The organism is Simiduia sp. (genome assembly GCF_058345725.1).
On sequence record NZ_JBTUOC010000033.1, the window covers coordinates 1 to 56587 of the forward strand.

Consider the following 56587-nt stretch of genomic DNA (forward strand, 5'->3'; position numbering starts at 1 on the left):
GCTCTTGGGCGGCTATGGTCACAAGCTCGATGACGCGCCTCCGAACTCTTGGTGGATGGCGATGCAACAGCGCTACGATCACTATGTGGCGGGCTTTGTGAAACCGTTTTTGGAAGACGTCTTTTTACAGGTTGATCACCAATTGGTGTTGGTGGATTTATTGGGCAGTCTGGGCCAGGGGCGGCAGAGCCTGGATGAGTTGCGGCGTTCGCTAGCGCGGGTGTTGCAGTTGTTCAGCTACGGCCAGAACGGTTGGCTGGATAAACTGTTGGCGCCTAAAGTGGAGCAGCTCACATTCATTGCGACCAAGCTCGATTGCGTGCTGCCGCAGCAGCGCGCGCAGATGGCCGATCTGATGCGAGCGCTGGTGGCCGAATCGGTGCAGGCGGCGCGCTTTGAATCGACCCAGGTTGATCACTTGGAGTTAGCGGCGGTGGCCTGTACGCAGTTGGGTAGCAGGCAGGGCGAGCCGGCGTTAGTCGTAAATGCTGGCGCCGACGCCGCCTGGCTCCAGCACCCCACGCTGCCCAGGGGCTGGCCCACCGATAGCGACTGGCGGGCTTTAAACGGCTGGCAACCCCCCAAGCTGCAACCGCCCACCTTGCTGCCGCCCTCGCAGCAGACTTGGCCGCAAATCAATATGGCGCAATTGTGCCAGCAACTGCTGAAGGAGTCCCTGGAGTGAAACCGACCTCTGGCCGCGAGCAATCCGGCGGTACTGACCGCACCAATACTGGTACCGAGAGCCCCTGGCTGGTGCCTTTGTCGGACGCCGAAAAAAGAAACCTGCAGCTGGTCGAGCCAGCGCCGGATATCGCAGATACCGACAGCTGGCAATCCCAGGCTCCCGCAGGCTTTAACCTGCTGGCCTGGGGAGGTATAGCCAAAGCACTAGGGGCTTTTGTACTGGCATTTGCGGCCTTGCAAACGGCGCTGATGGTGACTGGTGCCTGGTCGATTCACTGGCTGCTGGGTGCGTTGGCCGCTGTCCTTGTGGGCGTGCCGGGGGCGTGGCTGGTGCGTGGGCTCTGGCGCGCACGCCGCAACAGCCAGCGCATTGATCAATTGGCCAAGCTGCGGGCGCAGGCCGACGTGCTGGCGGCGGGGGGCGAAGGCTACGATCGCTACCGGCAGGGAGTACTGGCATTGGCGCCCTCACTGCAATCGGTGTTTGATGCACAACCCGCGCGCTTGGGCGACTACGCCAACAACACTGAGCGTCTGCAGGATCTGGATCGAGAGCTGGCCCAGAGCTGCGACGGGGTGGCTCATCGGGCATTGGTGGTCGCCACCCGGCGCAGTGCCATCTCGGTGGCTGCCAGCCCGTTTCTAGCGTTGGATGTGTTTATGGTGCTCGCCGGCAATCTAACCCTGGTGGCGAGGATTGCAGCGGCTTATGGCCTGCCGGCCAGCCCGTTTCTGGCCGCGAAGTTGTTGGTGCAAGTGTATCGGCAAATTGCTGCGCTGGGCGCCATTGAGCTGGGAACCGAGCTGGCCGGCGAGACGCTGTCGCACGCTGTGCTCACCCGTTTGTCGGGGCGTGTGGCGCAGGGCTTTTCCGCCGGCTTGTACACCTACCGCATTGGGGTGCAGGCCATGGCTCTGTGCCGGCCTCTGGCATTTAGCGAGGCCACTAAGCCGCGCCCGGGCTCCGTGTTTAAAGACTTGTTCAAGCAGCTCGAAGCGGATGACGGAATTTCTTAGGGCTGGTATGAAGTCACCGATATTCTGATTATTGTCGGTGTTTCTTTGCTGAAAATGACGGTTCTAGGGCAGATATAGGCACAAAACTTTATCTCTCAGCCCCTATACTGGAAAGCAGTAATGTCAGTATTTGCCCCTTCCAGGAGTTGTTATGACCCAGCAGGAAATCATCGCCAGCCTGCCTTCGCACCTGCGCCAGTTTGTGAAAGTTCAGGACTACAACCAATACACGCCTCGCGATCACGCAGTCTGGCGCTTTTTGTTACTGGCGCTGGCCAAGCACCTGGCAGAGCACGCCCACCCGGTTTATCTGGAGGGGCTGCGCAAAACTGGTATTAGTTTGGATCACATTCCCTCCATCGATGACATGAACCAGTGTTTGGAGAAAATTGGCTGGCAGGCCGTAGTGGTCGACGGCTTTATCCCGCCGGCCATTTTTATGGAATTTCAGGCCCGCAAGATTTTGGTGATTGCCTTGGATATGCGTGCGGTGGATCACATGCTGTACACCCCGGCGCCAGACATTGTGCACGAGTCGGCCGGCCATGCACCGTTTATCGTGGATGTGGATTACGCCGAGTTTCTCCAGCGGTTTGGCGAAGTGGGTATGAAGGCGCTGTCCACCGCTAGCGATTACGCCGTCTACGAAGCCATTCGCACACTGAGTATCGTTAAAGAGTGCACCCGCTCCAGTGCCGAGGATATTGCCGCCGCCGAAGCCGCCTTGACGGCCGCCTTAGAACATAATGCCGCCGAGGCGCCATCGGAGGCCAGCCTGCTGTCGCGGCTGCACTGGTGGACGGTGGAGTACGGGTTGGTGGGCGAGTTGGACGACTACAAAATCTACGGCGCCGGTCTACTGTCGTCGTTGGGCGAGGGTGTCAATTGCCTGGACGACAGCCGAGTGCGCAAACTGCCTTTGACCGTCGATGCCATCAATACACCCTACGACATTACCCGCGAGCAGCCCCAGTTGTTTGTTACCAAGAGCTGTAAGCATTTAACCCAGGTGCTGGAAGCCTTTGCCGATGGCATGGCCTTTCGCCGGGGCGGAGCTGCGTCGTTGCGCAAGGCCATCGCCTGCAAAACCGTGAGTACGGCGGTGTATAACAGCGGACTTCAGGTGAGCGGCAAATGGGTGCGCGGCCTCACCGACGCCATGGACAACCTCATCTACGTGGGTACCGAGGGGCCCACACAACTGGCTTGGGGCAACCGCGAATTACACGGCCACGGAATCGACTATCACGCGCAAGGTTTTGGATCGCCCGTGGGCAACATCAAGGATTTGCCGCGCTGCCTGTCTGAATACACCATGGATGAGTTGAAAAGTGCGGGTATCCGCGTGGGCGAGCGGGTGGTGCTGGACTTTGTGTCGGGCGTGCATGTGGAGGGTGTACTCGATCACGTGGAGCGACGAGACCACAAAAATATTTTGTTTTCGTTCAGCGACTGTCGCGTAGTGGCGCCCATGCGCGCCAATGGCCAACCGGGCGACACCTTGTTCGATCCCAGTTGGGGCCAGTACGACATGGCGGTGGGTGAGCGTATTACCAGCGTGTACGGCGGCACCGCCGACAAAGACCGCTACCGCCTGTACCAACAGCCGCCCGCCACTGAAACGCTGCGGCCCAGCTACACGGCCCAAGAGCAGGCAGTTTTCGCCCTGTACCAGCAGCTGCGCGACGCCCGTGAACAGCGGCCTATCAGCGCGGATTGGCTCCAGCAATTTTACCTCCAATTGCATGAGCACCCTAAAGAATGGCTGCTACGCTTTGAATGTTTAGAGCTAGCCAGTGGCGAGCTGGCCCAGCAGCTTCGTCGCGAGTTAGAGGATCTTCGCGGGCTATCTGCAGAGCACAATCAGCTGATTCAAACAGGTCTGTCCCGATTGAGTTAGCCCCGGGGTATCAGACATGGGCAGTAAAGCGGTGGGCGTATTGGCGGTGCTTTGGCTTACCTTGGGGCTGGCCCCGCGCGCCTGGAGTGAACCGGACACTGCTCGGGTGGTGGTCTATCCTCAGTCGCAACAAGATTGGCGCGCCCAATATCCGGTGAAACTCCTGCAACGGGCGCTGCAACTGAGTGGCGAAAATTACATAATCCAGCCCAGCGCCCGGGCGTCGCCTAAAGCCCGTAATTTCTCCAATTTAGCGCGTCGGCGCGGTGTTGATGTGGTGTGGAGCATGACCAGCCGCGATCGCGAACAACAGCACCGAGCGATTCGCATTCCGCTACACAAAGGTTTGATGGGGAATCGGCTGGCACTGATTCGCACCCGTGAGCCCAACCTGTTGGCAGACGTACACAACCTGGCGCAACTATCCACCTACAGCGTCGGGCAATTGTACGCCTGGACGGATACCCAAATTCTCACGCACAACGGCCTGACAGTGGTACCCGGCAGTTCCTATGCGTCGCTGTTTCGCATGTTGGCTGCGGGGCGATTTGATGTCTTTCCCCGCTCAGTCACAGAGGTTGGCGATGAGCTAAAACGCTACGGCAATCGAGAACTGATGCTGGATCAAAACCTGCTGATTCAGTACCCAGCGGCGCTGTATTTCTTTGTCAATCGCCAAGATGAATCGCTGGCTCTGGCCATTGAGCGCGGGCTTGAAATCCTCTTGGCCAGTGGCGAATTCGACGCCATTTTTCACGCCCACTTTGGCGAACTTATCGCGTCGCTAGGATTGGCGCAACGACGGGTGATTTTACTGGAAAACCCGTTGTTGCCCGACGACACCCCACTGTGTCGCAAAGCTTTGTGGTGGTGGGATATGTGCCCGGAAAAGGACGGAGTGGGCAACCAACCCTAACAAGCCGCGGCTTGTTAGGGCTTAGGTTTCTAAATGCTTTGGCGCGGTTAATACCAGAAAGACACAAAAATACGCAGTACGTGGGCGTTGAGGGCGTAGGGGTCCTCTTGGCCGGGCGCCACTGGGTCGTCGGTAAAGCGAGCGTCGGATTGGCGCGCGTCGCGGAAGGTCTCGTAGTCCAGCATCATGTAGTCCCAGTAGACGTTGGCCGTGGTGCGGTCGAACCAGGATAGCCAGCCAGCGCGCACCTCGTAGGTCACGCCCAGGCCGATATTGGTATTGGTGTACTGGCTGAGCTCCTTATCGCGCGCGCGGAAGTTGGTGGCCTCTTTGAAGTCAAACAGGTCGGCGTAAAAATCGGCGGCCTTGGTTTGGTTGTATTGGCGGTATTTGGCTTCAAGTAGCCATTGATCGGCGATGGGGTGTACGTATTTGAGCTCCCAGTTGTGGGCTTTAATACCCCAACTGTCCTGGTAGGCGCGCGCTTCAAATTTGACGGCGGCGCGGTAGGGCAGGTAGTACTTTGCCCGCAGGGCCACTGCATCGCTGTTGCGCGTGCGTGGGTAGAGCTCGCTTTCGTTGCTGGCCGAGGCGCAGTTACTGGCGTCGCCCTGTACGCAGTAGCGCACGCTGCGGTAGGGATTATTTAAAAAGCCCTCGTCGATGACCGATTCAAAATTCAGCCCGGCAATCATGTCTTTGGTAATGACCTGCGAGTAGCTCAAGTTGTAGCGGGTGCGTTTGGCCTCGTCCTCAAATTCGTCATCGCCGTTGCGGCGCACCACGTCGTCGCCAAAGGAAACGCCCAGCCCGAGGGTGCTTAGGTCGCCAAAGAAATCCTGGCTGATGCCAAAGCCGTAGGTGGTAGCGTCGTAGTCATTTTCTTTGGATTGGGTGGCGCCCAGGCTCATGGTGGTCTTACCCACCAGATAATCGACACCCAGCGAAGTTTGGGTGCGCTCTTCGGTATAGGCACTGGCGGTGGTTTCCACGTCGATGGAGGCGCTGGAGACCATGTCTACATAATAGTTGCCGTAGATTGAAACTGTATCGGCAAATTGCTTGCGCACCAGTACCGAGGGGCCGGTAATCTCGGCGCCGCCGCCGTCGTAGCCGTGGTACAGCACATCAATGCGGTCTTCAGGTAAAACGGCGGCCTGGGCCATTAACGGCGCGAGCAATAGCGCGCCGAACAGGGCGGGCTTTTTTATGTGCGCAAGGTATCTAGTTACAGCCACATCCGCCTCCCGAACCGCCTTCGGCCCCGCGCGCGGCCTCGCGCGCTTCGTATACGTGGTTGAGGTATTGCGTGGCTACTGGGTCGCGATCCATGGCCATAATGGGGTCGGCTAAATGTTGGCGCTCATAGGGTTTAACCCAGGGTTCAACACTGCTACAAGCCACCGCCAGGGGCGCCAGACAGGCAAGCACTAGTTTTCTCATTCGCGAATCAGCTCTTTGATCTGCTTTTTGTAATCTTTTTCGTAGCCGGGTTTGTAGCCGCGGTGCAGGTAGCGCATCTTGCCGTCGCGATCGATCATCACCGTGCTGGGCATGGCGTCGATGTTATACAACTGGCTCACCTGGGATGTGGGGTCCCACAGGATGGGAAAACTAACCGGTGTATCTTGCAAATATTTTTCGCCGGCAGCTGTGTCCTGCTCCACGTTGACGCCCAGCAGGGTAAAACCGGCGCGGCTATAGCGCTTGGACAGCTCATCCAGCAGGGGCATTTCCTGCCGGCAGGGACCGCACCAGGATGCCCAGAAGTTGAGCATCACTACTTGGCCGCGCAGGTCGGACAGGCGCACGTTTTTACCGTCGCGGCTTTTTAAGGTGAAGTCGGGGGCCGGGCCGGACAAGGGTTCGGTGGCGTGACTCAGGCCGCTGAGCAACAGCGCGAAAGATAGAAACAGGTACTTCATAGGTCACCTCATGCAGTTCGGAGTTGCACCGTTAAAAGAAAATATTAATGCCCACATTGGTGGACAAGTTGTTCACCCACTTTTTGTTAAAACCCAGTAATTCGCGCTCGTACACATGGTCGCGCACGTCAATACTGAAATCCAAATAGTCGGTCAGGTAAACCTTGTAGCCTGCGCCAAAGGTGTAGGTAAAAAATTGTGTTTCGGCAAAGGTGGTATTGCCCGCGCCGCCGACAATGTAAAAGGTGGAGTTAAAGGCCAGGCTATCGCCGATAAACACCTCGCCGGGAAACAGATTGTAGGCCAAGTTCAAATCGTAATACTGCAACTCGCGCTCGGCATCGGTAAGCGCCGGCAAGCCGCCACCAATTTCCAGGGTGCTAATGCCGGCGGTGTGCTGGCCGTAGTTTACTTCCAGGAAAAAGTCTTCGTTAATGTGGTAAGCGCCGCGCAGGCCCCAGCCCCAGCTGCCGCCAAAATCTTCAATGCTCATGTAGCCGTAATAGGCGCCAAGCTCGAAGTCTTCGGTGTCGAGTTGGTCTTCTTCAATGTGTCTGCGCTCCATGTCGGGCGTGACAATTTTGTCCAGCACCGATTGGGTGTCGTCCTGCGCCTGGGTCGCGGCGCAGCCGGCAAGCAGCAGGCTGCTTAGAAGAAAACGTTGAAACCTAATTTCCATTCGTGCACTTCCTCGTTTTCGTCACGGCTTGTGAGAATTTTGTGGTTGTTGTATTCCAGCCGGGCATTGAAGCGACGGCTTAGGTAAACGTTGAGGCCGGTGGCAATCAGCAGGCTGCTGTCGGTGGCGTCCAGAGGCTGATCCAAAGCCGAGCGTTTCTGCGACTGAATCACGCCTGCGCCCAACTCAAAAAAGGGCGATACCCGCCAGTGCGGCCAGGGCTGATGCTGCAGGCGCAGGTAGGCCAGCTTGGAGTCGGCCACGCGGGTGGTGGCCTGGCTCAGGCTCAGGCCCGCCATTAAGTTGGGGGCAAAGCGATAGCCGGTGTACAGGGTCAGGGAATCGGCCCCACCGAAGTCGCCCAGCGTGACGCCAATTTCCCAATCGTGATTTTCGTACAGCTCGCGGCCGCTGGCCATTAGGGTGACGGGTTGCTGATCTGGGCCCAGCGTCAGTGCCAGCGCCTTGCGGTACACCCAGCCCTGCTGGCCGCGCCTGGCTTCTATCTTTACCCAGTCGGTACGCTTTTTCAGCAGCGTAATTGGCTCGCCCTTTTCGACAATGTGATAGACGGGGTAGCCGCGCCCGGGGCCGGTGCGCATTTCCAGGTAGGCGTCGTTGACGGTGACCACCAGCGGCGGCGCCTCGTCAAACCAGTCGAGCCAGCCGCCGTCGGTCTCGGCCGTAGCAGACAGGGGCAATAGAAGTAGAGCTACCAGGGCCCCGATCCGAAATTGAGTCACGCTAAGCCACATCCAAACATTCGCCAGCTGTTTATTATTGAGTTTGCGGCCGGGGCCGCCCGTGGGTCGGTTAGTTTACAGGCACCGCAAAGGGATTGTTATAGTACTGAGCACCTAGATCCAGCCATTCGGAAATCAGTTTCAGCTCCGCCTCGCTTAAATAGCCACGGTGATCGACGGTGTCGTCTGGGCCCGGCGTCTGCTCAAACTTGTTGAAAAACCGGTTGCTGCTGTTAGCGCCGTTGGCGCTCATGGAGGCCCGCACGGTAATGGTGACCATTACCGGAATGGGGTCGCCGTTGCCGTCCAAAATCAGATTGCCGTCTTCGTCGGTTTCAAAGATCGGATCGCCATTGCCGTCCACCGCCTGTATCAGCCGGTCGATCAAAGCGCCGTCTACTACTTCTTGTTCATTGTCGTTAAACAGCAATTCTCGGTAACCAATGAAATGGTCCTGCTGGTCGGGAGAGGGCTCCGCGCGCAAATCCAGTTGGCCCGCCGGCACCTGCGTCGCGCCCATGGCGTCTCGGTCTGTGTGACAGGCGGTGCAGGTCCAGTCCTCCATGGCATCGGCGGGGTTGGCGCGCGCCACTGTCCAAAGGGGTTGAATGTGGTCCGGATAGTGGATGGTAACTCTGCACTGTGCGGACCAGGGTGTGGTACTCATGCCGCAACCAGCGCCGGCGGGGTGGCCGGTCGATAGGTCACTGTAAGCCCAACTGAAGCCTGTTTCGGGGGTCAGCAGCGCCGGATCGGTCCAGTCATCGGTGTAGTCGATATCTACACTCGGGGTGCGCAGGCCGTTGATGCGTGCAAAGGTTTGAGCCATGGTTTCACCCATATCGGCAAACAGTGCTGGTGCGGTGTTGGGGAAGGGAGTGCCGGTGGTAGGCGCGCCCGGGTTGGCCGAGGCGGCTTCGGCATCGGGCCGGCCGTGCGGCAGCTCGCTTTGGCGGGTGTGGCAGCCGTTACAGCTGCGCTGCTCGCCGGCGCGCAACTGCAGCCAGTTGTTGTGCCGTGGAAAGGCGCGCCGTCCCTGTTCGTCGACCACGTCAAAGGTGAAGGCCACATCGGCCGGTACCTTCACCATCACCGAGCCGTCTGGCTCGATGGGTACATAGCCCAGAATTTCGCGCATGCCGTTGGCGGCGGAGCGGCCAAAGGCGGAGTTGGGGAAGTCTAAAACCTCATCGCTGGGAATGGAGACCGCTTTGACCAGTCGTAAAAAGCGCGCCGGTCGGGTCAGTGCCGGCCAATTGGCGGGGTCGCGAATAGTTTCAATGCCCACGCTGTCGGTGCCGTCGAAGTCGTACACGCTTTTAATATGTAGTGCGCCCAAGCCGGCCTCGGCCAAGCTGGCATCGTAATCGATATCGGCCACCGGCGGCGGAATTAGGTTGTCGGGGGTCCGCGGAATCAACAGCACTGGCTCCACCAGCATACGGCCCTCGACGGGCAGCAAAATGGGCTGTTGGGTGCCCGCTGTGGGGTTAAACATGTAGATGCCGTAGAGCGGATCGGCGCGTTCGGCCGAGGGTTCTGTGGCTTCCGAGCAGCTAGTGGGTAGACCGTTGGCAGGGTTAATCACCCGGCAGCGGCTCCAACTCACGATGATACGATCGGTATTGTCAAACAAGGGACTGGCGGAGTGAAAAATACCGCTCACCGATAGGCTGTCGTCGGTGGTGATGGCCAGCGGGTAGACGCTGGCCTGGCCAGTGGTACCGGTACCGCCGCTCACGGGTTGGTCGGCGGCCACATAGTTGTCGATGTCCACCGCCACCAGCGCACCGCCATACTCCTGGCTCTGGCGCCCCCTGTGTATCGCAAAGATGCGCCCGTCGGGCATTTGCTGGGGCCGTACAAAAAAGGCCTCGGTGTCGTTGGTGCCGGTATTTTGGCTGTGGTAGCCGTAAATCAACGACTGGTTCATGCCGTAGGGGTCCACCGCGTAGAAACTCAGCTGGTCGTTGCCAGTCATGCGATCCCAGCGGCTGTAGAGCACGCGGCCATCGGGCAGTAGACTGGGCTGAAAGTCGTGGGACTGGTTGTAGGTGAGCTGCTGGATATTGGTGCCGTCGTTGTCCATAACGTGCAGTACAAACGCGGCCTCGTCGCGGCCGTCGTCCAAATGGCTAAACTGGGGCTTGTTGTCGTCTAGCAAAATGGCGCGCGAGCGGGTCTGGCGGGTGGAGGCAAACACAATTTTGCGCTCGACGCCGGGCAAATAGCGCGGCGCCACGTCGTGGCCCACCTCAGCTTGAATATCATCTGCAATTACCCGGCGCAGGGTAGCCGAGGGAATATCGTATTCCCAGATATTCCATTTAGGCTGATCTTCCTCGTCGACATTTTCCAGTTCGGGCGCACGCATGGCAAAAAGTAAGCGCTCACCATCATAGGAGGCGCTGATGTCCTTCACGTCGTAGAGGTCATCCACTTCCCAGGCTTGCGAGGTGATGTCTACCCGCGGTGCGGAGCTGGCGGCTCGGTCCTTCAGATATAGAACGGCGCCCGGCATAAAGGTCTGTGGCATCAGTAGGTCGTCTTCCACGCGATTACCGTCTTCATCCACGGGAATGGGACGCTCGATATAGGCCAGCGGAATGTCCAGCACCACGGGATCGGGTTCAATATCGTCGATTTCGCCCGTTTCTGTTTTACTGCTGCAGCCGGTAACGGCCAACAGCGCGAGCAGGGCCAGGGTGGTGTATTTGGTGGGCGCGCTATACAACATAGGGGTGTTTTATCTCAAAAATGACCGCGGTGTGCGAAAAGGCCGCGTTTCGGCCAGTGGCATTGTATCTATCTTGGCGGGGTTATCTAAAAGTTTTATGCCTTTACGGCGTGTGACGCCGGACACATTTTGCACAGCATTCGCAAATTTCTGTTGTGTTACTTGGTACAGTGTTCCAGTTGCCAATGATTTAGAAAGCGTTGCTGTTCAATTATTAGAACCCTGTCACATCTTGGAAGTGACCGCTGACCGGCGGTAGCTTGCGACCCACCAACCGCAAACTGTCGCTCAGCAAAGCATCATAGAATGTACCTAGCGAGCCAGGAATCCGAATCCCATGAAACACCTTACTTTTAAAATAGCGCTGTTGGCCGGCGCGGCGCTGGCGGTAGCCAGTGTCCAGGCCGGGCCCCGCGAAGCGGCAAAGCGCATTCACGACCGCATCGCCGGTGTGCCGCCATCAGAGACTGTCTTGTTGGAGATGGCCAATGATATTCAGGCCAACGACGTGGCCAGTGCAGCCCAAAAAGCGATGGACAATAACGGCTTTTACGCGGTGACGCTGAAAAACATGTTTATGCCGGCCACCAACCGCGATGGCGATGTGTTCCGCGATTTTAACGATTACGTGGCGACGGTGATTGGCCTGGTGCGCGACGACGCGGATTTCCGAACTGCGCTTTACGACAACGTCATTTACGTGGGCAAAGACAGCTTGGGACTGCCCGCCTACGCCAACGACAACAATGAGCACTACCGTCAGTTGTACGCCAGCGGCGCCAACCTGATCGACGGCCTCGAACGCCGCACTCAAACTGAAGTGACAGGCTTGGAAGCACCGGCAACGGCAGGCTTGATGACCACCCGTGCGGCGGCCAAAGCGTTTTTCATCGCCGGCACCAACCGGGCCATGTTTCGCTTCACGCTGATGAATCACCTGTGTATGGATCTGGAGCAGGTGCACGACATTACCCGCACGCCCGATCGCATTCGCCAGGATGTCAGCCGCAGCCCCGGTGGCGACAGCCGGGTGTTTAACAACAACTGCATCGGCTGCCACAGTGGTATGGACCCAATGGCCCAGGCCTTTGCCTACTACAACTACGAATACGATGCTGACAATGACCTGACCGGTGAAAACGGGCGGCTGGTCTACAACAGCAGCGGTGAAACCGATCCAGAAACCGGTACGCGCGTTCAGGCTAAGTACCACATAAACAGCGCCACCTTCCCCTACGGTTTTGTGACGCCGGATGATCAGTGGAGCAACTACTGGCGCGAAGGCCAAAATAAACTGCTGGGCTGGGACAGCTCACTGGCGGGCACAGGCAATGGGGCAAAAAGTATGGGTATGGAACTGGCCCACTCCGATGCCTTCGCCCAGTGCCAGGTGAAAAAGGTGTTTCAGACGGTGTGTCTGCGCGAGCCCGGCAATGCGGCCGATCGCACCGCCGTAACCGACATGGTGGCCAGCTTTAAAGCCGGCAATTACCAGTTAAAACAGGTATTCGCCGAATCTGCCGAATACTGCCTGAACGATTAAGGGACGCGAACATGAAGATTTCCATAGCAATGCTCGGCCGCGCCCTGATTCCCGTTGCACTGTTGGCGCTGGGCGCCTGTGGCGGCGGTTCAGGTGCGGGCACTACCGCAAACAATAACCCCAATGCCGGCGGTAGCGGCGGCGGCTTTGTCTATACCGGCCCCGCCCCGCAAACCGAAGATGTGCAAAGCTTTAAGATCAACGTGTGGGACAACCTGGTGGGCGAAGACCGCTGCGGTGCCTGCCACATCGAAAACGGCCAGTCGCCCCAGTTTGTGCGCCGCGATGACGTCAACGAAGCCTACGCCATAGCCAATACCCTGGTGGATTTAAGTAATCCGGCGGCCTCGCGCCTAGTGACTAAGGTGGGCGGCGGTCACAACTGCTGGAAAACCGAAGCCAGCGCCTGTGCCGATGAGATGACGGTGCTAATTACCCGCTGGGCGCAGGCTTCGGGCTCGGTGTCGAACACGGTGATTTTGACCGCCCCGGCGCTCAAAGATGTGGGCGAAAGCAAAAGCTTTCCCGCCACGCCGGATGGCTTTGAGCCGGTCCACGATCTGCTGACCGCCTATTGCAGCAATTGCCACAGCAGCGGTTCGGCCAATCAGCAACAACCGTTTATTGGCGAGTCGGACGCACAAACTTCCTACGATGCTGCGCGCTCGCGTATCAACCTGGACACCCCGCAAAACTCCCGCTTGGTGGTGCGCTTGCGCGACGAGTTCCACAACTGCTGGAACAATAACTGCCCGGCGGCCGCCACAGAGATGCAAGCGGCGATTCAGACCTTTGCCGACAGCATCGAACCGGTGGCCGTGAACCCCGATCTGGTTATCTCTAAGGCGTTGAACCTGGCCGAAGATGGTATCGTGGCCTCGGCCGGCGGGCGCGTAGAAACCAACCTGATCGCCCTGTACCAGTTCAAAACCGGCTCCGGTTCCACCGCGTTTGATACTTCGGGCGTTCAGCCTTCGCTCGACCTGACTTTGTCGGGCGCCTACGAGTGGCTGGGCGCCTGGGGCGTGAAGTTCAATGGCGGCAAGGCCCAGGGCTCTACCGCCAGCAGCCGCAAATTGTACGATCTGCTCACGGCCACCGGCGAATTCTCGGTGGAGGCCTGGGTGGTGCCCGAAAATGTCACGCAGGACGGGCCGGCGCGGATCATTACCTACTCCGGCGGTGTGAACAGCCGTAACTTCACCCTGGGGCAAACGCTGTATAACTACGATTTCGCCATTCGCAACTCGGTTGGCAACGACGCCAACGGCATGCCGCTGTTGTCGACCCCTGATGCCGATGAAGTACTGCAGGCCACCTTGCAGCACGTGGTGATGAACTACGATCCTATCAACGGCCGCCGGATTTACGTCAACGGCGAGTTGGTGAGCCAAACCGACAGTTTGGCGGGCGGTACCTTGGCCAACTGGGACAGCAGCTTTGCGCTGGCACTGGGTTCCGAAGTGGGCAATACCGACCCCTGGTTGGGTTCGGTACGACTGCTGGCGATCCACAACCGCGCCTTGAGCGCCGAGGATATTCAAACGAACTACGACGCCGGCGTGGGGGAGAAATTCTTCCTGCTGTTTAGCGTTTCGCATGTGATCGACATGGCCGATGCCTATGTGGTGTTTGAAGTGCAACAGTTTGATAACTACAGCTACCTGTTTAATGCGCCTTTCTTTATCAGCTTGGACGCCAACGCCACACCGGCGGCGGCCATTGCTTTGAAAGGCATGCGGGTGGGCGTGAATGGCCAGGAGGCTAGCGTGGGCCAGGCCTACGCCAAGCTGGATATGAGCATCAGCAGCGCCAACTACACCAGCGCCGGCTTGCAGTTGTCAGCCTTGGGCACGGTGATCCCCTTGGACAAAGGCCCCACCAGCGACCAGTTCTTCCTGACCTTTGATCAGCTGGGCGATACCACCTTCGTACGCGTTGAAGCCGATCCTTTGCCGCCTTCGGCGCCGGCCGACATTACCGGTCAAGCGGCAATTGGTCTGCGCCACTACGAAGAAATTGATGCGAGCTTGGCGGCGCTGACGGGCATACCGCGCACCAACAGCCGCGTGGCGGCGCTGTTTGAACAGGTGAAGCAGCAAATGCCCACGGCCGAAGACCCCAACGGCTTCTTGGCCGCGCACCAAATGGGTATCACCCAGTTGGCGGTGCAGTACTGCAACGAGTTGGTGGACGACACAACGCGCCGCGCCGCTTACTTCCCGGGCTTTAATTTCAGTGCGGGGATTAGCACCGCCTTTGACAGCCAAGCCAAGCGCGACCAAATCATCGACCCGCTGCTTACAAACTTGCTGGCTCACAGCTTCACCACCGTGCCCGATACCGGCAATGCGGTACTGGACGATCAGCCCAATGCCGGTGAAATGAAAACGGAACTGGAGCGCTTGATTACCGACATGAGCGGTGCCTGCAGCACAAACTGCAAAACCGCCCAGGAACGTACCTTAAATACCGTTAAATCCGTCTGCGCCGCCGCCACTGGCAGTGCTGTGATGTTGTTGCAATAGGGCCGGCCGGAGGAGAATCCCATGAGTAAGAAATTTAAAACTGATTTTCAGCCAGACGAGGCGTTGATCACGCCCAACATGCACCGCCCCGTATCGCGCCGCGACATGATCGCCCAGGGCTTTCGCCTGGGTGCCGGCGCAGTGGTGGGCAGCACGGCCTTGGGTTTAATCAGTGCCAGTGCGCAGGGCGCGCTGTCGCCGGATTTAGAATTAAAACTGGATGAATGCGCCATCCCAAAGGCTGGTGCGGGCAAAATTCCGTTTATTTGCTTTGATTTGGCCGGTGGTGCCAACTTCGCAGGCTCCAATGTGCTGATTGGCGGGCGCGGCGGCCAGATGGATTTCTTGTCCACGGCCGGTTACGGCAAGCAGGGCCTGCCGGGCGATATGCTGCCCTCTAGCAGTACCGAAAACTTTATCGATGAAAGCCTGGGTCTGCGTTTCCATTCCGACTCCGCCATGCTGCGCGGCATTCTGGAAAAGGCGCTGACCTCGGCGCCCAATACTAATGGCTGCGTTATTCCCGCGCGGTCTGAAAACGACACCGGCAACAACCCCCACAACCCCATGTACGGTATTAACCGCGCCGGTGCCTTTGGCAATCTGGTGGCCTTGGTGGGCTCGCGCGCCTCGGATTCGGGTGGTAACTCCATGGCACCGGCGGCCATGATCGACCCCGCCGTGCGCCCCACAAAGGTGGATCGCCCCTCAGATGTGACTGGTTTGGTGGACGTGGGCAGCCTGACGGAATTGTTAAGCAAAGACGAAATCGTGAAGGTCATGGAGACCATGTACCGGGTGAGCGACAAAAAAATCGCCCGTATCGATACGGGCTTAAGCGCCCCTGAACAGGCTGCAGTAGAAGAGACCCTGCGCTGTCAGTATGTGAAAGCGGCGCATCTGGCCAACACCTTTGGAAATCCCGCCGATTTGAATCCCGAGCTAGACCCCTTATTGGTGGGTCCCAGCGGCGTCTTTAGTGCAGAAGAGTTTGCCGGCGACGGTGAATTCCGTAAAACCGCGTCGGTGGCCAAGATGGTTATCAACGGCTATGCCGGTGCGGGCACCATTACCATGGGCGGCTACGACTACCACACCGGCGATCGCGCCACGGGCGAACGCCGCGATTTGCGCGCCGGCCGCTGCATTGGCGCTGTTTTGGAGTACGCTGCCAAGAGCAATGTGCCGGTAATGATCTACGTCTGCTCCGACGGCTCGGTGTTCAGCAACGGCATGTTGGATAACTCGGTGGATGGTGCCGGCAAGGGTGTCTGGACCGGCGACAACCAGCAGACCGCCTCGGCCTTTTTCCTGGTGTACAACCCAGGCGGTCGGCCACAATTGTTGGGGTCTACCATGGAAGAGCAAGAAACGCACCGGCAGCTGGGTTGGATGCGCGCCAGCGGCGACGTGGAAACGGCCTCCAGTGTGGCGGCCAACAACGTCAATTTGCTGGTTGAGACGGTGGTACTGAATTACATGGCGCTGCACGGTGAGCAAAATAAATTCACCGATCCCGACAAGTTCCAGCAAAACGGATTGGGTACCAATTTGGATGCGTTGACCGCCTTCGAACCCATTTGTGACGGTGTCTATACCAATCCAGTTTGATTATTCTGTCACCCTTCTGTCATATTCAGGGGCTAGCTTGCTAGCCCCTGTTTGCATCTGCGGTTCACTGCCCGCAGTGGCGGGGCCAGTATGAGGTAACTGCTTGGTACAACTCCTGTTATGATGTGCCCGCCTTGAATGCTAGAACCCTATAACATCATCGAGGAACGGACCATTAACGCCTTTTCTGGAACCTGGCCCAAGCAATTGCCCTCGGGCCTGAGCACAATGATTGCCCGCCTGGGTGCCATCCCTGCCGTCTGGTGGCAGCGCGCCGGCCTGCTGTTGCTCGCCCTCTGGCTCACCTTTAGCCTGGCTAAATTGGTGTGGTTGTTTGCCGCTCAGCCCACGACCTTTGTGGCGGAGGGCCAGTCAGTTAACTTGCCGCTGCTGTCGCGCGAACCCTCGGCAACTGAGCTGGACATCGAGTCCTTTGCGCAGTTGAACCCCTTTGGCAAAGCGGCGGAAGCCCCGGAAGTTGAGCAGCTGGCGCCATCCATAGAAGACGAAGCCCAAGAAACCAAGTTGCAACTGCAATTGCAGGGCGTGATCGCCACCGGCGACGCCAGCCAGGATAAAGCCATTATTGCCAATGGCTCCAATCAGGATTTATATGCCGTGGGCGACGCCCTACCGGGCGGCGCCAATGTAAAGCTGAGTAAAGTGCTCGCCGATCGCATTGTGATCGAAAACAATGGACGGTATGAATTGCTGTGGCTATACGATGAATCGGAGCGGGCCAAGCCTAAACCGGTGGCCTCGCCCAAGCCGGCGCGCGCCATGCGCAGCAGCGCCAAGATTTCCCGGGACGTGGCCGAGCGCTACGCCAACATGCCCGAGTTGAGCGCCCAGTCGCTGGCCGATGTGGTCAAAATCAGCCTCAAGCGGTCGGGTGGCGAAATTCTGGGCTTCGAAGTGAGGCCCGGCCGCGATCGCGGTGTATTCGACAATCTCGGCCTTCAGTCGGGCGATGTGGTGACGTCGGTTAACGGCACGCCACTGACCGATGCCGCCACCGCGGTAAACATTGCCAAATCGCTGCGCAGTTCGCGCGAAGCCACATTAACCGTACTGCGCGGTGGCGAAGAAACGCAGATCAAAATTTCACTGGAATAGGGCCAATGCCCGCCAACGATTAACACAGTAATAAGAAGACTATTGTGAAAAAAGCCGTGCACAAGACCACCCATTTCCTCGCCAGCGCGCTGCTGGCCACCAGCCTGCTTACGCTCTCTGTGCAGGCGGCCGGGCCCACCTATACGGTGAACTTTAAAGACGCCGATATTCAGGAAGTGGTCAAATACGTTGCCGACACCACCGGCAAAACCTTTATCGTGGACCCCTCCGTTAAGGGCCGCATTAAGGTTATTTCGTCCAAGGAAATGGATGGCGAGGAGCTCTACAACCTGTTTCTGGCGGTGTTGGATGTGCACGGTTACGCGGCCATCGAGTCGGGCGAGGTCACCCGCATTGTCAGCTCGAAAGAGGCGCGTAGCCTGCCGTTGGAAGTGAAAGACACGGCCAAGCGCGGCAACGACGGCATGATTACCCAGGTGATCCAGCTGAAAAACGTGGCCGCCTCTAAGGCGCTGCCGGTATTGCGCCCCATGGTGCCACAACACGCGCACATGGCCGCCTACGACCCCAGCAACGCCATTATCATCACCGATACCGAAGCCAATATTGCGCGCCTGCAGGATGTGATTGACCGCATCGACCGGGCGGCGGTATTTACCACTGAACTGGTGCACCTCAAGCACGCCGGCGCCGAAGACTTGGTGCGCATCTTAACCCAGCTGCAACGGCAAGAAGCCGGCAAGGCGGGCAACGACAACGCGCCCATGCTGGTGGCCGACAAGCGCTCCAACGGCATTTTAATTTCCGGTGACGACCTGACCCGCACCAAGGTAAAACAACTCATCGCCCGGCTGGACATGCCCCAGCAGCAGAGCGGCAACGTCCAGGTAATCTACTTGGAGTACGCCGAGGCCAAGCAGGTGGCCACGGTGCTGACAAACGTGGTTAAAAACATGTCCAAAATGGACAAGGGCGAAGGCGCCACCGCGACTGAAACCAGCGTGGAAGCCGACGAAGATACCAACTCGCTGCTGATCACTGCAGACCCGGCCACACTGGAATCGCTCAAAGCAGTCATCGCGCGCTTGGATATTCGCCGCGCCCAGGTGCTGGTGGAGGCCATTATCGTAGAGATGCTGGACGACAACTCGAAAGAGTTGGGTATTCAGTGGCTATTTGGCAACAGTGCCAACGGCGCCTTTAGTACGTCGTCGCTGCAAAATGGCGCGTTAAGTGGCGCAGGCGGTATCGATCCCACAGATGAAGAGAGCAGTTTGATCGGAACCCTGGCGGGCCTGGCCGGCGCTGTCGAGGGTCAAACCTTGGGTCAGCTGGGTTCGAGCGGCGACAACGAGTTTCTCGTGTTGCTTAGCGCCCTGCAAAAGCAGACCGACGCCAACATCTTGTCCACGCCCAGCCTGCTGACCTCGGACAACCACACGGCCACCATCAACGTGGGCCAGAACGTGCCCTTTGTGACCGGCTCTTACTCCAATCCGGGCACCGGCGGCGGCACCGGCGGCACCAACCCCTTCCAGACTATTCAGCGCGAGAACGTGGGTATTATGCTGGAGGTAACGCCGCACATTAACGAAGGCAACTCGGTGGTCATGGAAATCAAACAAGAGGTGTCCAGTATTGCCGGCAACACCTCTGTGTCGGCTTCCGATTTGATCACCAACAAGCGCACCATCGAAACGCGCATTCTGGCCGCCGATGGAGAAGTGGTGGTGTTGGGTGGTTTGATGAAAGACGATTTGCAAACGGGCGAGCAAAAAGTGCCCCTGCTAGGTGACATCCCCTTATTAGGTCGCCTGTTCCGGTCGGATTCCACCAAAATCGTTAAGAGCAACCTGATGGTGTTTATTCGCGCGACCATCATTCGCGATGACGATAGCCTGCGCGGTGCTACCGCAGAAAAATACCGTTACATCTACGACTTGCAGCAAAAAACCGGCAGCGATAGCGAGCTGTTTTTCCAGGATCGCAAACAGACCAAAATGCAAAAGTGGGAAGCGCGCGACCAGGGCCTGTTTATTATGCCGGGCGCTAACGAGCAACAGGACGCGGGCGAGTAATCGGCATGAGCGATCTATTGCCCTTCAGCTACGCGCAAACCCATGGCGTGTTAAAAACGGGCCAGGAGTGGGTACACAAGCCGGGTATTAGCTACCAGGTATTGGCGGAACTGCAGCGCCACTACGGCGAAGCGCTGACGTTGGTGGAAATTCCGGAGGCGGATTTTAAGCAGCGCTTAAAGGACGTTTACCACGACGATTCCGATGCCGCCCAACAGGCCGTGGCCGACATGGATTTGTCACAACTGGTGGACGACATCCCCGAAGAGGGCGACCTGCTGGCGGGCAATAACGACGCCCCGGTGATTCGCCTGATCAATGCAATTTTGGCGCAGGCGGTAAAGGCCAAAGCGTCAGATATCCACTTGGAACCCTGTGAAGATCGGGTGGCGGTGCGGTTTCGGGTAGACGGTGTACTCAACGAAGTCCTGCAAGCTAAGGCGCAACTCGCACCCCTGATCAACTCGCGCATAAAAGTGATGGCGCGCTTGGATATTGCCGAAAAGCGTTTGCCACAGGATGGCCGCATGTCGGTGACGCTGGCCGGCCACACCATCGACATTCGCGTGAGTACATTGCCCTCTGCCTATGGCGAACGGGCGGTACTGCGTATTTTGGATCAGGCCGCCGGTGCCCTTAAATTGCACCAGCTCAATATGCCCGCCAAAACCCACCAGGCCTTTGCCGGTGCACTGCGTAAACCGCACGGGATTATTTTGGTGACCGGCCCCACAGGCTCCGGTAAAACCACCAGCCTGTACGCGGGCCTGACCGAGATTAACGATCGGTCGCGCAACATCATGACCATCGAAGATCCGGTGGAATACCTGTTGCCGGGCATTGCGCAAACCCAGGTTAACACCAAAGCCAACATGACCTTCGTGCGCGGTCTGCGCGCCATCTTGCGCCAAGACCCCGACGTGGTAATGATCGGTGAAATTCGCGACGGCGAAACCGCCAGCATTGCCGTGCAGTCTTCACTCACCGGTCACCTGGTATTGTCGACGCTGCACACTAACACCGCCATCGGCGCAGTCACGCGCTTGTTGGACATGGGCGTCGAGGCGTTTTTGCTGTCCTCCAGTCTAGATTTAATAATGGCGCAGCGGGTGGTGCGTCGCCTGTGCGACTGCAAAAAACCGCACAAGCCAACGCCTGCCGAGTGCGAACAATTGGGCTTTGCGCCCGAGGGCGATATCTATTCGGCCAACGGCTGCGAGCAGTGTGGGCACACCGGCTACCGCGGTCGCCTGGGTATCTACGAGCACATTGTGATCGACGAACAAATGCGCCAGCTCATTCACGAAGGCGCCGGCGAGCAAACCATGTTGGCCTATGCCCGCCGGTTCAGCCCGTCCATATTGGATGCCGGTAAAGAGCGTATTCTGGCCGGTGAAACCAGCGTGGAAGAAGTGCTGCGCGTCACCACATTGAGTTAAGCCCATGCCTGCTTTTTCCTACCAAGCCATTGACGAACAGGGGCGCCAGCAAAAAGGCGTCATAGAAGGTGACTCGGAGCGCGCGGTGCGCGCCGATTTGCGCGGCCGTCATTTAAAACCCATCAGCGTCAAACCCGCCGGGCGCAATCCGGGCACGGCGGCGGCTACCTCGGGTTTTAGTTTCAGCCTGCCCAAGTTTCACCGGCGCATTAAAGATGCGGATTTAACGGTTATTACGCGCCAGTTGTCGTCACTGCTTAACTCCGGCATGCCGCTGGTGGAAGCGTTGCAAAGCACGGCCAATCAGCAACGCAAACAGGCGCTGAAAGAAATGATCTTGCAGGTGCGCTCGCGTGTGCTCGAGGGTCACAGTTTTGCACAGGCGCTGGCCGAGGCGCCCTACGCCTTCGACAGCATGTACCGCGCCCTGGTGCGCGCCGGCGAAAGTGCCGGCTACCTAGGACCAGTGCTCGATCGCTTGGCCACCTACACCGAGTCCACTTTTGAAACCCGCCAGCGGGTAAAAATGGCGATGATCTATCCAGTGGTGCTGCTGGTGGTGAGCTTTGGCGTGATTGCCATGTTGATGACCTTTGTGGTGCCCGAGCTAACCCAGGTGTTCGCCCACAGTCACCGGGAGTTGCCCACGCTCACTAAGGTGTTGATTGTGGTGAGCGACTATTTAAGCAACTACGGCTTGTGGAGTTTACTGGCGCTGTTGCTGTTTATTATGGGGTTGCAAAAATGGCTGCAGAAACCCTCGCGCACCTACGCTTGGCACAACATTATTTTGGGCATGCCGGTGTTTGGCGAAATCAGCTCGCAAATTAACTCCGCGCGCTTTGCCTCCACCTTAAGCCTGCTCACAGGCAGTGGTGTGCCGCTGCTAGACGCCATTAAAATTTCTACGCAGGTGATGAGCAACGCGGTGATGGCGCGCGCCAGTGAAAAGTTGGCGGTGGACGTGCAAGAGGGCTCGTCGCTCTCGCGCGCCATGGAAAAAACCAAACTGTTTCCGCCGCTGTTAGTGCAGATGACCGCCAGCGGCGAATCCAGCGGCGACCTGGATAAGCAATTAGAACACGCGGCGCGCAATATGGACCGGGAGCTGGAATGGCGCCTGGCCTCGGCGCTCGGCATTATGGAACCCATGGTGGTGGTTATTATGGGCATTCTGGTGACGGGTATCGTGATGGCCATTTTGCTGCCGATTTTTGAAATGAACACGATGGTTTAATGTTGAGGGTGATGTCATGAACAAACCAATGGTCGCACAGCGCGGCTTTAGCTTGATCGAAATTATGGTGGTGCTGGTGATTCTCGGGCTGCTAATCAGCATCGTGGCCCCCAATGTTTTGGATCGTGCCGACGGTGCGCGAACGCAAAAAGTATTTGCGGATTTCAAATCCATTGAGACGGCACTCAAAACCTATCGACTGGATAACTTCATGTATCCCACCAGCGAGCAGGGTTTGGATGCACTGGTCAGTAAGCCGTCGCTGGACCCAATGCCCAAACGCTACCCGGCCAACGGTTACCTGGATTCGCTGCCCAAAGATCCCTGGGGCAATCCGTATTTGTACTTGAGCCCCGGTGAAAATGGCGAAGTGGATATTTACACCCTGGGTGCCGATGGCGTGGCCGGTGGCGAGGGTCAGGCTGCGGATATTGGCAACTGGCAGTCCATGAGCGACTTTGAGTCTTAAATTACCGTGAAACGCGCTGCCGGATTTACGCTGATCGAACTGATGGTCGTGCTGATGTTAATCGGCCTGGCCATCGGCATGGTCAATTTGAATCTGGGTGGCAATCAAGAGCGCCAGGCGCGCCAGTTTATCGACGACAGCTTCCGCCTGCTGCGCTACGCCGATGAAAACGCCGCACTGCAGGGCGATTTACTGGGCTTACAATTGGAAACCGCCATCGACGGTACCCTCGAAATGACCTGGCGCCGTTATCGCGGCGGCAGTTGGGTGCCCGCCGAGCCGCCTTTTGTAGATCAGCAACTGCCCGAGCCGCTGACCTTTGAGCTGCGCATCGACGAACAGCCCGTAGACCTCAACAAAAAAGCCCAAACACCCCAGGTGGTGTTCAGCGGCAGTGGCGAAATATCCAATTTCGAAATGCGCTTTGCGCTGGCCGACACACCCATGGGGCTGATCACCGTGGATGTAACCGGCGATCTCGTGCAGGCAGATAGCTATGAACCCTGAGCGCGGCTTTAGCTTGGTTGAAGTTTTGGTGGCGCTGATGGTGGTGGGAATGGCGCTGCCGGCGCTGCTCGGCCAGATGCAATCGCAAACCAGCAGTCAGGCGCTGCTGCGCGATAAAACCCTGGCGCTCTATGTGGCGCAAAACAAAATTGCCGAATACCGTCTCTTAAAAATGCAAACCACGGTGCAAGGCGGTGCCAAGATTGCCAGCTCGGAAAGTGGCGAAGCAGAAATGGCCGGCGTGCGCTGGTTCTGGCGCACCACCACAACCAATTTTTCCGACATCAAAGCGCAGCAGGTGGAAGTGGCGGTGGGCCTGTCGCAGGACGACACCCTGGCCTCGGTGACGGCGGTGTTCAATGAATAGTGCACGCCTGCGCGGGTTTACCCTGGTCGAAGTGTTGATTGCCATTTTTATCGCGGCGCTGATTGCGACGCTGGCGGTGCAATCGCTGAGCTCGGCCACCTCGGCCATGGAGCGGGGTAAAAGCCTGGGCGATCAACTGGCTGAATTGGATCGCTTTTTTCTGGTATTGGAACAAGACCTGCGCACCGTGCGCGCCGGCCGCGATTTTAAATTTGCCGCCGAAGCCGTTAGCCAAAGTTTATCGGGCGCCTCGGCCACGGCCGACGATACTTTTTTGGGGTACGGCGAGGCCTTCGAGACGCAAGACATTAAACAACAGCGCAAAAACCTGCTGGCCGACGTGGACCTGGACCACCGCTTTTTACGCCTGGTGCGCGGCGACTGGGTCAACTTTGGCATCCGCCCGCGCAGCGATTTACAGGACGTCACTTACGCTTGGCACAAAGGCGCCATCTGGCGTTTTTTTCGGCCCATCGACAGCGAAGTGTTTGGCGACTCGCTACCCAGCGATGAGGTGTTTTACGAAGACATTTCCATGGCGCGCCGGCTGGTGACCCAAGTGGATAATCTCACTCTGCGTTTTCTCGCGCCCGGCGGTACGCCCACTGATCGCAGCAGTTGGACCGACAGCTGGCCGCCCGTGGCGGGACGCACCGGCGGCGCCAGCGCGTCAGTCCTGCCCACCGCCGTTGAAGTGGTGGTGGAGTTACAAAATCTGGGCGAGATTCGCCGGGTTATTTTGCTGGGAATTGAAAGCTGATGCGGCGCCAGCGGGGAGCCGTACTCATTTTGGCGCTGCTAATTGTGGCGCTGGTGGCGACGTTGGCGGTGAACTACGCCAGTCAGATGTTGCTGGTGCAAGCCCGCGCCGAAAATCGCCTGTACGGTGCCCAACAGGATATCTACGCAGACTCCATGATCGACATGGCCAAGCGGCTGCTGAAAGAAGACGCGCCCGAGCTCGACCATCTGAACGAGGACTGGGCTTTTCCCGGGGGCGCCAGCTACAGCGTGGAGGGTGGTGTGGTGCAAGGGGCACTGATCGATGCCCAGGCGGTGTTTAACATCAACAGCCTCAACACGGTGATCGTCGATAAGCCAGACCCACTGGACCCGCAGCGGTTTTCTGAGCCGCAACGGCGCTTTATCCGCTTCCTGCAAACCTTTGACGGCAATCAGACCAGCGGCAAAAGCAAGGATGCCGAGCCAGATCCCAATGCCGAACCGCCGCTGGTGATCGACATCAACCAGGCGGTGATGATTACCGAGGCCATTGTCGATTGGATAGACGGCGATGATGCGCCCACGGGCTATGGCGGCGCCGAATCCCTGCAGTACCAGCAGACGGGCGTAACCTGGGTGCCGCCCGATGGCCCCATGGAATCGGTGGAGGAGCTTAAGTTGGTGCAGCACATCACGCCGGCTATCTACCAGGCCATTCGCCCCTTTGTGACTGTGCTGCCGGGCAACGATGTGCCGCTCAATCTCAACACGGTGCAGGAAACTAAAATTTTACAAAGCTTTAACCGCAGCGACCAATTGACGCCGCTAAACGCCGATGACTTGGGTGCCTTTTCGAGCTGGCGCGGCGACGAGGGCTTTGCCACCAGCGAGGCCTTTAAAACGCAGGCCGATTTTCAGGCGCTGCTTAACGGCGGCAATCTGGATACAGTTGGCCTCAGTGTGAACACTCAGCATTTCTGGTTGAATGTGGAGGTGCAGTTGGCCGATAAGGTGATCACTAGGCGTATGCTCTTGCAGCGTACGGGTGCGGATATTAAGGTTTTAGCCCGTTATGCCTCGGGTCAGAGTACCGCAATGCACGCCCTGATGGCGCCGACCGACGCTCAGTCGCAAGAGCGCGCAGACGAGGCCAGCGGCGACCGCGATCAAAAGGACAGCCGCAACCGAGACGACCGCTCGGAAGGCCGAGACGAATCAAACAATAAGCGATAGCACCATGACAACAGACGCGCTGGCAAGCCCGGCACCCTCAGAAACGCAGGCCCGCGACGACCTTTATACGGCCGACGTCGCGCTCTCGGGGCTCTACTTGTACCCGCTGGCGGCGCCCGCGAGCGAAGACGATAGCGCCGAACCCCAGTACCGCTGGCGCCGACGCGACGCGGGCGAATGGTTCGCCATGGGCGAAGGTGACATCAACCAGTTGGTGGCCGAGGTCAGCCCCTGGCCGGCACAGGTTATTTTAGTGCTGCCCGGCCATCAGGTGGTGACCCGGCGGGTGGCCGTGGCGCCCGGCGAGCGGCGCTACTACAAAAAGTTGGTGCCCTTTCAGCTGGAAGACGACATTGTCACCGATGTCACCGAACTGCACTTTGTGTTTGGCCCGCTGGATATGGACGCCGTGGATCTGGCCTATTGCCAGCGCAGGGTGCTGGATAGCTGGCTTACGCCTTTCTACCAGCGCGAGCTGCCGGTATCGCACATTGTCAGTGCGGCGGCGCTGCTGCCGGTACCGGCCGAGGGCGAATGGCTGCTGTTGCGCGACGACGCGCACCTCTACTATCGACTGTCGGAAACACGCTACGGCACAGTGCAACCGAGTCTGGCGGGTCTGTTTCTCGGCAGTCTGGTGGCCCGAAATGAGCGTCCACAGGCACTGCAATTACTGGCCAGCACGCCCGAGCAGCTAACAGAACTGCGCGCCCTGTTGCCCGCAAGTCTGGCACCGCTGGTGGCCAATCAGCGTTTGGCGAGCACACCCTTGGCGGCCCACCGGCAGACGCCGAATCTGGCGGTAGATCAGTACTTTCCCCGTATCCCCCTTAAGCGTTGGCTGTCCCTGGTGAAGGTGCCGGCCCTGCTGTTGGGCGCGGGGCTGGCGGTGCATCTGTTGGTGGCGCTCACCGAATGGCACACCGCCAGCCGTCACACTGATGAGTTGAAGACCGCTATCACCGAGCGCTACCGCGCCGCCGTGCCCGTAGGCGCCATCAGCGATCCGTTAAAACAATTGCGCAACCAGGTGAACCGGGCCGGCAGCAGCAGCCAGGGTAGCAACGCCCTGCAGGTCTTGTCGCAAACGGTACCGGTACTCACCGCCATCGACGGGGTCGAGGTCAAGAACCTGCAGTTTGTCAACGATGCCCAGGAGCTGCGGTTGACCATACAAGCCCCGGCGCTGGCGGATATTGAGTCGCTTAGCAGCCAGTTCAAGGGGCGCGGTTACGACGCCCAAGTGCTGTCTGTGAATGTGAACAATGGCGTCCATCAGGCGCGTATGAAGGTGACCCGCAAATGAATTTAAACGAGCAATTATCGGCCTTGATGTACGGTCGCCCACTGCGCGAGCAGGCGTTACTGGCCATTGGCGGTATCGCCGTGGCTTTAATGCTGGTCTGGATGCTGGTGGTGGTGCCCATTAATAACTTGCGCGACGACGCGGTCAACACGCTGGCGCGCACACAGCTCACCTATGCCGAAGTGGATAAGCTGGCCGCACAACTCGAGGCCAGCCGTGGCGAAGGGCGCAGCAGCCAGCGCCCGAGTGGCAGCATGACCGAGTTGATCGACAGCAGTCTGCGCAAACAGGGCTTATCCATTCGGGGCATCCAGCCCGGCCAACAGGGCGAAATGTTTGTGCGCCTGGAGGCTTCGCCCACCCAGGCGGTGTGGCGCTGGCTGTACGAAATGGAAAACGTGGCTGGGGTGACTATCAACGAACTGACCATAAACCCCACGGAAAAAGAAGGCTGGGTGCTGCTGACAGCGCGCCTGGCACAGCCGCGCTAAGGGCGTCGCTGTTACCGGATATTAAGAGAGCAACATGAAGTATTGGCGTTGGATTTTCGTGGGATTTTTGATGGTGTTGGCCTGGCTGCTCTGGCTGGCGCCCGCCAGCTTGATGGCCAGCCTCGCCGCTACCGGCGGCCTGCAGTTGCAGGGCGTGAGCGGCAGTTTCTGGTCGGGCTCAGCGGAATCGGCGCGCTTGCAGCTGGCGCCTTACAAGGGTCGCCAACTGGTATTCGACCTGGGTGAATTTGACTGGCAACTGCAGCCGGCCGCGCTCTTGACGCTGCGCGCCTGCGCCCAGGTGCAGGCGTCCTTGAAGGCGCAGCAGCTAAAAGGGCAAGCGTGTCAGAGCTTGACGGGCAGCACTCGCGTCACCGATGTGCGCCTGCAGCTGCCGGCCAGCTTTCTGCGCCTGATGGTGCCGGTGGAGGCCGCCGGACAATTACAGTTGGCCATCGACGAGTTGCAGTTGTCGGGTCAGCAGGTGGTCAGCGTCAACGGCAATGGCCGGGTCGCGCAGTTTGCGCTGCAACTGGACAAAGACTGGCAAAACTTTGGCGCCGTGGATTTCCAATTGCAGGGCGGCGAAGGCAAGCCCTTTCTCGCCGCGCTCACCAGTGAAGACCAAGCCATTGCCTGGCGGGCTGAAAGCGACCAGCTGACACTGGGTCGGGCGGGCCTGGAGGCGATGATCCAGTCAGAGTTGCGGCTGTCGGAATCCTACCGCTTGCAGTGGGGCAACGCCCTGGCGCTACTGGGTTTTGAAGAGCGCGACGGCGCCTACCACCTGGAAACGCGCCTACCATGAGGTGTGCGCTGTTGTGCCTGCTGCTGTGCGTGGCAAGTTGCGCCCGCGCCGAGTGGCACTACCAGCAAGCGGCCATCATGGGTACCGATATCACCGTCTACCTGTGGCACGACGACCCGGTCCAGGGCGAGCTGGCGGCCGCCGAGGTAATGGCCGAAATGCGTCGCATCGACCAATGGCTTAGTCCCTGGATCAGCACTTCCGAGCTCTATCAGCTGAATGCCAGCGCCACCCAGGCGCCTGTGTCCGTCAGCGCCGACATGGTGCAGATGCTGGACAGGGCTATTTATTACGGCCAGCTCAGCCAGGGCGCATTTGATGTCACCTTTGCCTCGGTGGGCTTTCGCTACGACTACCGCGCCGGACAGCAGCCCAGCGACGACGAGCGCGCGCGCCTGCTGCCGGCCATCGACTATCGGTTGATTGACTTGGATCGCGACCGGCGCAGGGTTCATTTTCGGCACCCGGATCTGCGCATTGATCTGGGCGGTATTGCCAAGGGTTATGCCGTGGATCGCGCAGTGGCACTGTTGCGGGCGCGCGGCGTGCAACACGCGTCGGTGAGTGCCGGCGGCGACAGTCGCGTAATCGGCGACAAGCGCGGCCGGCCCTGGGTGGTGGGCATTAAAAACCCGCGCGCGGCCGACGCCGTGGCGCTCAAACTGCCGCTGACCGACACAGCGCTGTCGACCTCGGGCGACTACGAGCGCTTTTTTATTGACGATAATGGCGAGCGGGTGCACCACATACTGAATCCGCGCACCGGCAAGGCCAGTACCGGCGTCATGAGCGTCACTGTGTTAGGGCCCGCCGGTTTCGATACCGACCCGCTGTCTACCACGGTGTTTGTGCTGGGGGTGCAAGCTGGTTTAGCGCTGGTAGAAACCCTGCCAGAATTTGATGCCATAGTGATCGACGTCAAGGGCAGGGTGCACTACAGCAGCGGCCTGCGGCCGCCAGAGGCGCAATAGTCGCTTCTTTTCGCCGAGCGGGATGCGTAGAATCGAGCTTTTGTGGCCTGCGGCAAAGATTTTGCACGCAGGTACCCCTAGACTGTGGTCTGTTTTTGTCTCTGCAATTTGCGTTTCTGAGCCTACGGGCAACGAGGCGCTAGGGGCGACAAAACGCACACTGAATTACGCGCCAATACAAGGGATCTTCAGGATGTTTAATCGCACAGGGTGGCTGGCAGCTTTGCTTTGCTCACTGACTTTGGCAGTTCACGCGCAACCGGCCAAGGCCCAGGACGCCAGCGATGTCGAATCGCTCAAACAGCGAGTGCTGGAACTCAATCGCGATCTGCTGATTCTGGAGGAGGAGTTGCTCTTTCCCGCCACTACCCAGGTGAGTGTGTTCCTGTCCATGGATGTGGGGCAATTCTTCCGGCTCGACTCCGTCAAGCTGTTAATTGACGACGAGCTAGTGGCCAGCCACCTCTACACAGAGCAGCAGTTGGACGCGCTGTTTCGCGGCGGCGTACAGCGCCTGTATATGGGCAATCTGAAAGCGGGCGAACACGAAGTGAGTGCCGTCTTTGTTGGCCAGGGGCCAGATGGCCGCGACTACAAGCGCGGCGCGCGCTTGACCATCGACAAAGACGAAGATCCCAAGGTACTGGAAATCCGCATCAACGACTCCACGGCACGCATGCAACCCGATTTCGATATCAAGGAATGGGATAACTGATTGTGAAGTTGCGTTGGGGTAAAGCCGCCGCTCGGATCGCCGCCGGGTTGACGCTATTGACCGTGGCCACACAGGGCTCGACAAAAGACAGTGACTCACTGCCCAGCAGTGTGGCGGATCTCCGCTATGGTGTCACTTTGTACGAGTACTACCAAAATAATTATTTTGCCGCGCTGAGCGAGCTGATGGTGGCCGATGCCCGCGGCGGTATTCAGGGGCATCAGGACAATCCGGCCATCATTGCCGGCGCCATTGGCCTGGCCTTTGGTATGGAAGATCGGGCTGGACGCGCTTTCAGCGAACTGCTCACCGAAAACAAGCCGCTCAATGTGCGCGACACAGCTTGGTTTTATCTGGGTAAATTGCAATACCAACAAAGTGACTGGGCCGGCGCCGAGCAAAGTTTTAATCAAATTTCAGCAGAGATCGACAGCCGCCTGGCGCGCGAATTGGCGGCCATGCGGTTGCAAATTTTATTGCGCAACGACGATTACAAAGAGGCCAAAGCGCTATACGCCACGCTGCCCGAAATGGGCGATTGGCACGAGCTGGTAAACTACAACCTGGGCGTGGCACTCGGGCGCGAAGGCGAGGCCATCGAAGCCCAGAAATACTTGGCGGCTGTGACTGCCACGCCCTTGAAGCACAATCCCGTTGAACAAAAGTTGCAGCGCGCCCTGCGCGATCGCGCCTACACCGCCAGCGGCTACGTACACCTGCAACAGGGCGAATACCAGAAAGCCGTGGCCGCATTTCAAAAGGTGCGCCTCACTGGCCCCTACTCTGATCGCGCCCTGTTGGGTTTGGGATGGGCTTGGGCATCGCTGGAAAAATACCAGCAGGCGCTGGCCCCCTGGCAGCAATTAAACGCGGGTTCGCTGCAACAGGTGAGTGTGCTTGAGTCGTTGCTGGCAGTGCCCTATGCCTACGAACAACTGAATGCCGATGTAGCAGCGCTGGAAGCCTACGAGGGCGCCGAACAAATTTTTGTGCGCGAACTCGATAAAATTGCACAGTTGCGGGCGCAATTAAGTGATCAATACCTGTTGCAAGTCATTGGTGGCGCCGACAGCAGCCGCAATCAAAGTTGGTTTGCCCTTGATGCCTCAGTGGCACTGCAACCTGAACTGGCCTATTTGTCGGAAATTTTTGCCCGTAACGATTTTCAGGCGCGCGTGCAAGCCGTGCGGGATTTACTGTTTTTGCAATCCACGCTGGAACAGTGGCAGCGCAAACAGATTATCTACACCGACTTACTGGTTCAGCGCGGTGCACTGCGCAGTGAAAAAGTAGCGGCTATGCAAGCCTCGGGAAAAATGCAATTAGAGGGTGAATTGCGCGAACAGGCCAATGGCCTGGCTGGTTGGATCATGCAGGTGGAAAAAAATCGCGACTACTTAGCGTTGGTCACCGACGAGCTCCGGCTCGAGCAGCAGGCCATGGTCGAGAGCGCCCAGGCGCATCTGGACGCATTGACGGCTCAGGGCGAAGACATGGCGTGGGAACAGCAACAGGTAGCTTTTTACCGGGGCGTTTTACTGTGGCAGGCGCAAGAACAATTCAGCGAAAACCTCTGGTCGCAAAAGCGTGCCCACACCACCTTAAAAGCAGAGCTAGATACATTGGCCAACGCCCGAGACTCACTGCAAAAAGCCATCGACGAGGCGCCCGAAATTTTACCGTACCAGCAGCGCATGGCGGCATTGGATCAGCGCCTTGCCGCGGAAACGGTGGCCCTTGATCGCCAGTTGGCGGCGCAGGAAAACGCGTTGCGCGAACAGGTGCTGGCCGCCTTGGACGCGCAGCAAACGCGCATTAAAAATTACTTGGCCCGCACGCGCTTGAGCGTTGCGCGCCTGTACGACGAGCGGTTGAAGCAGTAATGGCAGTGGCGAAATTCTCTATGCGACCGCTGGCCCTGGCCCTGTCGCTTTCCGGTGTGTTGGCTTTGTCGGCGTGCAGCTTTATGGACGACGAGCTGGTAGACACCAGCCCTAAGCTAGAGACTCTACAACCGGCGCGCTTGCCGGAAGTCAAACCCATCGTGGCCGATACCGAACTCGAAGCGGTACAGCGCCGCTATCTGTCGGCGCTGGAAGTGGCCGAAGACGAGCGCATTAAACGCGATATTCACGAGCGCCTAGCCGAGTTGGCCATGTTGCGCGCCGAGCAAAAGTTGCTGGACGGCACCGAAGACCCCGCGCCCTATTTTGCCGAGGTGATTACCCAGTACGAAGCGTTGTTGAGTTATTCCATGGACGAACTCTACAACCCCGCAGCGCGTCAGGAAGCCATATACCAACTCGCCAAAGCCCATGCGCTTACCGGCAACACCGAGGCGTCAAATCGGGTGTTAGCGGATCTAACCGAACAACACCCCGAGGGTGATTTTGTTGCCGAGGCCCAGTTTCGACGCGCCGAGGCGGCATTCAGCGCGGGCGATTATATCACCGCCGCCGAGGGCTACCAGTCGGTGGTGGATGCCGGGCCCAATACGCCCTATTTTATTAATGCCACCTACATGCACGGCTGGAGTATGTTTAAGCGCGGCTGGTATACCCAGTCGCTGGAGTCCTTTACCGCGGTGCTGGACCGCCTGTTGCCACCCGGTAGTAGCACCGACAAGTTGACCGCCACCAATAAAAACTTGTTGAATGACTCGCTGCGGATTATGGCGGTGACCTTTTCCTACCTGGATGGGCCAGACACCATCGAGCAGACCTACGTCGATATTGGCAAGCGGCATTATCACCACATGCTGTATCAATCGCTGGGCGAGTTGTATCTGGAAAAGGAGCGCTACCGCGACAGCGCCGATACCTACGGCCACTATGTGGCCCACAACGAATTGGATGAGCACTCACCCAAGTTCTCGGTATTGCAGATCGATGTTTACGGCCAGGGCAATTTCCCCTCGCTGATATTGCCGGCCAAGGAATCCTTTGTGCGCAATTACGGCTTTACCAGCGCCTACTGGACCAGTTTGACCGAGGATGCACGCGCCCCGATTCGCACCTACTTGCACACCTACCTAGAGGAATTGGCCAGCTACGAACACGCCAGCGCACAACAGGCCCAGGTCGATATCGGTAAACTGAAATCGACCGAGCGCGCCAAGCTGGAGCCGGCGCTGGTGGCCAAACGCGCGCAGCACTACGCCCAGGCGGCCCTTTGGTATTCGGAATTTATTGCCACCTTTCCCGACGATGAAAAAACGCCCGAGATGGCATTTTTGATGGGCGAGGCGCTGTATGAGGCCGGCAAATTGGAGGCGGCCTTCACCGCCTTCGAACAAGTGGCCTATCAATACCGCTCGGAGCAGCGGGGCTCAACCGCAGGTTACAGCGCCATTCTTGCGGCCACTGAAATACTGACCCGCGACAGTCTCACTCCGGAGGATCGCGAGGCCTGGGGCGATTTAAAAATTGCCAGCGCTCTGCGCTTTGCCCAGGCTTTCCCGCAGGATGCGCGCGCCGCCGCTGTGCTCACCCAAGCGGCCAACGAACTACTGGCACAGGGCAAACCAGAGGATGCGATTCAGGCGGCCCTGCAAGTGACGCAGTGGCAACCACAACCGGCTGCCGATTTGCGTAAAACCGCGTGGCTGGTGTTGGCGCAAAGCTACTACGACACATCGCAATACACGCTGGCCGAGCACGCCTATCAGGAAGTGCTGGCCTTGTTGCCCGCCAACGACCCGGCGCGCGCGGACATAAATAATCGAATTGCCGCCAGCGTGTACAAACGCTCGGAGCAACTCATCGCCGCCGGCAGTATTGCCGAGGCCGTCGATCAGTTAACCCGCGTGCAAACCCTGGCGCCCAACAGCGACATTGCAATCAGTGCGCAGTACGATGCCGCCAATTATTTAATGGACCTCGAACGCTGGGACGAGGCCGAGCGCCTGTTGCTGGATTTCCGCAAGCGCTATCCCGATCACGCGTTAACAGCTAGCATTACGCCGAAAATGGTGTTGATCTACGAACGCAGTGAAAATTGGTCGCAAGCGGCCGATGAATTGCTTAAGCAGGCCCGCAATAGTCAGGATTCTGCGCTGCAACAACAGTCGTTGTTCGTGGCCGCCGAGTACTACGAGCGCGACGGCGACACGGCGCGCGCCATTAATTTTTACCGCGAGTACGCGCACAACCATCCGGAACCCTTCAACCAGAACTTAGAGGCGCAATACAAACTGAGCGAACTCTATAAGCAAGAAGGCAATACCCAGAATCGCGACTACTGGTTGCGCAAACTCATTGAAAGCGACCGCACCGCCGGCGATCAGCGCAGCGATCGCTCGATTTACCTGGCCGCTATGGCCACCAGCGTGCGGGCCGACGATTTTTATCAAACTTTCGAAAGTATTCCGCTGCGCTTGCCGCTCAAGACCTCGCTGGCCAAAAAGAAAAAAGCACTGCAAGACACCCTGGGACTGTACCAGGGGTTATTGCAGTACGGTGTGGCCGAATACACCACCCAGGCCAGCCACCGTATTGGTGCTATCTACGCCCAACTCAGTCGCGATTTGCTGGACTCACAGCGGCCCCAGGGCCTGGATGAACTAGAACTAGAGCAGTATGAAATTCTGTTAGAGGAGCAGGCCTTCCCCTTTGAAGAGCAGGCCATTGAGATTTTTGAAGCCAATGCGCAGCGGGCCTGGGCCGGCACCTACGACGACTGGGTAAAACGCAGCTTTACAGAACTTGAGCGGTTGCTACCGGCGCGCTATCGCAAGGCCGAGTCGATATTGGAGGTCAGCGATGTACTGCACTAAACCGGGCCTGCTGGCACTACTGCTATTGCTGACGGCTTGCGCCACCGGCCCGAAGCAACCCGCCGATAACACTCAGCCCACGGAGGGCGAGCCGACCCACGAAGTCGCCGCTGAGCCGGGCGCCATAGTCGCGCGAGTACCCACACCCAATCCCTACGCCAATCAGCCGGAGCCCGATGATCCCGCCGTGCGCGGACTGCAAGAAAAAGCCGCAGCGGCCATGGCCAAGCAGCAGTGGAGTAGCGCCGAGCCGCTGCTGTTGCAGGCCATTGCCCAAGGCCCGAATTATTCGGGGCTCTACTACAACCTGGGCATGGTGTACTACCGCCTCAATCGGCCGGCCGACGCCGAAAGTCAGTGGCAGAATGCCATTGCTATCAACGACAAGAATATCTATGCCTATAATGCCCTGGCACTGCTGAAACGCGAGGCCGGCGATTTTGCCGCCGCCGAACAGCTCTACCAAAAGGCGTTGGCCGTGTGGCCCGACCACGCCGACAGCCACAAGAATCTGGGTATTTTGTACGATCTGTACATGGGCCGTCTGGCCGACGCACTCACCAGCTACCGGACCTTTCAGGCACTGCAACCAGAACCTGACCGTTTGGTAAGCGTTTGGATTGTCGATATTGAGCGGCGCCTGCCGGACACGCCGGTCGCCATCGAGGCACCGGCCGCCGAGTCCACTGAACCCGATGAGGAGGCTAACCCATGAACCTGCGCACTGTGTACAGTTTGCTGTTAATGGGACTGGCGCTGCCGGCCTGGGCGCAAGACGTTACCCTGGGCACCACGGTCACCGGTAACCAGGAGCAACCAAAGGTGCTCTACATCATTCCCTGGCAAAACGCCGAGCGCAGTGAAACCTTGCAGGGCGCTATGGATTCCGCGCTCGACGATGTCTTTATGCTGGTAGATCGCAACGAACTAAAACGCGAAATTCACGCCATCGAAACCCTGTTACCCAATACCCAAAGTCCAACTATTGTTGATCACTGATATTTGAAAACCGAGGAACCTTTTATGGATTTCATCAACACCGTACTCCGCTTCTTTCAAGATGGCGGACCTTTTATGTACCCCATTTCCCTCGTGTTAGTGGTGGGCCTGGCCATTGCGCTCGAGCGCTGGTTGTTTTTAACCCACGCAAAAATCAGTAACCGCCGGGCCTTTGACCGCATACTGCCGCTGCTGTCTAAGGGCGAATACAAAAAAGTTGTGGCCATGGGCAACAGCGAAGATGCGCCCGTTGCGCGCATGGTTGCCTCGGGCGTGGCCCGCATGGCGGAATCCCAGCGTCGCGATGACATCGAGCTGGCCATGGAAGAGGGTGTGATGGAGGCGGTTCCACGCCTGGAAAAGCGCACACCCTACCTGGCCACACTGGCAAATATTGCAACGCTGTTAGGTCTGCTGGGTACCATTATCGGTCTGATTGCGGCCTTTACCGCAGTGGCCAATGCCGATCCTACAGAAAAAGCTACGCTCTTGTCGCAGTCCATTTCCGTGGCCATGAACACCACCGCCTTTGGTTTGATTGCCGCCATTCCGCTGCTGTTATTGCACGCCATGCTGCAAACCAAAACCACTGAAATTGTCGACAGCCTGGAAATGGCGGGCGTGAAATGCCTGAACCTGATGGCCAGCGCGCGCGCCGTGGCCACCAAAACGCGCACGCAAGACACAGCACAGTAGCCTGTTCGGACAGCGCGAGCTGTCGTCGACAACGCAACATTGAATAAAAGGTTTAACGCATGTTGAGACCCAAACACAGACACAAGCAAGAGGCGGAGCTCGACATTACGTCGTTCATGAACCTCATGATCGTGCTGGTGCCAGTTTTGCTGCTCTCCATGGTGTTTTCGCATATTACAGTTCTGGACTTAAAACTGCCCGACCTGGCTGCCGACCCGACCTCCGCCCCGGAAACACCCGACCAGTACACGTTGGAAGTGGTGATCTACCCGGAAGGCTTTGTGGTCAACCAACCGGCCGGTCGCAAGTTGCGCGCCATTCCGGCGTTGGAAACGGGCGAGCAGGACTACCAGACCTTGTCCGATATTTTGCAGGCAGTGAAGGCACGCCTGGAAGAATTGGGCCAAGAAAAGCGAGACATAGTGGTGCTGTCGCAAAAAAATACCGACTATCAGACACTGGTATCTGTCATGGACACGGTGCGCTCTTTTAAAGCGGTGGTGGCGGCAAACGAAGTAGATGCAGAGCTGTTCCCCGATGTTTCACTGGGCGATGCGCCGAGCAATATCGGCTTTGACGCGGCGCCTGTTGCAGAAGGGGGTAGCGCGCCATGAAGCAATCGCTAAGAGCCAAACGCATGGCCAAGCACCATAAGCGGGCCAAGAATCAGTCTAAGCTGAACCTGGTATCGCTGATGGACATTTTCACCATATTGGTGTTTTTCCTGTTGGTAAACTCCTCCGACGTGGAAGTGCTACAAACAGATAAATCCATTACCTTGCCAACCTCCAGTGCAGAAAAAATGCCCGACACCACTATCGTGGTGCGCGTCAATGAAACCGATCTACTCGTAGGTGGTCGGCCGGTGGCAAAGGTGCAGGATCTGGTAAACGAGCCCGGCAATAACATTGCCGCTCTGGCACAAGAATTGAAATTTTTGAGTGCCAATGCGCGGCCGCTAACGGAAGAGGAGCAGATACAGGGCAGGGCGGTGACCATTATGGGTGACAAGGCCATTCCCTATACGCTGCTGAAGAAAGTGATGGCCACCTGCGCCGAAAACGAATACCGCAATATTTCATTGGCTGTCTCTAAGGCGAGCGATGAAAGTGCGGCAACGGACAGCTGAGGCGGGGATTATGCAAGCAAAGAGAACGGCTATCATTAAGCCCAGTTTGCTCCTGCCCTGGAGTTCACTAGAGCAGGACAACGAGCGCTACAAAAAAATCCTCATCGCGTTATGCGTGGCATTTTTGATTTTGGGTATCGTTGTTCCGCTCATCAATGTGCCTGAAATAACGCGCGAGAAAGCGGCTCAACTGCCACCGCAGTTAGCGAAAATTATTTTGGAGAAAAAAATACCGCCGCCACCGCCGCCCAAACCAAAGGAGCCTGAAAAGCCCAAGGAAGAGCCTAAGGAAAAACCCAAGGAAAAGCCCGAGGAAAAGCCTAAGGAAAAACCTAAGGAAATTGAGCCGCCCAAGCCCGATGTAGCCAAGGCGCGAGAAAAGGCGGCCAGCTCCGGATTGCTGCAGTTTCAGGACGACCTGATGGATATGCGCGAAGCGCTCGACGCCTCAGACGTGGCTAGCGCTAACATTACCCGCGGTGCTGCCGAAGCTGAAAAGCTCGATCGCTCCATGATCACCAGCGGTGCTAAATCCACGTCGGGTGGTATCAGCAATGCCGCAGTCAGTCGCGATACCGGTGGCGTGGCGCTCAGTGGCCGGGAAACCACCAAGGTGGACTCCAAGCTGGCTGCCGGTGGTACGGCCGTAAAAGCCAGCAAGAATAACCGCGATGTCTCTGGTCGCAGCGAGGAAGAAATTCGCCGCGTCATGGACAAAAACAAAGCGGCCATTTTTGCTATTTACAACCGTGCGTTGCGCAAAAACCCCACCCTGCAGGGCAAGGTAGTAGTCAAAATGGTGATCGAGCCCAACGGTCAGGTGAGCGCCGCCAGCCTGGTGTCGAGTGACCTGAACGACCCCGATCTAGAGAGTAAAATCTTGTCGCGCTTGAAGCTGATCCGCTTTGCACAGGAGAACGTGACACAAACGTCACTGAACTACTCCTTCGACTTCCTGCCTTACTAATAGACAGGGAAAATCGACCACTTTACGAAGCCGGCTTGCCGGCTTTTTTTATTTCTCTACCCCTATGGCGAAGGCGAAAAAACAGGCGTAGATTATCTTTGTGTCTCCCAGGACGGGTGACACGCCTGTGCAAGTTGACACCTGCTGGGCGCTTGAGTTGCTTTACGGGCAAAGGCTCAAAATTAGGGAGAGCAGCGCCGTGTGGCCACCCCATGTAAAGGCACCTACCCCATTCTTGGCTTTGTTGGCGGTGTGTGTCTGTCTCGTCGCGATTGGCGTGTTGGATTACGTCACTGGCGCCGCTTTGTCTTTTTCTTTGTTTTACCTGTTGCCGGTCATGTTGGCGGGTCGTTGGTTGGGTTACCGGGCCGGCGTATTGGTGGCTTGCCTGTGCGCATTAGCCTGGTATGTCATTGAGTCCTTTGCCCAAACGCCCGACACGTCGCTCTGGGTGGCGGTGTGGAACGGCTTGGTGCGCCTGTGCTTTTTTCTGCTCTTTAACCACATGCAGGAGGTGATTTTGTCGACCTTGGCGCGCGAGCAACAACTGGCGCGCACCGACGATTTAACCGGCGCCATGAACAGCCGCCAATTTCACGAACGGCTCGAGCAAGAAATTGTGCGCCATCAGCGCTTCGATCAATGGCTCACTGTGGCCTACGTGGATGTCGACGATTTTAAGGCGGCCAATGACAGCGGCGGCCATCGATTGGGAGATGCACTATTGCGACGGATCGTGCAGGTGTGTCAGTCTACGCTGCGCAAAGTAGACAGTGTGGCGCGCTTGGGGGGCGATGAATTTGCCCTGCTTTTGCCCCAAACCGATGTCTTGGCGGCCCAGACTGCATTGGCCAACTTGCAGGCGGCTATCAATGCGCAGCTCGCCAGCCAACCGCCGGCTGTGACCGTGAGTATTGGCGCCGTAGCCTGCCAGCGGCCGGCGATGGGGGCCGACGTACTGCTGAGTATGGCCGATGCTTTGATGTACCGCGTGAAACAGCACGGAAAAAATGGCCTGCTCTGCGAATCGATCAAAGACGTCACCCATCGCGCCAGTACCGAGCGCGGCGTGCTAGGTTGACCGCTATACTCGACGCGTGACTGTGCGCTTCAGCCGCAACGACCCACCTGTTCACCCATCCATTGCTCCGTCCACATCGACGAGGAAAATCATAAGTCATGAAATTTTTGTTTGCGCTGCTATTGGGGCTGAGTTTATCCGCCCTGGCCGAAGATGAACTGCAGCTGCGCCTGGACGCTTGGCAAGCGGGTTTTACGCCTACAGCACTAGGTGTTCGCGTGCAGCAGGCCGACGCGCTGCAGCAATTTTATCAGCAGCGGGCATTTCAAGGGCTCTGGGTCGTGGAAAATTCGTTGACCACTCAAGGCCGACGGTTAATTGAGGTGCTCCAGACCATAGATCGCGAGGGTCTATTGCCCGCTGATTATTCGGCCCACCGCTTGGCCCAGGCTGCGCCAGATTCCGTTGCGCCGCTGTCATCGCCCGTCGACACGGAGTTACTGTTGAGCGACAGCTTTCTTACCCTGGTGACGCACTTGCAAGGCGGAAAGGTGTCGGCGCTGCAAGTGTTATCCGATCAATTGCCCGCACCGCGCAACCTCACGCCTGCGCTCCAGCGTCTGGAGGAGTTGGCTGCAGGTGCTGCGTTGGATGACGTGCTCAATCGCGTGCGCCCCAATCAACCGCGCTATTTTCGATTGATTAGGGCCTTGGAAAAACTCCGATCGTTCAGCGAACATCCTTGGCCTGCTTTCGCGTTGCGGCCCTCTATCAAAGCCAACGGCAAAGACCCGCGCCTGGCCGATATTGCCGCGCGGCTGGTACTATTGGGGGATCTGTCGGCGAGCTGGCAGGCGGATCATCTGGATGTCGAGCTGGCGACTGCCGTGCGCAATTTTCAAAAGCGTCACGGTCTGCAAGAAGACGGAGACATTGGGCCGGAAACCTTCAGTGCTCTGAACGTGACGCCCGCGGAGCGCGCTCAGCAGATTATTGTCAACCTGGAGCGCTGGCGCTGGTTAGACAGCGACTTGGGTGACCGGTTCTTGCTGGTAAATATCGCGGGCTTTGATTTGCGCCTTATCGAAAACAACGACAGAATCATGCAGCAGCCGGTAATTGTTGGGCGCGATTATCGCAAAACGCCGGTGTTTTCCGACCAGGTGCGTTACCTGGTATTTAACCCCACCTGGACGGTGCCCGCCAAATTGGCTATTCAGGACAAGTTACCCGAAATTCAAAAAAATCCTCAGTACCTGTTGGACTATGGCTTTACCGTATATCGCGGCGGCAGCGCTGAAGTTGTCGATCCCTCCACCGTGGACTGGCATGCGGTAAACCGCAAAAATTTTAATTTTCGCTTAGTGCAGGCGCCAGGCCCATTGAATGCCTTGGGGCAGGTTAAATTTATGTTTCCCAATGCGCACGACGTCTACCTGCACGACACACCGGCGCGCGAATTATTTGATAAGCATCAGCGCGCATTCAGTTCCGGTTGTATTCGCGTTGCAGATCCCATGGCATTGGCTGTGTTGTTGCTAAACGAGGAAGGTTGGACACGAGAAAAAATCGACGCAATAGTGGCCTCCGGCGTAACCACCACGGTTCACCTGAAAAAGCCAGTACCCGTGCACATTGAATACTGGACTGCCTGGGTCAACAGCAGCGATACCCTGCACTTTAGAAGCGATATTTACCGACGCGATCCGGCGCTGTTGCAAGCGCTGACTCAACCTTTAATCAGCGCTATAGACGCGCCGGGAGTGCCGTCGCTATGACATCATTGAATGACGCCTTTGTTTTCGTTTTGCGCGCATTGTGCTTGTGTGGCTCCATGACAATTGCGCCGCTAAGTTTCGGGTTCGATCCACAGCTTGCGCCTTTCGCGGTGTCGCTCAATGGCCGTGCGCTGGACAATGCCATTGGATTTCAGCCTATTTTACCGGAGCAAATGATTCACTTTGCCTTTGCAGACGATCAGGATTACGAGTTGATTGTTGGCGATATGAGCCAGCCAAGCAAACAGAGACGCATTGATTGGCGCGCGCCGGCACAGCCTGGCTACTTGCCATTAACGCTAGTGCAGCGCGCCACTAACATGCGCATCGCACTGCAGGTCTTTGTCTTGGTGCCGGCAAAAGAAGTTAAGCAGGGCAAATTAAAAGGTTACCGCATTGGCAATTATCCGCCGGCCCGCAATGGTTTACAAAGCTACGCTCCGCCTATCGGCTATATCGAGGTGCAGGCCAACATGTTGGATTTGAAAATTTCGCCGCACTTTACCCTTGGGCAGTTTTTATGCAAGCAGGCCAGCGGCTACCCAAAATTTGTCGTGCTGCGCCCGCGCCTGTTGCAGAAACTGGAATTGTTGCTGCAGGATATTAACGCCCAGGGTATAGACGCAGACGGCCTGGTGGTGATGAGCGGCTACCGCACACCCTACTATAACCGCGCCATAGGCAACGTTTCTGCTAGCCGTCATTTGTACGGTGGTGCCGCCGATGTGTACGTGGATATTGCGCCGAAAGACGGCGTGATGGACGACCTGAACGGCGACGGTAAAGTCAGCCTAAAAGATGCAACTTACCTCTACCAGCGGGCAGACACGCTGGTAAAGCGCACCGGCCGCAAAGATCTGGTGGGTGGCGTGGGACGTTACGACAGCAACAGCGCCCACGGTCCCTTTGTTCATGTCGACGTGCGTGGATCTAGGGCGCGCTGGGGACTCGATTAACGGCCCGGCTGCAACGCCCCAGTTGCGGCGATAAACCGGCGTGCTTAGAAGGCCCAACTGAGGCCGGCGCGCACGGTGAAATTTTGTTTGCGCGCGCCCTCTGCGGCCAGCATGTCGCGCGTATTGCCGTAGCTGGTGATCCAATTAACGCCGACGTAAGGCTTGAGCTGGGGCGAGTGGATATAGCGCAGGCGCACGCCTAGCTCCAGGGTGCTCAGGCCTTGCCCAACGCTGGTTTCCACATCGTCTTTGCTGTTGAATACCAGTTCGGCTTTCGGAATCAATTTCAGGCGCGGCTGCAATTCCCAGAAATGTTCGGCGCCCAGTAGCAGGCTTTGATTATCGCGGTGGGCGTAGCCTGTCACTTCAAAGGCTGTTCCCTGCGCGTTTTCACCGCTTAGCGAAAGCACGGCCCAGTTGCGCTGTGGATCTGGATAGGTGTCGTTGCGCAGACCAGCGCGCAATTGCCAGCTGTCGTTGATGGCTTTTTGCACCAATAATTGCAATTCGTGCGCGCCTAAGTGGCGATTCGGGACCTCTGCACTGGTTTTTAATACCAGCGCCTTGTCGGCCGCATTGCCGTAGAATAATTCGCCATCCCATAGCGCTAAACCTTGGCTGCGCAGTTCCAACTGATCGAACTCACCGGAAAAACGCGCCTCTTGAGCCTGTAGCGATGCCGCACACAGCGCCGACAACACAGCCAAAAATTTTTTCAACAGTAAGCTCCAAATGTGAGTGGGTTGAGTGCTCGGCCTCGCAATTAAACGAAAGTGCTAACTCGTTGGCGATCATAACAACTATTGGCGCGTTATATCGCAGTGTCATTGGGCATAGCAATGGTTAATGGTTACTATGCCTATTCTGACAGGAGGTCGATACGACAATGATAAAAACGCACCGACGCGCATGCCACCTTTGCGAAGCCATTTGCGGCTTAGAAATACAAACCGACGGCCAACAAATTGTGAGTATCAAGGGTGATAAAGCCGATCCCTTGAGCGGTGGCTATGTGTGCCCCAAGGCCGTGGCGCTGCAAGACATTCACACAGATCCGGATCGACTGCGCACACCCATGCGCAAGACGGCCGCTGGTTGGCAGCCGATCGGTTGGCAGGAGGCCATAGCACTGGCGGCCGAGAGGTTTGTCGACCTACAAGCTGCCTACGGCGACGACAGCGTGGCGGTGTACGCCGGCAATCCGGCAATTCATTCCATTGGTACCTGGCTGTACTCGGGCTTGACCACCCGCGCACTTGGCACCCGCAATCGCTATTCGGCCACGTCGGTGGATCAGCTACCGCACCATGTAGTGGGCCGCTTGATGTACGGTCACTGGCTGCGTATTCCGATAGTGGATTTGGATAACACCCAGTGGTTGTTGATGCTGGGCGCCAATCCCCTGGCGTCCAACGGCAGCGTCATGACAGCACCCGATATGCCGGGCCGCCTCAAGGCGCTGCAGGCGCGCGGCGGAAAGTTGGTGGTGGTCGACCCAAGGCGCACGGAGACGGCACAGTTGGCCGACCAGTACCTGCCCATGCCGCCCGGCAAAGACATCTACCTGCTGCTCGCGTTGCTCCAGCATTTGCTGACGCGTCAGCTGGTTAATCTGGGCCACTTGCAGCCCCTGGTGGCCGGTTTGGATTTACTTGCCGAAGCCCTGCTCCCCTTCACGCCGGCACTGGCCGAGCAGCACACAGGCATTGCCGCGCGCACTGTCGAGGCGCTGGCCGAGCAGCTGGCGCGCGAGCCAAAGGCGGCCGTTTACGGGCGCATGGGCGTATCCACCCAGGCCCACGGCACCTTGTGCCAGTGGGCCATTCAACTACTGAATATATTGACGGGCCATTTGGATGTGCCCGGTGGCGTGCTTCTTACCAATCCAGCGATCGACCCGGCGGCGCCGGGCACCAATCCGCAACAATTTGGCGAGCACCACTCGCGGGTGCGCGGCTTGCCGGCATTTGCCGGCGAATTTCCAGCGGCGGCACTGGCAGAGGAAATATTGACCCCGGGCGTGGGTCAGGTGAAAGCGCTATTGACCATTGCCGGCAATCCGGTACTGTCCACGCCTAACGGCGCCCAGCTCGATAGCGCGCTCGGCAAGCTCGATTTCATGGTGGCCGTGGATTACTACATCAACGAAACCACCCGCCACGCCGACCTGATTTTGCCACCGGTATCGCCGCTGGAGCGCGACCACTACGACCTAATTTTTCTGGCACTGGGCGTGCGCAATACCGCCCGTTACTCCGAGCCGGTGTTCGACAAGCCCGCCGACGCCAAACACGATTGGGAAATCTTTGCCGAACTGGGCAATGCGTTGCGCGCGCGCAAGGGGCAGGCGGCCAAGGCGCTGATTCCACCGGCGCACATGCTCGATCACATGCTCCAGGCCGGCGCCTATAAACTGTCTTTGTCCCAATTGCGCGACCACCCGAGCGGCTTGGATTTGGGTCCGCTGACGCCGCGCATGACTGGCCTGTTCAGTCCCGAACAACCCATCGAACTGGCGCCGCCAGCCCTGTTGGCGGGCCTGCAGGCGCTATCCCTAGCGCCCGCTGAGCGCGCGGGTTTGCAGCTGATTGGCCGCCGCCACATGCGCTCCAACAACTCCTGGATGCACAATTACCACCGCCTGGTGAAGGGCAAGCCGCGTCACCAGTTGTTTATGCACCCAGCCGACATGGCCGCGCGCGGCATTGTCGATGGCAGCGATGTCCAAATTAGCAGCCGCATCGGCAATCTCACCGTGACTGTGCAAGCCTGCGCGGACCTTATGCCCGGCGTGGTCAGTTTGCCCCACGGCTTTGGCCACCATCGCGCGGGCATCGGCACGCAGATAGCGGCGCAACACGCCGGCGTGAGCGCCAACGACCTAACCGACCATCTGGCGATCGACAGTATTTCCGGTACTGCCGCCGTAAATGGCGTGCCCGTCACAGTTACGGCGATCCGAACGGCAAAAGCGCAACCGGTCACAGCCTGAGGCGGCGTGCCGTGCTAGCATCGCTCGCTCTCTAGCTACTCGGTAAATACTCGCCATGGAACAGCACGCAGCACCACAGGCTGCGGCGCTTCGAACGGGCGAGGCGCCCACCTTGATCAGGTCGCGCCCGCCCAAAGGACGCCGCGCAGCCGACGTTAAAAAAATCAACCCCTACGCCAAAGACCCGGTGACCGGCCGTCTCAACTACATGGCGCTGCGGCCGCACCTGCTCGATGGCGATCTGTTGTTGTTCCGGCCGCGCGGGCTCCAGGCCCATTGGCGCAAGCTGAAAGACGGCGCCTCCGACCACCTGGGCTTGGTGGCGCGCTGGGGGGAGCGCATCATGGTGTTTGAGGAGTGCGCCAGTGGCGTTGTGGCGCGCCCGCTATCGGGGCGGTTGGAGACCTATGCCGGCACCGTCGAACTGTTTAAACCCCAGCCGCAATTAAAGCTCACCGGCGAGCAGCGCAGTCGGGCGCGCGATGAACTGTTGGCGCGCCTCAGCGCTAAACCCGATTGGCGCCAGTGGTTATCACCCGCCGCCGATGGCGTAGATCTGACCCTGGCGGTGTACGGCAGCGCACTGGTTACGCTGGTGCCACCGGCGTTGGCGGACGACAACAAACTGACCGCCGCCCAAGCGCTGGCGCGCGCTCCGCAACTGGCCCGCGTTGGTCTGTTAAAGTAGCTGGGCACTGTTGCCCGGCGCCTTGGGCCGTTAGACTGACGACCTCGAAGCCGAGCCCACCTGCCCATGCGCCGCCTGTGCCCCCACTGTCGATTGACCGCCGCTGCCTGCCTGTGCAGCAGCGCCCGGCCCCTGCAGGTACAGACCCAGGTGTGGGTGTTGCAACACCCGGCGGAGCGCGACCATCCCAAGAACACCTTGCGCCTGGCGCGCTTGTGCCTGCCGGAAATTCACGTGTTGGTGGGTGAAACCCCCGAAGATTTTCGCACAGCGGTGGCCGCGTTGAGCCCCGCCAAGGCCGTACTGTGCTATCCAGATCCCACCAGCGTCGCCTTGGAAAGCCGCCAGCCCGTGGCCTCGCAACTGGTTTTCATCGACGCCACCTGGCGCAAGGCCCACAAAATACTGCAGCTCAATCCCTGGCTGCAGCAGTTGCCGCGCTGCCACTTTAACGCGGCGCCAGTGGGCGAATACCGGTTGCGTAAAACCCGGCGCGCCGGTGGCTTGTCCACCCTGGAAGCCATCGCCCATGGGCTAAACTCAGTGGAGGCCGGCGACTATCGAGCGCTCTACGAGGTGCAGGCGCTATGGGTGGCGCGGGTGCAAGGCTTTATGCCAAAGGCAGTCAGGCAACGCTATGAACCTTGAACACTTACAGTTCGACCGTCGCCAGGGCCAATCCCTGCCGCTGGCCAACGCGTTTTACAAGCGCGTGGACAAGCGCCTGAAAGCCCGCGCCGATGAGGTGGTCTGGACGGCCAGCTGGCAGGGTACTACCCTGGCGGCCCTGCGCTTGCGACCGCTGCTCACTGGCGAGCATCTGGTGACGGGTGTCCTGGTCGATCCCCAATTTCGCTGCCGAGGTATCGCAAGGCAACTGCTGCAGGTGGCCAGTGTCGACTTCAGCCGGCGCTATACCTACCTGTTCTGCGAGCCGCAACTGGCACCGCTTTACCAGCAGGTGGGTTTTCAACAGGTGGAAAAAGATGCCATGCCCGATCCGCTGGTGGGGCGCTGGCAAGCCTACCAGCGCAAAACCCCGGAATTGATTGCCATGTGTTTTAACTAACGGAATTTGTATGGGTTGTTTGTACTTTAAACTGCACAATGTGCCCGCCGCTGAAGCCGATGCCGTGCGCGCCCTGCTCGAGGACGCCGACATCAGCTACTACGAAACCGATGCCGGCAACTGGGGGCTCTCGCTGGCCGCCATTTGGCTGACCCACGAAGCCGATCAGGCCCGAGCCCAGGCGCTGCTAGCTGCCTACCAAAGTCGGCATCGGGCCGAGGCCCAGGCCGAGTTAGCGCAGCAGGGTTTGGAAACACTGGGCCAGCGTTTCCTGCGTCAACCCATTCGCTTTGTGGCCGCGCTACTGGCAGTGGCGGCCATTCTCTATTTAATGATTATGCCCTTCACAGGCGCCTGGTCTTAGGGCCTTTTGAGCTCAGCGCCGGGCAGTGGTTTGCCCAGCAACAGCGCCCAAAAGGCTGCGCGCGCCTCTGGGCCCGTGTCGCGCTCCACAAAGTAGGCCACATGGACACCCGCGGCGGCGCTCGGATCTAATGCGATACCCCACAGCGGTTTGATTTGATTGGGCACCAGCGAATAGCGTACATCTACCACCCGCAGCTGGTTATCGACGGCCACATAGCCGTTGGAAAACCACTGAAAACGCCCGATGTCGCGGGCCTGCTGGCTGTCTGGCTCCAACCAGGGGAAGTCGCGCGCCACATCCAGTTTGCGCAAGCGGTCGCCCGGGTAGGTTTTGGGCGAGCCCAGTACGTGCATGGCGTCCACATAAAAGTGGTCGTCGGTTTCGTACACCAGCTTCCAGAGCCACAGGTTGGCGAAGGTGGGTTTGGCTTCGAGCCGCAACGGCACATGGCCGCGCGCTGCGGCCAGCGCCCAGCCGGCCGCCTCGGCCCGTTCGCGCTGCAGGGCGCCCAAGCTTAAATAGCACAGCGCCCACACTAGACCTATTTGGGCAAAACGCGGGCGCCGCTTAAGCAAGCCCGCCAATAACAGGCCCAGCAGTGGCAAGGTGAACAGCGGGTCGATGATCGACACAGTATTCCAGGCAAAGCGCTGGTCCGACAGCGGCCACAGTAGCTGAGTGCCATAGGTGGTGCAGGCGTCCAGTAGCGCGTGGGTGGCATAGCCGAGCGTGGCGAACAGCAGCGATTGCGCTAACCGCAGTTGTAAGCGCCTGCCCAACAGCATATGCAATAGCCAGCCGCACACCAGTCCGCCAAAGGGGATAAACAGCAGCGAGTGGGTAAATTGCCGGTGGTATTCCAAAAATAGCAGTGGGTCGGTACTGGAGCGAATTAACACGTCCAGATCGGGCGCCATACCGGCCAGGCCGCCGATGACGGTGGCGCCCAGAAGAGTGCGGGGGGTGGAGGTGCCTTGCGGTAGGGTGGCACCCAAGACACCTTGAGAGACGGGGTCCATACTGTCTTCACAGGTTGAAAATAGGCGGCTACTGTAAAACGGCAGGCAAAAAGCCGCCAGCCCCATGCGTCTAATCGGCAGAGGCCGTATGATGGGCACCTCGCCCTCGCTGGATAGCCCGACCAAGGAAAGTTCATGCTCAAAGCACTGCGCGCCCGCTGGCAAGCGCTCTACGATCAATGGCATACCGCCGAGCCCGAAGAAGACACGGGTGCACTGCTGAGTCCGTCACGTCTGGAACCCTTGCAGCAATTGCAACAGGACAGCTTACCGGCGCCGCTGCTGCAGGCCTTTGCCCCGGCGCCGCTGGTTTATCAAGACCCGCGCTATGTGGGGCGCGAAACGGCCCTGGAATCGCTGGAAAAGGCTATTGCCGAGTGGCGCGAGGGTGCCGGCCGGCTGTCGGTTCTGGTGGGCCCGCCCGGTTCGGGTTTGACGTCTACCCTCAACCAGCTGCGCCATCTGGCGGAGGCCGTCACCTATCTGAGCCTGCCGCAGCGTCCCTGCTCCAGCGCCGACGTGATGCGCCTGTTGCAATCGGTGTTCGCTTTGGAGAGTGCGCCCAAGAGCACCAGCGCCGCCATCGACCTTATCAACGCGCTGCCGCCTCGGCTAATACTGTTGGACGATGGCCATATGCTACTGGCTCGTAAAATGGGCAATGGTGCGGCCTTGCAAACTCTGGGGGCGGTGCTGCTCGCCACTCAACAGCACCACTGCTGGATCTTAGCCTGTGCGCGCCAAGCTTGGCGTCGGCTGTGCTTCATGTACGACTGCCACCGCCTGTTTTGGCGGGTGGTGGAGATCGACTACTTTACCGAGGCGGAGCTGAGCCAGTCGGTGGATGCACGTATTTACGGGTTGGGCTACCAATGGCAGGCGCGAGCAGGGTTGCCGGAGGGCGAGCGCGATCCCTTGGCTGCGCACTTCAAACGTCTGCACAACCACGCCGAGGGGCATCCGCAACTCGCCTACTTCCTGTTGCTGCAAGCGCTAAGCCTGGATGACTCGGGCCAGGGCCTGCAGCTGGACGACATACCCCGCCTGGATGTCAGCCTCGTTAAAAGCTGCTCAGACGAAGAGTTGTTTAGCCTGGCGGAAATACACGCTCACGGTGGGCTGGAGCGGGTAGAGCACGAAACCCTGTTTCGCCTGGCGCCGGACCAGAGTTTGGTGCGCCTGGAGCAAATGCGGCAACAAGGCTTACTGGTGCGCTGCGAATCCAGCTACCGGTTAGCGCCGTTAATGGTGCCCGCCACAGTCCAACATCTGGTTAACGCCAACCGGCTCTACTGACGCAGCGTAGCGGCCGCCCTTTACCTTCAGGCACTGGAACTATGGATACACCCAGCGAAGCACTCAATAACCTGTTAACGCTATTTTCTCCGGGCAAATTGGCGGCCATCGCACTGTTGGTGGCGATGGCGTGGCTGATGTTGACCCTGATGCTGCAGCTGTTGCAGCGCTTGGCGCTGCAATTTCCCCGACACCGCTTGTTAATTAACCGCATTTACCCGCTCACGCGGGTGTTGGTGTGGATCGCGGTGGTGCTTTACGCGGTGGTGGGGATAGTGCAGCCGCACCCCAGCGTCCTATTTGCCATGCTCGGTTCGGCGGGCCTGGCCCTGGGTTTGGCCACCCAGGAGCCCATTAAAAATATGGTGTCTGGCTTGATTATCATGATTAATCCGCCCTATCGGGTGGGCGACATGGTTAGCCTGGCCGGCCATTACGGCGAAGTCATCAAGCTGGAGTGGAGCGTCACTTGGCTGCGCACCTTTGACGACAATACCGTTATGGTACCCAATGCCGAGGCGCTTAAAACTGCGGTATCCAATGCCAATAGCGGTGCCTTGGACGAGCAAATTGCCGTGACACTGCACCTGCCCGCCCACAGCGACCATCAGCGTGCCATGCAACTGGCGCGCGAGGCCACGCTCTGCTCGCCCTATTGTTTTCTAAAGAAGCCGGTCATTGTGTTGCTGGATACCGAAAATCATCTGGGCCAGGTGCAGCTGCGGGTCACCGTCAAGGCCTATGTGCTGGATGTGCGCCTGGAGCGCCGCTTTGCCTCCGACATTCACATCCGGGTGATCGACGCATACAAAACCGCCGGACTCTGGCCGCTGCCCTTCGAACCCGTCGCGGCGCAACCGTCCGGCGGTCAGCCCATTGGCTAAGCTTGCCGACTTGATGGACACCCACTGTCAGTTGGGCGCAGTTGAATGGCTGGGTGTGCGGCCCGAGCGGCGCGCGGCAATGCAAGTGGTGGACGTTGTCGAGGCCGTGGCCGAGCGGGGTTTAACCGGCGATCGCTATGGCGCGCGCGGCGGTAAGCGCCAGGTCACCCTGCTGCAGTGGGAGCACCTGCCGGTGATTGCGGCGTTGCTTGGGTTAGCTGCTGTCGATCCGAGTCAGTTGCGCCGCAACCTGTGCGTATCGGGTGTGAACCTGCTGGCGCTGAAGGACAGACGCTTTCAATTGGGCCAGGCGGTGCTGCAGGGCACGGGCTTGGCGCATCCCTGTTCGCGCATGGAAGCTACCTTTGGCCGGGGTGGATACAATGCGGTGCGGGGCCACGGCGGCATTACTGCCCGCATTTTGCAAACCGGCCTCATCCGCGTTGGCGACCTGCTCACACCACTCGGCTCAGCGGACTAGGGCAGCAGGGTTTTTAACGTTTTCGCAATGTCCTGAACCTGCTCCATGCACACCTCGTGGGCCATGGGGTAGCGCTGATAGTGGGGCGTCAGCCCCATCTCCTTCAACCGCCGGCGCGCCTCGACGCCCATAGCTTCGGGCACCACATCATCGCGATCGCCGTGAAACACATACACCGGTATCTGGGCGTTGGCGGCGCTGGGGGTGACGCTGCGCCAGGTGGCAAAATAAGTGGACAGTGCCAGAATGCCAGCCAGTTTATGGGGGTAGCTCAACCCGCAGTGGTAAGCCACAGCGCCGCCCTGGGAAAAGCCCGCCAGCAAGATGCGCTCGCTGGCGATGCCGCGCGCTATTTCGCGGTCGATCAGTGCGGCGATGGCATCGCTGGATTGCTGAATCTGCTGTTCGTCGATCTTGCGTTCAAAGTCCATGGCCAAAATGTCGTACCAGGCGGGCATCACATAGCCGCCGTTAATGGTCACCGGAATTTGTGGCGCGTGCGGAAAAATAAAACGCACCGCCGGCGCGTCCTGCAAGCCCAGGTGCGGTACCAGGGGCTCGAAATCGTGGCCGCTGGCACCCAGGCCGTGCAGCCAGATAACACTGGCGCTGGGTTGGCTGCCGGTTTCGACGGTAATGTGGGGTAGGTAATTCATTTATACTGTCCGCAATTTTCTGGGTGCTGGTGAATCCGCGCAGAGTCGCGAAGGCCAGCGCAAGTCAAAGGTAGCTGATGACCGCCGATCATAACCGCTTTTCCACCGCCTTTGGGGACTGCCAGCTCTCGCGCTGCTCGCGCACCCAAAGTCGCACCGAACAAAACCTGCAGGCCTGGGACGCAGCCGACGAATTGTTGCTCGAGCACTTGGCCGAGCAAGGCCTGTCCGAGGGCGCGCGCTTGCTGATTGCCAACGACGCCTTTGGCGCTCTGGTCACGGCACTGCCCTCGACCCTGACGCTGGATTTTTGCACCGATTCGCACCTCAGCACCCGCGCCGCTCAGGCCAATCTGGCGGCCAATAAAAATGCTGCCGCGCACATCCGTTGGCACACGAGTCTCGATCAACCGACCGGCCCCATCGATTTTTTGCTGATCAAATTGCCTAAAAACCTGTCGCTGCTAGAAGATCAGTTGTACCGCTACCGTCCGCTGTGCAGCCCACAGACCCAGGTGATAGCCGCGGGTATGATCAAGCACATGAGTGCCGGCGCTTTTGCGCTGTTCGAAAATTTGATGGGCCCGACTCACACGTCACTGGCAAAAAAGAAAGCGCGATTGATTTTTTGCACGCCCGAGGCCAGGCGCCTTCAACAGGGCCAATCGCCCTATCCGCTGCGGCTTGCGCTCGCCGAGCGCGGGCTGCAGCTGACCAATCACGCCAATGTGTTTTCGCGCGAATCGCTCGATATCGGCACCCGCTTTTTTCTCGAGCAATTACCCCGCGCCACGGGGCCGCAACGCATTGCCGATTTAGGCTGCGGCAATGGCCTGGTGGGCATGGCAGTCGCGCAACAAATGCCGGTGGCAAAGATCGATTTCTACGACGAGTCTTACATGGCGTTGGCGTCGGCCCACGCGAATATGGCCGAGGCTTTTCCACTGCGGGTGGATCAATGCCGATTCATCGCCGACGATTGCATGGCCGGTGCACCTGACGACCACTATGATCAAATTTTTTGTAACCCACCGTTTCACCAGCACACGGTGGTGGGTGGATTCGTGGCCAACCAGATGTTTCACGACGCCCGTCGGACCCTTAAACGCGGCGGTCAATTGTGGGTCGTGGGCAACCGCCACCTGGGCTATCACCAACATTTAAAGCGATTATTTGGCAATCTGACGCAGGTGGCAGCCAATAAAAAATTTGGGGTGTTTAAGGTGATCAAGCCATGAACCAGTGCCCCAAGTGCGGTTATCGTCGCCAGCCTAAAGATGGCCAGGTACACCCGGACGTATGCCCGGCCTGTGGCATTGCAATTAACAAATGGCGCGCGCGCAATGAGCCTTCAATCAAGCGTTCGGACAGTGGCCCGGTTGCGCCTAGTTATCGCTCGGCGGGCGGGCGCATGGCTTGGCTGTGCGCGCACTTCATGTGGGTGTCCGTGCCGTCGCGGGCCGACAGCATCTGGGGGCGGGCAATACTGACGGCGCTGTTGGCTCTGTGGGGGCTGTGGTTTCTGTTGCACGGCATCGATTGGGCCATTATTGGTGGCTCCTTCATGCACAATATTAATTTGCCTTTCCACGAATTTGGTCACGTATTATTCATGCCCTTTGGACGCACGTTGACCATACTGGGCGGCAGTCTGTTTCAGGTGCTATTGCCGCTACTTTTGCTGTGCGTATTCAGCTTTAAACAGCGCGACAACCACGCCGCCAGCGTCACCTTTTGGTGGTGCGGCCAAAGTTTTATCGATTTAGCGCCTTACATTGCCGACGCGCCTTACCGCGCGCTGCCCTTAGTGGGCGGTGCTGGCGAAGAGAGCCACGATTGGGGCAACTTGCTAAGCCAGTGGGGGCTGGTGGAGCAGGCGCAATCGCTGGCGCGGCTCTGTTTTGCAGTGGGCGCTCTGATTATGGTGGCCGCGGTTGTTTGGGGCGCGTTATTGTTGCGTAAACAGTGGCAACTGGCACAGACAGATTAACGAGGAAAAATAAACTCCCGATGCGTCATCACTACTGACACCATGCTGTCAGCAGGGCGGGCGTAGATTAGGCATCACAAGTGCGCGCTTGTTCAATTCACAAACCAAAGGAATAAGACAATGAGTGATGCAGTCGAATTAGTAACTTTTAAAACCAACCCTGGTGTCAGTCGGGCGGATTTTCTGGCCGCCGATGAACCCATCAATGCCTGGGTGCAAACCCAACCCGGCTTTCGCTACCGCAGTTTGAATTTGGTGGCGGGCAGCACCGGCCAGCAGTTGCAGTGGAGTGATATTGTGTACTGGGATAGTTTGGAAAACGCCAAACGTGCATCCGAGGCGTTCATGGCCAGCCATTGCAATGGCGATTTTATGGCCATGATCGATGGCGATAGCGTATCGCTTAGTCACAGCGAGGTGCAGCACATGGCCATGGGCGACTGCGGCAGCTAAGCATGCGCAAGGCCGAGCGGTTGTTTCAGATTGTGACCCTGTTGCGCGGCCGCCGCCGCGCAATCACGGCGCAATCTTTGGCCGATACGCTGGAAATCTCGGTGCGCACCCTGTACCGGGATATCCAGGCCCTGCAGCTCTCGGGTGTACCCATCGATGGCGAGGCGGGCGTGGGTTATTGCCTGCGCAAAGATTACGAATTGCCGCCGCTCATGTTTAACGCCGATGAAATGATGGCGCTATTGCTGGGTGCTGAAATGGTGCGCGCCTTTACCGATCCGGAACTGGCCCGCGCGGCCCAGCAGGTGGACGATAAAATTCGCGCCATTTTGCCGGAACCGCTATTGCGGCGCGCCGAGCAATTGCCCTATTGCGTGCCCAGCGAGGGTCAGCAAACTGAAGACAGCGCCACCCACCTGTTGTTGCGCAAGGCCTGCGAACGCCAGCAGTGGGTGCGCCTCGATTACCGCGATGCGGCGGGTAACCCCAGCCAGCGCAGCATTTGCCCGCTGGCCCTGGTGGGCTGGCGCCACGGCTGGACGCTCCTAGCCTGGTGCGAACTGCGCGCAGATTACCGCAACTTCCGCTTAGATCGCATAGACAGCGCGCAGGTCGAAGCGCGCTATTTTGACACCCATGCAGGCATGAGCCTGACCGACTACTTAAGCCGCCTGCAGGGCCCTCAATGCCACCATTAGCACCAGCATGCTTTGCCCAGGCTGCGGGGCTTGCTATCCTTGCCCCTCTCGCACACCGGTGGAGCCAGCGATGACTATCCCGATTCTTTGCCTGCTAATTGCCGCACTCTTGATAGTGATTTCCAAAGCGCCAGTGGCCGTGGCTATGGCCCGCTTGGATGGCCGCTACGACAACCGCAACCCCCGCGCGCAGCAAGCCAGGCTGGAGGGTTTTGGGGCCCGCGCTTTAGCGGCGCACCAAAACACCATAGAGGCCTTTCCGGTATTTGCCGCCGGCGTTCTGGCCGCCCTGTGGGCCGGTGCCGATGGCCTTTGGACCAGCGCCTTGTGTGTGGCCTTTATTGTGGCGCGGGTTTGCTACCTGCTGCTGTACTGGTACGACAGGGACAAGGTCCGCTCGCTGGTGTGGGGCGTGGGTCTGCTGTCCAGCCTGGCGCTAATGGCGCTGGCACTTTGAGGTGTCGGCAAATTTAAATTGGATGTAAACCCATGAGTTCTCTTCAAGATCAACTGTTAAAGGCCGGTTTGGTGGATAAAAAAACTGCTAAGCAAGCCAGCAAAGACAAGCGCAAGCAACAAAAAGTGGCGAAAAAATCGGCCCAGCCCCAGGTGGATGAAACCAAATTGGCCGCTGAAAAAGCCCGCGCTGAAAAGGCCGCGAAAGATCGCGCTTTGAACGCCGAGCGCGACGCACTGGCGCAGCAAAAAGCCATCGCCGCGCAAATCAAACAGATGGTGCTCACCAATAAGCAAAGCAAAGGCGACGGCGACATTGCCTACAATTTCACTTTTGAAAAGAAGATTAAAAAAATCTACGTATCGGCTGCTGTGCAGGCACACCTGATTGCCGGCCGCCTGGTTATCGTGGGCCTGGACGATCGCTTCGAACTGGTGCCCAAAATCATCGCCGAGAAGATCCAAGAGCGCGACCCCAACATGGTGGTAGTTGCGCCCAAACAGGCTGAACCAGACGACGCAGACGATCCCTACGCGGACTACCAAATTCCCGACGATCTCATGTGGTAGGCCGGTGTCTACCCGCGCCACTACCGAGCGAGATCAAATCATTGCCGCCACCGAACAATGGCTGCGCGCGGTGGTTATCGGCCTGAATCTCTGCCCCTTTGCGCGCAAACCCGAGCGCGCCGGCTTGATTCGCTACGCCGTGTCAGAGGCAGATGACGATGAAACGCTCATGGCTGAACTACTGCACGAGTGCCAATTGCTGGACGAGTTACCCGCGACCGAACTGGAAACAACACTGTTAATTATTCCCGCGCACCTGCAAATCTTTGAGGACTTTAATCACTTTTTAAACTTGGCGGATTGGTTGATCGAGCGCCACAATTACACCGGCATCTACCAATTGGCTACTTTCCATCCAAACTATCAGTTTGCCGGCACAGAGCCTGACGACGCCGAAAATCTGACAAATCGTGCGCCTTATCCCATATTGCACCTGTTGCGCGAAGACAGCCTCGCCAAAGTACTGGCGAACTACCCTAATCCAGAGGCGATACCCGAGCACAACATTGTTCGCGTTGCGCAGCTAAGCGCGGCTGAACGCCGCCAGCTTTTTCCCTACCTGTTTTCACCGCAATAAATGGGCGCGCTTCATCGCGCCACCAAGGAGACTCAAAATGCGTTATTTACACACCATGGTTCGGGTTGCCGATTTAGCGGCGTCATTGGACTTTTACTGCAATACATTGGGCCTGATTGAAATCAGTCGCAAAGACAGCGACAAGGGCCGCTTTACATTGGTTTTCTTGGCCGCTCCCGGCGATGCAGAGCGTGCGCGCGAGCAGCAAGCGCCGCTGGTGGAACTCACCTACAACTGGGACCCTGAGCATTACACCGGTGGGCGCAACTTTGGCCATTTGGCCTATCAAGTCGACGACATCTACGCTCTGTGCGACAAGCTGCAAAGCGCTGGCGTCACCATCAACCGACCGCCACGCGATGGT

Annotated in this window: 57 protein-coding genes (1 of these 57 cut by a window edge); 48 read left to right on the forward strand and 9 right to left on the reverse strand. The window is 58.4% G+C overall.

Annotated elements, in window-relative coordinates; all coding sequences use genetic code 11:
- The 4 genes from ACW8F6_RS08180 to ACW8F6_RS08195 all read left to right on the forward strand — a co-directional run.
- Positions 1-685 (forward strand): YcjX family protein (locus tag ACW8F6_RS08180; protein ID WP_491575365.1); only part of this gene is annotated, 685 nt, incomplete at its 5' end.
- The gene (locus tag ACW8F6_RS08185; RefSeq protein WP_491575366.1) at positions 682-1704 is read left to right on the forward strand and encodes a DUF697 domain-containing protein; all 1023 of its coding nucleotides are present in this window, start codon (positions 682-684) and stop codon (positions 1702-1704) included. The genes ACW8F6_RS08180 and ACW8F6_RS08185, both read left to right, overlap by 4 nt.
- Before the next feature lie 151 nt (positions 1705-1855).
- The gene (locus ACW8F6_RS08190; RefSeq protein WP_491575367.1) at positions 1856-3604 is read left to right on the forward strand and encodes an aromatic amino acid hydroxylase; all 1749 of its coding nucleotides are present in this window, start codon (positions 1856-1858) and stop codon (positions 3602-3604) included.
- Positions 3605-3620: 16 nt separating this feature from the next.
- Positions 3621-4520 carry a substrate-binding periplasmic protein gene (locus tag ACW8F6_RS08195; protein ID WP_491575368.1) on the forward strand — a complete coding sequence of 300 codons (900 nt, stop codon included), beginning with the start codon at positions 3621-3623 and terminating at the stop codon, positions 4518-4520.
- Positions 4521-4567: 47 nt separating this feature from the next.
- Here ACW8F6_RS08195 and ACW8F6_RS08200 read toward each other — a convergent pair whose 3' ends face one another.
- The 6 genes from ACW8F6_RS08200 to ACW8F6_RS08225 all read right to left on the reverse strand — a co-directional run bounded on the left by ACW8F6_RS08200 (position 4568) and on the right by ACW8F6_RS08225 (position 10604).
- Positions 4568-5758 carry a DUF3570 domain-containing protein gene (locus ACW8F6_RS08200; RefSeq protein WP_491575369.1) on the reverse strand — a complete coding sequence of 397 codons (1191 nt, stop codon included), beginning with the start codon at positions 5756-5758 and terminating at the stop codon, positions 4568-4570.
- Positions 5745-5963 (reverse strand): DUF4266 domain-containing protein, encoded by a 219-nt coding sequence (locus tag ACW8F6_RS08205; RefSeq protein WP_491575370.1) that lies wholly within the window; start codon positions 5961-5963, stop codon positions 5745-5747. The genes ACW8F6_RS08200 and ACW8F6_RS08205 overlap by 14 nt, the downstream gene beginning before the upstream one ends.
- Entirely contained in the window at positions 5960-6445 is a 486-nt protein-coding gene (locus tag ACW8F6_RS08210; protein WP_491575371.1) for a TlpA family protein disulfide reductase, read from the reverse strand. The genes ACW8F6_RS08205 and ACW8F6_RS08210 overlap by 4 nt, the downstream gene beginning before the upstream one ends.
- A gap of 31 nt (positions 6446-6476) precedes the next feature.
- Positions 6477-7124, reverse strand: coding sequence for an outer membrane beta-barrel domain-containing protein (locus ACW8F6_RS08215; RefSeq protein WP_491575372.1), 648 nt, complete (start codon positions 7122-7124; stop codon positions 6477-6479).
- Positions 7094-7867 carry an SH3 domain-containing protein gene (locus ACW8F6_RS08220; RefSeq protein ID WP_491575373.1) on the reverse strand — a complete coding sequence of 258 codons (774 nt, stop codon included), beginning with the start codon at positions 7865-7867 and terminating at the stop codon, positions 7094-7096. Before ACW8F6_RS08220 ends, ACW8F6_RS08215 begins: the two co-directional genes overlap by 31 nt.
- Positions 7868-7937: 70 nt before the next feature.
- Entirely contained in the window at positions 7938-10604 is a 2667-nt protein-coding gene (locus ACW8F6_RS08225; RefSeq protein WP_491575374.1) for an HzsA-related protein, read from the reverse strand.
- 337 nt (positions 10605-10941) lie between these two features.
- On the opposite strand from ACW8F6_RS08225, the gene ACW8F6_RS08230 reads away from it, so the two are divergent.
- From ACW8F6_RS08230 to ACW8F6_RS08365, 28 genes are all read left to right on the forward strand, one after another.
- On the forward strand, positions 10942-12147 hold the full coding sequence (locus tag ACW8F6_RS08230; protein ID WP_491575375.1) for a hypothetical protein: 1206 nt from the start codon (positions 10942-10944) through the stop codon (positions 12145-12147).
- An 11-nt stretch (positions 12148-12158) separates the two neighbouring features.
- Positions 12159-14675 carry a LamG domain-containing protein gene (locus ACW8F6_RS08235; RefSeq protein WP_491575376.1) on the forward strand — a complete coding sequence of 839 codons (2517 nt, stop codon included), beginning with the start codon at positions 12159-12161 and terminating at the stop codon, positions 14673-14675.
- Positions 14676-14696: 21 nt separating this feature from the next.
- Positions 14697-16286, forward strand: a complete 1590-nt coding sequence (locus ACW8F6_RS08240) for a hypothetical protein (RefSeq protein WP_491575377.1) — start codon at positions 14697-14699, stop codon at positions 16284-16286.
- A 138-nt stretch (positions 16287-16424) separates the two neighbouring features.
- The gene (gspC, locus tag ACW8F6_RS08245; RefSeq protein ID WP_491575378.1) at positions 16425-17402 is read left to right on the forward strand and encodes a type II secretion system protein GspC; all 978 of its coding nucleotides are present in this window, start codon (positions 16425-16427) and stop codon (positions 17400-17402) included.
- A 44-nt stretch (positions 17403-17446) separates the two neighbouring features.
- Entirely contained in the window at positions 17447-19441 is a 1995-nt protein-coding gene (gspD, locus tag ACW8F6_RS08250) for a type II secretion system secretin GspD (protein ID WP_491575379.1), read from the forward strand.
- 5 nt (positions 19442-19446) lie between these two features.
- Positions 19447-20880, forward strand: coding sequence for a GspE/PulE family protein (locus tag ACW8F6_RS08255; protein WP_491575380.1), 1434 nt, complete (start codon positions 19447-19449; stop codon positions 20878-20880).
- Positions 20881-20884: 4 nt separating this feature from the next.
- Positions 20885-22117, forward strand: coding sequence for a type II secretion system inner membrane protein GspF (gene gspF / locus ACW8F6_RS08260; RefSeq protein WP_491575381.1), 1233 nt, complete (start codon positions 20885-20887; stop codon positions 22115-22117).
- 16 nt (positions 22118-22133) lie between these two features.
- The gene (gene gspG / locus ACW8F6_RS08265; protein ID WP_491575382.1) at positions 22134-22586 is read left to right on the forward strand and encodes a type II secretion system major pseudopilin GspG; all 453 of its coding nucleotides are present in this window, start codon (positions 22134-22136) and stop codon (positions 22584-22586) included.
- 6 nt (positions 22587-22592) lie between these two features.
- A complete protein-coding gene (locus ACW8F6_RS08270; RefSeq protein ID WP_491575383.1) occupies positions 22593-23093 on the forward strand; it encodes a type II secretion system protein in 501 nt (166 codons plus the stop codon).
- Entirely contained in the window at positions 23083-23460 is a 378-nt protein-coding gene (gspI, locus tag ACW8F6_RS08275) for a type II secretion system minor pseudopilin GspI (RefSeq protein ID WP_491575384.1), read from the forward strand. The genes ACW8F6_RS08270 and gspI overlap by 11 nt, the downstream gene beginning before the upstream one ends.
- Positions 23453-24220, forward strand: coding sequence for a type II secretion system protein GspJ (locus ACW8F6_RS08280; protein WP_491575385.1), 768 nt, complete (start codon positions 23453-23455; stop codon positions 24218-24220). The genes gspI and ACW8F6_RS08280 overlap by 8 nt, the downstream gene beginning before the upstream one ends.
- A complete protein-coding gene (locus ACW8F6_RS08285; protein WP_491575386.1) occupies positions 24220-25416 on the forward strand; it encodes a type II secretion system minor pseudopilin in 1197 nt (398 codons plus the stop codon). The genes ACW8F6_RS08280 and ACW8F6_RS08285 overlap by 1 nt, the downstream gene beginning before the upstream one ends.
- Positions 25417-25420: 4 nt before the next feature.
- Entirely contained in the window at positions 25421-26722 is a 1302-nt protein-coding gene (gene gspL / locus ACW8F6_RS08290; protein WP_491575387.1) for a type II secretion system protein GspL, read from the forward strand.
- Positions 26719-27213, forward strand: a complete 495-nt coding sequence (locus ACW8F6_RS08295; protein ID WP_491575388.1) for a type II secretion system protein M — start codon at positions 26719-26721, stop codon at positions 27211-27213. The genes gspL and ACW8F6_RS08295 overlap by 4 nt, the downstream gene beginning before the upstream one ends.
- A gap of 34 nt (positions 27214-27247) precedes the next feature.
- Positions 27248-28021 (forward strand): type II secretion system protein N, encoded by a 774-nt coding sequence (gene gspN, locus ACW8F6_RS08300; RefSeq protein WP_491575389.1) that lies wholly within the window; start codon positions 27248-27250, stop codon positions 28019-28021.
- Complete coding sequence (locus ACW8F6_RS08305) at positions 28018-28992, forward strand: FAD:protein FMN transferase (RefSeq protein ID WP_491575390.1); 975 nt, start codon at positions 28018-28020, stop codon at positions 28990-28992. The genes gspN and ACW8F6_RS08305 overlap by 4 nt, the downstream gene beginning before the upstream one ends.
- A gap of 193 nt (positions 28993-29185) precedes the next feature.
- Positions 29186-29707 (forward strand): AraC family transcriptional regulator, encoded by a 522-nt coding sequence (locus ACW8F6_RS08310; protein ID WP_491575391.1) that lies wholly within the window; start codon positions 29186-29188, stop codon positions 29705-29707.
- Positions 29708-29709: 2 nt separating this feature from the next.
- Positions 29710-31590: a tetratricopeptide repeat protein gene (locus ACW8F6_RS08315; RefSeq protein WP_491575392.1), complete on the forward strand. Its 1881-nt coding sequence runs from the start codon at positions 29710-29712 to the stop codon at positions 31588-31590.
- Between the two features lie 5 nt (positions 31591-31595).
- Positions 31596-34481 (forward strand): tetratricopeptide repeat protein, encoded by a 2886-nt coding sequence (locus ACW8F6_RS08320; RefSeq protein ID WP_491575393.1) that lies wholly within the window; start codon positions 31596-31598, stop codon positions 34479-34481.
- Entirely contained in the window at positions 34468-35196 is a 729-nt protein-coding gene (locus tag ACW8F6_RS08325) for a tetratricopeptide repeat protein (protein ID WP_491575394.1), read from the forward strand. The genes ACW8F6_RS08320 and ACW8F6_RS08325 overlap by 14 nt, the downstream gene beginning before the upstream one ends.
- Entirely contained in the window at positions 35193-35480 is a 288-nt protein-coding gene (locus tag ACW8F6_RS08330) for a hypothetical protein (RefSeq protein ID WP_491575395.1), read from the forward strand. The genes ACW8F6_RS08325 and ACW8F6_RS08330 overlap by 4 nt, the downstream gene beginning before the upstream one ends.
- Positions 35481-35504: 24 nt before the next feature.
- Positions 35505-36176 carry a MotA/TolQ/ExbB proton channel family protein gene (locus ACW8F6_RS08335; RefSeq protein WP_491575396.1) on the forward strand — a complete coding sequence of 224 codons (672 nt, stop codon included), beginning with the start codon at positions 35505-35507 and terminating at the stop codon, positions 36174-36176.
- Between the two features lie 62 nt (positions 36177-36238).
- Positions 36239-36790: an ExbD/TolR family protein gene (locus ACW8F6_RS08340; protein ID WP_491575438.1), complete on the forward strand. Its 552-nt coding sequence runs from the start codon at positions 36239-36241 to the stop codon at positions 36788-36790.
- Complete coding sequence (locus tag ACW8F6_RS08345) at positions 36787-37305, forward strand: ExbD/TolR family protein (protein WP_491575397.1); 519 nt, start codon at positions 36787-36789, stop codon at positions 37303-37305. The genes ACW8F6_RS08340 and ACW8F6_RS08345 overlap by 4 nt, the downstream gene beginning before the upstream one ends.
- Before the next feature lie 10 nt (positions 37306-37315).
- On the forward strand, positions 37316-38272 hold the full coding sequence (locus ACW8F6_RS08350; protein ID WP_491575398.1) for an AgmX/PglI C-terminal domain-containing protein: 957 nt from the start codon (positions 37316-37318) through the stop codon (positions 38270-38272).
- A 304-nt stretch (positions 38273-38576) separates the two neighbouring features.
- On the forward strand, positions 38577-39353 hold the full coding sequence (locus ACW8F6_RS08355; protein WP_491575399.1) for a GGDEF domain-containing protein: 777 nt from the start codon (positions 38577-38579) through the stop codon (positions 39351-39353).
- 98 nt (positions 39354-39451) lie between these two features.
- The gene (locus tag ACW8F6_RS08360) at positions 39452-41071 is read left to right on the forward strand and encodes a L,D-transpeptidase family protein (protein ID WP_491575400.1); all 1620 of its coding nucleotides are present in this window, start codon (positions 39452-39454) and stop codon (positions 41069-41071) included.
- Positions 41068-42027, forward strand: a complete 960-nt coding sequence (locus ACW8F6_RS08365; protein WP_491575401.1) for a D-Ala-D-Ala carboxypeptidase family metallohydrolase — start codon at positions 41068-41070, stop codon at positions 42025-42027. Before ACW8F6_RS08360 ends, ACW8F6_RS08365 begins: the two co-directional genes overlap by 4 nt.
- 44 nt (positions 42028-42071) lie before the next feature.
- On the opposite strand, the gene ACW8F6_RS08370 is transcribed toward ACW8F6_RS08365, so the two are convergent.
- Positions 42072-42746 carry a copper resistance protein B gene (locus tag ACW8F6_RS08370; protein ID WP_491575402.1) on the reverse strand — a complete coding sequence of 225 codons (675 nt, stop codon included), beginning with the start codon at positions 42744-42746 and terminating at the stop codon, positions 42072-42074.
- A gap of 167 nt (positions 42747-42913) precedes the next feature.
- Here ACW8F6_RS08370 and ACW8F6_RS08375 point away from each other — a divergent pair, with 167 nt between their 5' ends.
- The 5 genes from ACW8F6_RS08375 (at position 42914) to ACW8F6_RS08395 (ending at position 47140) form a co-directional block, all read left to right on the forward strand.
- Positions 42914-45019 (forward strand): molybdopterin-dependent oxidoreductase, encoded by a 2106-nt coding sequence (locus ACW8F6_RS08375; RefSeq protein ID WP_491575403.1) that lies wholly within the window; start codon positions 42914-42916, stop codon positions 45017-45019.
- Between the two features lie 55 nt (positions 45020-45074).
- Positions 45075-45707: a hypothetical protein gene (locus ACW8F6_RS08380; protein WP_491575404.1), complete on the forward strand. Its 633-nt coding sequence runs from the start codon at positions 45075-45077 to the stop codon at positions 45705-45707.
- Positions 45708-45773: 66 nt separating this feature from the next.
- Complete coding sequence (locus ACW8F6_RS08385; protein WP_491575405.1) at positions 45774-46355, forward strand: tRNA-uridine aminocarboxypropyltransferase; 582 nt, start codon at positions 45774-45776, stop codon at positions 46353-46355.
- Entirely contained in the window at positions 46345-46776 is a 432-nt protein-coding gene (locus ACW8F6_RS08390; RefSeq protein ID WP_491575406.1) for a GNAT family N-acetyltransferase, read from the forward strand. The genes ACW8F6_RS08385 and ACW8F6_RS08390 overlap by 11 nt, the downstream gene beginning before the upstream one ends.
- 10 nt (positions 46777-46786) lie before the next feature.
- Positions 46787-47140: a DUF6164 family protein gene (locus ACW8F6_RS08395; protein WP_491575407.1), complete on the forward strand. Its 354-nt coding sequence runs from the start codon at positions 46787-46789 to the stop codon at positions 47138-47140.
- On the opposite strand, the gene ACW8F6_RS08400 is transcribed toward ACW8F6_RS08395, so the two are convergent.
- On the reverse strand, positions 47137-48162 hold the full coding sequence (locus ACW8F6_RS08400; protein WP_491575408.1) for a metal-dependent hydrolase: 1026 nt from the start codon (positions 48160-48162) through the stop codon (positions 47137-47139). The genes ACW8F6_RS08395 and ACW8F6_RS08400 overlap by 4 nt on opposite strands.
- A 135-nt stretch (positions 48163-48297) precedes the next feature.
- On the opposite strand from ACW8F6_RS08400, the gene ACW8F6_RS08405 reads away from it, so the two are divergent.
- The 3 genes from ACW8F6_RS08405 to ACW8F6_RS08415 are packed head-to-tail and all read left to right on the forward strand — an operon-like array spanning position 48298 to position 50823.
- A complete protein-coding gene (locus ACW8F6_RS08405) occupies positions 48298-49458 on the forward strand; it encodes a hypothetical protein (RefSeq protein WP_491575409.1) in 1161 nt (386 codons plus the stop codon).
- A 41-nt stretch (positions 49459-49499) separates the two neighbouring features.
- Positions 49500-50342: a mechanosensitive ion channel family protein gene (locus ACW8F6_RS08410; RefSeq protein WP_491575410.1), complete on the forward strand. Its 843-nt coding sequence runs from the start codon at positions 49500-49502 to the stop codon at positions 50340-50342.
- A complete protein-coding gene (locus ACW8F6_RS08415; protein WP_491575411.1) occupies positions 50335-50823 on the forward strand; it encodes an MOSC domain-containing protein in 489 nt (162 codons plus the stop codon). The genes ACW8F6_RS08410 and ACW8F6_RS08415 overlap by 8 nt, the downstream gene beginning before the upstream one ends.
- On the opposite strand, the gene ACW8F6_RS08420 is transcribed toward ACW8F6_RS08415, so the two are convergent.
- On the reverse strand, positions 50820-51479 hold the full coding sequence (locus ACW8F6_RS08420) for an alpha/beta hydrolase (RefSeq protein WP_491575412.1): 660 nt from the start codon (positions 51477-51479) through the stop codon (positions 50820-50822). The genes ACW8F6_RS08415 and ACW8F6_RS08420 overlap by 4 nt on opposite strands.
- 77 nt (positions 51480-51556) lie before the next feature.
- On the opposite strand from ACW8F6_RS08420, the gene ACW8F6_RS08425 reads away from it, so the two are divergent.
- The 8 genes from ACW8F6_RS08425 to ACW8F6_RS08460 form a co-directional block, all read left to right on the forward strand.
- Positions 51557-52717: a methyltransferase gene (locus ACW8F6_RS08425; protein ID WP_491575413.1), complete on the forward strand. Its 1161-nt coding sequence runs from the start codon at positions 51557-51559 to the stop codon at positions 52715-52717.
- Positions 52714-53469: a hypothetical protein gene (locus ACW8F6_RS08430; RefSeq protein WP_491575414.1), complete on the forward strand. Its 756-nt coding sequence runs from the start codon at positions 52714-52716 to the stop codon at positions 53467-53469. The genes ACW8F6_RS08425 and ACW8F6_RS08430 overlap by 4 nt, the downstream gene beginning before the upstream one ends.
- Positions 53470-53589: 120 nt before the next feature.
- Positions 53590-53922, forward strand: a complete 333-nt coding sequence (locus ACW8F6_RS08435; protein ID WP_491575415.1) for an antibiotic biosynthesis monooxygenase family protein — start codon at positions 53590-53592, stop codon at positions 53920-53922.
- A gap of 2 nt (positions 53923-53924) precedes the next feature.
- The gene (locus ACW8F6_RS08440) at positions 53925-54620 is read left to right on the forward strand and encodes a helix-turn-helix transcriptional regulator (RefSeq protein ID WP_491575416.1); all 696 of its coding nucleotides are present in this window, start codon (positions 53925-53927) and stop codon (positions 54618-54620) included.
- 70 nt (positions 54621-54690) lie between these two features.
- Complete coding sequence (locus ACW8F6_RS08445; protein ID WP_491575417.1) at positions 54691-55077, forward strand: MAPEG family protein; 387 nt, start codon at positions 54691-54693, stop codon at positions 55075-55077.
- Between the two features lie 32 nt (positions 55078-55109).
- The gene (locus tag ACW8F6_RS08450; RefSeq protein WP_491575418.1) at positions 55110-55646 is read left to right on the forward strand and encodes a DUF2058 domain-containing protein; all 537 of its coding nucleotides are present in this window, start codon (positions 55110-55112) and stop codon (positions 55644-55646) included.
- Positions 55647-55650: 4 nt separating this feature from the next.
- Complete coding sequence (locus ACW8F6_RS08455) at positions 55651-56223, forward strand: DUF1415 domain-containing protein (protein ID WP_491575419.1); 573 nt, start codon at positions 55651-55653, stop codon at positions 56221-56223.
- Between the two features lie 37 nt (positions 56224-56260).
- Positions 56261-56587, forward strand: the 5' portion of a protein-coding gene (locus tag ACW8F6_RS08460) for a VOC family protein (protein ID WP_491575420.1). The gene runs 114 nt beyond the window's last position; only the first 327 of its 441 coding nucleotides appear in the window; it begins with the start codon at positions 56261-56263; its stop codon lies off the right edge, out of view.

Bases quoted from the DNA above. Each gene is read 5' to 3' on its own strand.
- ACW8F6_RS08435 (WP_491575415.1), top strand. From the start codon at position 53,590: ATGAGTGATGCAGTCGAATTAGTAACTTTTAAAACCAACCCTGGTGTC.
- ACW8F6_RS08430 (WP_491575414.1), top strand. From the start codon at position 52,714: ATGAACCAGTGCCCCAAGTGCGGTTATCGTCGCCAGCCTAAAGATGGC.
- ACW8F6_RS08255 (WP_491575380.1), top strand. From the start codon at position 19,447: ATGAGCGATCTATTGCCCTTCAGCTACGCGCAAACCCATGGCGTGTTA.
- ACW8F6_RS08225 (WP_491575374.1), bottom strand. From the start codon at position 10,604: ATGTTGTATAGCGCGCCCACCAAATACACCACCCTGGCCCTGCTCGCG.
- ACW8F6_RS08345 (WP_491575397.1), top strand. From the start codon at position 36,787: ATGAAGCAATCGCTAAGAGCCAAACGCATGGCCAAGCACCATAAGCGG.
- ACW8F6_RS08395 (WP_491575407.1), top strand. From the start codon at position 46,787: ATGGGTTGTTTGTACTTTAAACTGCACAATGTGCCCGCCGCTGAAGCC.
- ACW8F6_RS08230 (WP_491575375.1), top strand. From the start codon at position 10,942: ATGAAACACCTTACTTTTAAAATAGCGCTGTTGGCCGGCGCGGCGCTG.
- ACW8F6_RS08195 (WP_491575368.1), top strand. From the start codon at position 3,621: ATGGGCAGTAAAGCGGTGGGCGTATTGGCGGTGCTTTGGCTTACCTTG.
- ACW8F6_RS08235 (WP_491575376.1), top strand. From the start codon at position 12,159: ATGAAGATTTCCATAGCAATGCTCGGCCGCGCCCTGATTCCCGTTGCA.
- ACW8F6_RS08360 (WP_491575400.1), top strand. From the start codon at position 39,452: ATGAAATTTTTGTTTGCGCTGCTATTGGGGCTGAGTTTATCCGCCCTG.
- ACW8F6_RS08405 (WP_491575409.1), top strand. From the start codon at position 48,298: ATGCTCAAAGCACTGCGCGCCCGCTGGCAAGCGCTCTACGATCAATGG.
- ACW8F6_RS08400 (WP_491575408.1), bottom strand. From the start codon at position 48,162: ATGGACCCCGTCTCTCAAGGTGTCTTGGGTGCCACCCTACCGCAAGGC.
- ACW8F6_RS08205 (WP_491575370.1), bottom strand. From the start codon at position 5,963: ATGAGAAAACTAGTGCTTGCCTGTCTGGCGCCCCTGGCGGTGGCTTGT.
- ACW8F6_RS08425 (WP_491575413.1), top strand. From the start codon at position 51,557: ATGACCGCCGATCATAACCGCTTTTCCACCGCCTTTGGGGACTGCCAG.
- ACW8F6_RS08450 (WP_491575418.1), top strand. From the start codon at position 55,110: ATGAGTTCTCTTCAAGATCAACTGTTAAAGGCCGGTTTGGTGGATAAA.
- ACW8F6_RS08420 (WP_491575412.1), bottom strand. From the start codon at position 51,479: ATGAATTACCTACCCCACATTACCGTCGAAACCGGCAGCCAACCCAGC.
- ACW8F6_RS08445 (WP_491575417.1), top strand. From the start codon at position 54,691: ATGACTATCCCGATTCTTTGCCTGCTAATTGCCGCACTCTTGATAGTG.
- ACW8F6_RS08240 (WP_491575377.1), top strand. From the start codon at position 14,697: ATGAGTAAGAAATTTAAAACTGATTTTCAGCCAGACGAGGCGTTGATC.
- ACW8F6_RS08295 (WP_491575388.1), top strand. From the start codon at position 26,719: ATGAATTTAAACGAGCAATTATCGGCCTTGATGTACGGTCGCCCACTG.
- gspI (WP_491575384.1), top strand. From the start codon at position 23,083: ATGAACCCTGAGCGCGGCTTTAGCTTGGTTGAAGTTTTGGTGGCGCTG.
- ACW8F6_RS08325 (WP_491575394.1), top strand. From the start codon at position 34,468: ATGTACTGCACTAAACCGGGCCTGCTGGCACTACTGCTATTGCTGACG.
- ACW8F6_RS08385 (WP_491575405.1), top strand. From the start codon at position 45,774: ATGCGCCGCCTGTGCCCCCACTGTCGATTGACCGCCGCTGCCTGCCTG.
- ACW8F6_RS08210 (WP_491575371.1), bottom strand. From the start codon at position 6,445: ATGAAGTACCTGTTTCTATCTTTCGCGCTGTTGCTCAGCGGCCTGAGT.
- ACW8F6_RS08365 (WP_491575401.1), top strand. From the start codon at position 41,068: ATGACATCATTGAATGACGCCTTTGTTTTCGTTTTGCGCGCATTGTGC.
- gspN (WP_491575389.1), top strand. From the start codon at position 27,248: ATGAAGTATTGGCGTTGGATTTTCGTGGGATTTTTGATGGTGTTGGCC.
- ACW8F6_RS08215 (WP_491575372.1), bottom strand. From the start codon at position 7,124: ATGGAAATTAGGTTTCAACGTTTTCTTCTAAGCAGCCTGCTGCTTGCC.
- ACW8F6_RS08280 (WP_491575385.1), top strand. From the start codon at position 23,453: ATGAATAGTGCACGCCTGCGCGGGTTTACCCTGGTCGAAGTGTTGATT.
- ACW8F6_RS08310 (WP_491575391.1), top strand. From the start codon at position 29,186: ATGTTTAATCGCACAGGGTGGCTGGCAGCTTTGCTTTGCTCACTGACT.
- ACW8F6_RS08285 (WP_491575386.1), top strand. From the start codon at position 24,220: ATGCGGCGCCAGCGGGGAGCCGTACTCATTTTGGCGCTGCTAATTGTG.
- gspL (WP_491575387.1), top strand. From the start codon at position 25,421: ATGACAACAGACGCGCTGGCAAGCCCGGCACCCTCAGAAACGCAGGCC.
- ACW8F6_RS08335 (WP_491575396.1), top strand. From the start codon at position 35,505: ATGGATTTCATCAACACCGTACTCCGCTTCTTTCAAGATGGCGGACCT.
- ACW8F6_RS08330 (WP_491575395.1), top strand. From the start codon at position 35,193: ATGAACCTGCGCACTGTGTACAGTTTGCTGTTAATGGGACTGGCGCTG.
- ACW8F6_RS08350 (WP_491575398.1), top strand. From the start codon at position 37,316: ATGCAAGCAAAGAGAACGGCTATCATTAAGCCCAGTTTGCTCCTGCCC.
- gspC (WP_491575378.1), top strand. From the start codon at position 16,425: ATGCTAGAACCCTATAACATCATCGAGGAACGGACCATTAACGCCTTT.
- ACW8F6_RS08375 (WP_491575403.1), top strand. From the start codon at position 42,914: ATGATAAAAACGCACCGACGCGCATGCCACCTTTGCGAAGCCATTTGC.
- gspG (WP_491575382.1), top strand. From the start codon at position 22,134: ATGAACAAACCAATGGTCGCACAGCGCGGCTTTAGCTTGATCGAAATT.
- ACW8F6_RS08410 (WP_491575410.1), top strand. From the start codon at position 49,500: ATGGATACACCCAGCGAAGCACTCAATAACCTGTTAACGCTATTTTCT.
- ACW8F6_RS08440 (WP_491575416.1), top strand. From the start codon at position 53,925: ATGCGCAAGGCCGAGCGGTTGTTTCAGATTGTGACCCTGTTGCGCGGC.
- gspF (WP_491575381.1), top strand. From the start codon at position 20,885: ATGCCTGCTTTTTCCTACCAAGCCATTGACGAACAGGGGCGCCAGCAA.
- ACW8F6_RS08390 (WP_491575406.1), top strand. From the start codon at position 46,345: ATGAACCTTGAACACTTACAGTTCGACCGTCGCCAGGGCCAATCCCTG.
- ACW8F6_RS08380 (WP_491575404.1), top strand. From the start codon at position 45,075: ATGGAACAGCACGCAGCACCACAGGCTGCGGCGCTTCGAACGGGCGAG.
- ACW8F6_RS08305 (WP_491575390.1), top strand. From the start codon at position 28,018: ATGAGGTGTGCGCTGTTGTGCCTGCTGCTGTGCGTGGCAAGTTGCGCC.
- ACW8F6_RS08190 (WP_491575367.1), top strand. From the start codon at position 1,856: ATGACCCAGCAGGAAATCATCGCCAGCCTGCCTTCGCACCTGCGCCAG.